Source organism: Acinetobacter sp. Leaf130, from assembly GCF_001423205.1.
Lineage (GTDB): Bacteria > Pseudomonadota > Gammaproteobacteria > Pseudomonadales > Moraxellaceae > Acinetobacter > Acinetobacter calcoaceticus.
Map to the genome: position 1 here is coordinate 634,385 of NZ_LMOE01000001.1, position 57,671 is coordinate 692,055.

Consider the following 57,671-nt stretch of genomic DNA (forward strand, 5'->3'; position numbering starts at 1 on the left):
AGTCGATTAATGCTTCCATAACTTCTCCTGAACAAGGAGCGCAACAAGAGTGAAGTAATAATTGATCGTGTCCAGAAGGGAGTTCTAATTTTAAACGTTGAGTTGACATAATAAAAAAATTAAATTGTAATGCTATTAATTATATATTTATTTTTTATATAATGTGAAATGAATTATTTTCAATTTTACTGTGAAATTAATTTAATATTTTAAAAAAATCTATTGTTATATTTTAGGTTGAGTTGAATTTTGATAGTTAAATAAATGTGGTTTTTATATTAAGGTAAGATTTGTGGTTATATTTAAAGCTATTGGTAAATATACTATATATTTAAATAAATTATGGATGAATTTTATATATTTAAAAATAATAAATATTAGGTTTCTGTTTGTAAGTATTTGATGTAATTAGATATAGTTTGAATTTTTTTACTGTGATGTAGGTCACAAATAAAACTTATTTTTTCAATTAAAATATTTCTTTACATTTATATCTCTAATAAATTTATACTATAAAATTCAGTGTGTTTTTTTAATTTAAGCGTGTGATAATTTTAGATATGGAAGATTGGCAATGTAAGTATTGTAATGGTTACATTATGGTTAATCATTCAAAGATCGGTGTAGGAGAAAAAGTTTACTTTTTGGTATATAAATTTGACGCAAAGAATGAAAGGAAAAAATTATATAAAAAGGGAGTTGTGGTTGCCCGTTACGATAATATATTGCACATTGAGTCACGTAAAAAAACTTATAAGATCGAGCAGATAAAAGTCTATCCATTAGGCGCCCCCATGCCTTTTGTTTACAACATGTTTTGGATTTGTGGATGTCCGTGTACTCTACAAAACTAATTTCTTACATTTAAATGACAGTAAGTTATTTTATAGATTGAATTTATAATCACATCCATTTTTGTCATCAACTTTTATAGATAAGACCTATACCTTGGGGAGAGTGGTTCATAGCGTATAAGAAAATCTCTGTTATTTATTTGACAAAATAAAAGCGCTCTCTTATAAACCTCAAGTAAAGTTAAGGTCAATTATGATGAGTGAAAATAAAAAAGCTGACTCTAGTCGAGTTTTGACTGTGGGTGAAGTTGCAAAAAGGAGTGGAGTTCCTGTTTCGACCCTACATTTTTATGAAGCGAAAGGGCTTATAAAAAGTATAAGAACAAATGGTAATCAACGTCGGTATCCCTTAATTATTTTAAGATATATTGCGATTATTAAAGTCGCTCAAAGGGTAGGTATTCCTTTAAATGAAATTAAAGAAGCTTTAAGTCAATATCCTGTGGGCAGTAAATTAACAGCTAAGCAATGGAAAGATCTCTCAAGTCATTGGCGAGAAAATCTGGATGATCGAATTCAAAAATTAACTCGCTTAAGAGATGAAATGGACTGGTGCATTGGCTGCGGCTGTTTATCATTAGAGCAATGCCCATTAAGAAACCCCGAAGATATTTTAGGGCTAGAAGGATCGGGGCCAAGAATTTTAGAAAGACCTGAATAGAATATTTCAAAAATAGCTTTTAATTGGGAATATCTTAATTTCCAATAAATTAAATTTATTTTTCTAGAACATTCAAGTGAGTTTTTTATTGTAAAGAAGTGACATGAAATATGAAATTTTTTGATATCTTTAGTTTTTTTAGTAAGAAGCAAAAAATTATGAAAAAAACTCTCTTTCTTGGCTTGGCACTTGTTTCATTAACGGCTTGCTCGTCTGTACAACATAAAGATTCGACTCCACCAAAAATTGGTTCACCAAATCCAGCTAGTCAATATTGTGTTGAACAAGGTGGAAAATTAGAAATTAGAAATGAAGCAACTGGTCAGGTGGGCTATTGTCATTTACCAAATAGCCAAGTCGTAGAAGAATGGAAATTATTCCGTGACAATCAAGCCAACTGTGTAGCAGAAGAAGCTCAAAAATTAGTGGGACAATCTGGCCTTACTGATGATCAAATTAAACAAAAGACTCAATCAGAAATTGTGCGTAAAGTTGCTCCAGGTCAACCAATGACCATGGATTATCGTACAAACCGAGTTACAGTCACCATTGACCCAGCTTCTAAAAAAATTACGAACGCAACTTGTGGCTAACTTTTAATTAAAAGCTAATAGACCGAATTTTGAAATAAAAAAGCCTGCTGAAATGCGGGCTTTTTTGCGACTTTAATTTTTAGAGGAATGAATTACGGGATATTCTTTTTGTTGAGGCAGTTGTTGTAAAGCCTTGTTAATATTGATTAGAAAAATATCAACTTTATCTTGGCTTGAATTGTTGGTGTTGTACGAAGCTCTTTCTTGATAGTTAATTCCGCATCCAATAATTTTCATATTTGCAGGATTAAAACTCCAGTCATTTTTATTTTTGATCGAGATATCTAAATCACTATCACACTCTTTCCAGAGTTTTAAAAATTGATTGGAATATACAGCAGGAACTTCTTGGGCTCGGTAGGCGGTAAACCCCTGCATTTCGGAATTAGCAAATTGAAGTAGATGATTGGTGGGCATTCCTCCCCAAAGAATAGCAGTATCTTTTGGTAGTTTTATCGAGGTTATATTTTCTTCTTTAAGTGGAGCAGTTTGTTCATTTTTCTGTTTTGACTTTTGAGATTTATAAACCAGTTTTGTTCCAACTGGAACAGTTACACCTTTGACCTGAGTTATTTGAGTTGTATAGAAATAAGGCGAATCATCACGGTTACAACCTGTTGGGTTATAACAGCCAATACATCCACTCAAGAGTAGAAATGGAAAACTTAAAATACTCAATTTTAATATGTGATTCATTTTTCTTCTCTTTCATTATTTCTATAAATTTAATATATCAGGCTTTATATCAATAATAAAAAAAGCCTCTAGCGGACTAGAGGCTGAAAAACATCAGATGCAAGAACAGGTGAATTATGCATCTGAGTTAAGTAGGTTGTATCAAACCATGTAAAACACTTTACCAGCAAAAATGAATAAAAATAGAGAGGTGCGACTAATGGCTAATATTTGTGGTTTTTTATTTATACAAATTGGCGTACTTATTTAAAGACTATTTCTAGAACCTCTATTAGAGGCGATAAAAGCTCCACAATTTATATTTTTGATTAAACCGATTGATGTTGATTGTTCAACCGTTGTCTTTTTGCGCTGCTAGCCAATAGTTATTCGTGATTTGTACTCGGCTTAATGATAATTTTAGAGTTATCCGAAAGGACACAATAACGACGAACAAACGAATAATAATGAATTGAAGGTAGGACCCCGTGTTTATAAGTGTATTTGATCTTTTTAAAATTGGTGTAGGCCCATCTAGCTCCCATACCGTTGGGCCAATGCGAGCAGCTTGTAGTTTTGTGGATGATTTAGTTAAGCAAAATGATCTCCAAACGACGTTTCGAGTTCAGATTAAGTTATATGGTTCGCTTGCAGCAACTGGTGTTGGTCATGCGACAGATAAAGCTATTCTTTTAGGATTAATGGGTTTTGATCCTGAACATATCGATACTCAAGTAAGTACAAGTTTGATTGAAGATGTTCTTGAAAATAAAGCCATCCAGCTCGATCAGCAAAAGAGTATTTCTTTTGACTATAAGCATGATTTGCTTTTTTTAGATGAATCTTTGCCTCATCACCCAAATGCAATGGAACTGATTGCTTATAACGAGGCGAAAGAAATTTTATATGCTGAAACGTATTACTCGATTGGTGGCGGTTTTATTGTTAGCCAAAGGCAATTAACACAAACCCAGTCTGAGACTGGTGAAATTAAGGTTCCATATCCATTTCATAGTGCGGCTGAACTTTTAAGCTTATGTAAAACTCATCATTTATCAATAAGTCAGTTAATGCTTGAAAATGAAAAAAGCTGGCGTAGTGAAAGTGAGATTCGCGCCAAGATTATGCAAATCTGGAAGGTGATGCAGCAGTGTATTCATAATGGATTAATTAACGAAGGAATATTACCAGGCGGATTAAACGTAAAACGTCGGGCTAAAAAAATTCACGATAAGTTATTAAATAAGAAAAACTCAAACCTGATTGTAACGACTTTTCATGCCATGGAATGGGTCAATTTATTTGCATTAGCAGTAAATGAAGAAAATGCTGCTGGTGGTCGAGTAGTGACAGCTCCCACAAATGGTGCGGCAGGAATTATTCCTGCAGTTTTATATTATTACGTGACTTTTTCTAAAGACTTTTCAGAAGACAAAGTTGTTCGCTTTTTTCTAAGTGCAGCAGCAGTCGGTATTTTATGTAAGCTCAATGCGTCTATTTCTGGTGCAGAAGTGGGATGTCAGGGCGAAGTTGGCTCGGCGTGTGCGATGGCTTCGGCTGGTTTAGCCGAGATTTTAGGTGCTTCACCTGAACAAGTGGAACATGCGGCTGAAATCGGGCTTGAACATAACTTGGGTTTAACGTGTGACCCGATTGGTGGCTTAGTTCAGGTTCCTTGCATTGAGCGAAATGCAATTGCTGCTGTAAAAGCAATTAATGCAGCACAAATGGCACTTCATGATGAAGGGGAGCATTTTGTGACGCTCGATAAAGTCATTCAGACCATGAAAGAAACAGGCAGAGATATGTCTGAGAAATATAAAGAAACTTCAAAAGGTGGCCTCGCTGTTAATGCAATTGAGTGCTAAAAAAATGAGATGGGGACGAGGTGACCCCATCCCACTTTAAGCATTAAGCCTCGCGAGCAACTAAAGTTAAAATGTCGTAGGTTGCGACAAGTTCACCACGTTGATTTTTGACTTTAATATCCCACACCACAACGCCATGGGCAGGCTGAGATGGGTCTTTTTGTGGCTTAGGCGTTTTTTGTTTGCAGGTCAATTCAACCTGAATAGAGTCACCAATTTTAACTGGTTCAACAAAGCGTAAGTTGTCCATACCGTAATTGGCAATAACTGGACCTTGCGCTGCATCTACAAACAAACCTGCTGCGGCAGAAATAATAAAGTAGCCGTGCGCAACGCGTTCACCAAAGAAAGACTCGGCAGCTGCAATTTTGTCGGTATGTGCATAGAAGTAATCACCACTTAAACCAGCAAAATTGACAATATCTGCTTCACTTACGGTGCGACGCGCCGTTAATAAACGTTCACCAATGACCAACTCATCAAAAGACTTTTTAAATGGATGTACACGGTCTTCGTTGACTTTCGAGCCAGCAGTCCATGAGTGAGTAATTTGTGTCAGGCTATTTGGAGAACCTTGAATTGCTGTGCGCTGCATATAGTGTTTAACGGCACGAATACCACCTAACTCTTCACCGCCACCTGCACGACCAGGGCCGCCGTGTACGAGATGAGGAAGTGGAGAACCATGTCCTGTACTTTCTTTAGCTGACTCTGCATCGAGTACATGCACACGACCATGCCAAGGCGCAATTTTTTGAATAATCTGTTCGATATTCTCATCGTTATTTTTAACGACTGAAGCCACTAAGCTACCTTCACCACGTGAAACGAGGTCGGCCAATTCTTCAATGTTTTGATATGGCATGAGTGTACATACGGGACCGAAAGCTTCTGTCGTATGAACACGTGTCGCTTGCAAAGGTTGTTCGCATAACAATAAAGTTGGAGCGAAAAAAGCACCTTTTTCAGGATGATCTGCATTAAATCTAAAGGAATCATTGTCACCAAAAACAATTTTTGCGTCTTTGCTGAGTTCAGCAACTTTTTCTGCAACGTCATGTTTTTGTTTAATGCTAGCTAAAGCGCCCATGGTGGTTTCTTCTTTTTGCGGGTCACCCACCACAACTTTAGCAAGTTTGGCAATTAGCTTTTCTTGCACAGTCGCTAACAAATTTTCAGGAACGAATGCACGACGAATCGCAGTACATTTTTGGCCTGCTTTTGTGGTCATTTCGCGGAAGACTTCACGCACAAATAAATCGACAGTTTCTTCATTTGCCTCAGGGCTTAAAATCGCACTGTTTACCGAGTCGGCTTCCATGCTAAATGGAATCGAATATTTATTGAGGTGAGGGTGGTTACGTAGTTTTTGGCCTGTGTATGCAGAACCTGTAAATGTGACACAGTCTTGTGGACCTAACTGTTCTAACAGGTCATAAGTCTGACCGCAAATGAGTTGTAGTGAGCCTTTTGGTAAGACATGTGCTTCTTCAATGGCTTTTACAACAGCTTGAGTTAATTGAGAGCCATCGGTTGCAGGTTTAACAATACATGGCACACCCGCAAGTAGAGTCGGTGCAATTTTTTCAAGCATTCCCCAAATTGGGAAGTTAAAAGCATTGATATGAACTGCAACACCCGCTTTAGGACTTAAAATGTGTTTAGCGCCGAAAGTGCCATTTTTAGATAATTGAATCCAGCTGTCTTCGGTAATAATTTTTTCATCATTGAGTTCACGGCGAACCAGACTTGAATAAGCAAATAAGGTCTGGATACCACCTTCAATATCAATCCATGCATCTTTACGAGTTGCACCTGTTGCATACGCAAGTTTGTAGAACTCTTCCTTGCGCTCAAGTAAATATTGAGCAATTTGTTTTAAAGCATTTGCACGTTGGTGAAACGTCCAGTTTGCCAGTTCTGAACCATTTTGTTTGGCATATTGAACAACACGTTTCATATCAATGCCATGACTACTTACGGCATAAATCGCTTCACCTGTAATGGCATGGAAAACAGGACGCAGTTCTTCACTCGTCGAATGCCATGTTCCATAGACATAAGAAGCAAGGTGAGGTAGTTGATGCTCAGACTGCTGAAAATCTGTGTCAGTTGTGGTTCCTTCTAGGTGTGCTTGTTCAAGCATGACCAAACTCCTTTTTATGTGATACATCAATTATAAAAATTGCAAAAATATGATTCATAATTTCAGATTAATTTGTCTAAAAGTCAACTTTATTTTGATTTTTAAAAGTAAAAAAGTTTTTTGCAATTTATTAATATTTATTAATTTCAATAACTTAATTTGTTTTTTCTTGGTGGATTTAATTTGATACTAAAAAATAGGTTGACTTTGTTTTTTGTGTATCGAAAAATAGATTTAAGGGTGATACCTACAGGGAATGAAAGAATGGAAAACAACTACCAGAAATTTGAACAAAATATTGCCAATGACATTACGATCGAAGCTAAGGATGAAATGCCCGATGCCTATCGCAAAACATTGATTCGTCAAATTGGGCAACATGGCCATTCTGAAATTGTAGGTATGTTGCCTGAAGGGAACTGGATTACTCGTGCGCCAACTTTAAAACGTAAAGCGGTTTTGTTAGCGAAAGTACAAGATGAAGCTGGGCATGGTTTATATCTGTACAGCGCGGCAGAAACTTTAGGTGCTGACCGTGATGACATGATGGAAAAGTTGATTGATGGGAAAATGAAGTACTCATCAATCTTTAACTATCCAACTTTGACTTGGGCAGATGTCGCTGCGATTGGCTGGCTTGTCGATGGGGCAGCGATTGTAAATCAGGTTGCACTTTGCCGTACTTCATATGGACCATATGCACGTGCAATGGTACGTATTTGTAAAGAAGAAAGTTTCCACCAACGTCAAGGTTTTGAAGCGATGATGGCTTTGGCAAACGGTACACCAGAACAAAAACAAATGGCACAAGATGCAGTAAATCGTTACTGGTGGCCTGCACTCATGATGTTTGGCCCAAGTGATGAGCATTCTCCAAATAGCGCACAAAGTCTGGCGTGGAAAGTCAAACGCTTTGGTAATGATGAATTACGTCAAAAGTTTGTCGATAACACCGTACCGCAAGTGTTGCAGCTTGGCTTGGAAGTACCAGATCCAGATTTAAAGTTTAATGAAGAAACAGGCCACTATGAGTTTGGAGAGATCGACTGGCACGAATTTAATGAAGTGATTGCTGGACGTGGACCATGTAATCACGAGCGTATCGAAGCGCGCCGTAAAGCATGGGAAAACGGCAAATGGGTTCGTGATGCAGCAGTGGTCTACGCTAAAAAACAGCAGCTAGAAGCGAACAAAGTGGCTTAACAAGATTTATGGAAAAATTTGAGGAAATCAAAATGGAAGATAAAAACAACTGGTCACTCTACGAAGTATTTGTCCGTAGCAAACAAGGCTTAAGCCACCGTCATGTAGGCAGCTTAAGAGCACCAGATGATGAAATCGCACTGCAACATGCACGCGATGTTTATACACGCCGTAATGAAGGAATTAGCATTTGGGTGGTTCGTTCTGAACTGATTAAGTCATCACAGCCAGATGAAAAAGCTGAATTTTTCGATCCTTCTCTAGATAAGGTTTATCGTCATCCGACTTTTTACCATATTCCAGATGGCATTGAGCATATGTAAGGGGTTGGAAAATGAATCATTCAGTTTTATCTAAATTCTTATTACATATTGGCGATAGTCAACTGGTTTTGTCTCAGCGTTTGGCTGAATGGTGCGGACATGCACCTGAGCTTGAAGTTGATATTGCTTTAGCAAATATCGGTTTGGACTTATTAGGTCAGGCAAGAAACTTTCTGACATTGGCCGGCCAATATGATGAAGCTAAACGTGATGAAGATCAGCTTGCGTATTTCCGTACAGAACGTGAATTTTTAAACCTACTGTTATGCGAACAACCGAACGGTGATTTTGCACAAACGATTGTACGCCAGTGGTTGATGGACCATTACCATCTTCATTTATTTACTGCTTTAACCCAAAGCTCACTTCCTGAATTAAGTGCGCTTGCCGTCAAATCTTTAAAAGAAGTGAAGTATCACATCCGTTTTTCAACAAGCTGGATGGAGCGTCTAAGTTTAAGCACAGATGAAGCGCATCAACGTGTGCAAGATGGATTAAATAATTTATGGCGCTTTACCGCTGAGTTATTTGAACTCAATGCGGACGAGCAAGCATTAGTTGCACAAGGTGTGATTCCAGATTTTTCAAATGAAAAAGAACAATGGGACAAAACCATTGCGGATGAGCTTAAGCGTTTTGAATTAAATGTTGCTGTTAATGGCTCTTATCGCCGTGGTGCAAAACAAGGATTGCATACCGAGCATCTAGGTTATTTGTTGGCTGAAATGCAAAGTATTCAAAGAACTTATCCAGGAATGACCTGGTAAGACAAGGAGGTGAGCCATGCACATGATTCGTCATTGCATCGACCAATGTTGGGATGTTCTACAAACGGTAAGTGATCCTGAAATTCCGGTTTTATCTGTTGTGGATTTAGGCATGATTCGTGGCGTAGACATTAACGATCAACAAGAAATTGTAGTTCGTCTAACGCCAACATATAGCGGTTGCCCAGCAACAGATATGTTGAAAGCACAAATTGTTGAGGCATTTACCGCAGAAGCTTTGACACCGGTCAAAGTGATGGTCGATTTGTCAGAAGCATGGACCACGGACTGGATGTCTGAGGCGGGTAAAAAGAAACTGCAAGTCTATGGCATTGCACCACCTGAAGGGTTAGCACATCAGTGCGGTACGCATGTTCATTTGATTGATGGCGTAGAGTGTCCACGTTGTAAAAGCCGACACACCCGACTGTTAACAGAGTTTAGTTCTACCGCCTGTAAAGCACTTTATAAATGTCAGGACTGTCTTGAGCCTTTTGATTACTTCAAATGTATTTAAGTCTTTAGATAAGGAAATCAGCCATGAGCCAATTTGTACCATTAAAAGTAAAAAGTATTACGCCTCAAACCGATCAGGCAATTTGTATTGCATTTGACGTTGTACCTGAACAACAAGAACAATTTCAATTTCAACCAGGGCAACACTTAACCATTCGCCATTTAACTGAAGCGGGTGAAATCCGCCGTTGTTATTCAATTTGTAGCTATGCAGCAAAAGAAGACATCAGTATTGCGGTTAAAAAAATTGATCAGGGTCAATTTTCACATTGGGCAAATGACCATTTAAAAGTAGGTGATGTGCTTGAAGTGATGCCACCACAAGGTGTGTTTTTTCAAAAAGCAGCAAAGGCAGGTGGTCAAAACTATTTAGGCGTTGCTGCGGGCAGTGGTATTACCCCAATTTTGTCGATTGTTAAGCAAGTTTTATTTGAACAACCTGAAGCTAAATTTACGTTGCTCTATGGCAATCGTTCGTGGAAACAAACCATGTTTGCCGAGCAAATTATGGATTTGAAAGATCAGTTCAAAGAGCGTTTTCAACTCATCAATATTTTTTCTCGTGAGTTCAACGACAGTGAACTAATGAATGGTCGTATTGATGCAGAAAAGCTAAAACAGCTTTTTGATTTTGATGTGCTTGAAACGAGTTTTGACCATGTTTTTGCCTGTGGTCCAGACGAAATGATGAATGCTGTAGAAAGCACTTTGCCAAATTATGGGATTGCAGCAGAGAAAATTCACACTGAACGTTTCCATACAGGGCAGGCTCGTAAACGTAGCGCTGAAGCTGATGCAAACCGTAAAGAAGAAAAAGTAAACATCATTTTAGATGGTCGTGAACTGATTGTTTCTGTGGCTCAAGATGATGAAAGTATTCTTGATGCGGCTTTACGTGCTGGTGCTGATTTACCGTATGCCTGTAAAGGTGGGGTGTGTGCGACCTGTCGTTGTAAAGTTGTTTCTGGTGAAGTCGATATGTTTCTTAACTACAGCCTTGAAAAAGATGAAGTCGAAAGGGGCTATGTGCTCAGTTGCCAGACCTTGCCAAAAGGCTCGAATGTTCGTTTGAGTTTTGATGAATAGAGGCCTTTCATGCAAGAGTTGATCAAAGCCAGCACAGTAGCTGACGGTGTTTTGTTATTAACACTAAACCGTCCAGAAAAAAGAAATGCTTTAAACAATGCGACATTGCAATGTTTATGCGAATTACTCGAAGAAGCTGAACATAATGCTCAAGTTAAAGCGGTAGTTTTAACGGGTAACGCTCAATGTTTTGCGGCTGGGGCAGATCTTACAGAGTTGGCTGCTATGGACTCTGTCGCTTTGCAACTCGATATTCGCCCAAAGCTTTGGCAAAAAATTGATGCGTTTAGTAAGCCGCTCATTACCGCAGTAAATGGTTATGCCTTAGGTGCTGGGTTTGAGTTGGTTTTGCATTCAGATATGGTGATTTGCGGTGAAAATGCCCGTTTTGCTTTACCTGAAATCGGCCTTGGTATGTTACCGGGTGCAGGTGGAACACAGCGTTTAGCGCGCTTGGTTGGGCAACAACTCACAATGCGCTGGGCAATGACAGGTGAGATGATTTCGGCAAAACAAGCAGAGCAACATGGTATTTGCAGCCAAGTGATACCGACTGAATTAACCGTTGAATATGCCATTCAACTTGCAACCAAGATTGCGAAACAAGCGCCTTTAGCGATTCGCGTGATTAAACAATCAATTAAAAATATTCATGAAACGACTTTAAGTCAGGGACTCAAGTTTGAACGACAAAACTTTGTCTGGCTGGCAGCTACAAAAGATCGAAACGAAGGGATTAATGCTTTCTTTGAGAAAAGAAAGCCAGTGTTTAGAGGTGAGTGATGGACTATCAAAATATTATTGCTGAAGAAAAAAATGGTGTTGGCTACCTGACATTTAACCGCCCAAAAGCACTGAATAGCTTTAACGTCGATATGCACCGTGAAGTGGCTGAGGTTTTAAACCAGTGGACTAAAAATCCAGATGTTCGTTGTGTTGTGATTAGTGGCGAAGGCCGTGGCTTTTGTGCAGGGCAAGACTTAGGCGATCGTGTAGTTGACCCAAATGCTGAAGCTCCAGATTTAGGATATTCCATTGAAACTTACTATAACCCGCTCATTAAAACGATTGTAAATATGCCAAAGCCTGTCATTTGCGCCGTAAATGGTGTGGCAGCAGGCGCAGGGGCAAATATTGCGCTGGCATGTGACTTGGTCATTGCAGCAAAATCGGCAAACTTTGTGCAAGCATTTTGCCGCTTAGGTTTGGTTCCCGACTCTGCGGGCACATGGTTTTTACCACGTGCTGTAGGCCATGCTCGCGCTATGGGTTTGACGTTGTTAGGTGACAAGCTCCCAGCAGAAACCGCAAAAGAATGGGGCATGATTTGGGATGTGGTTGAAGACGCCGAGCTTAAAACAAAAGTCACTGAACTCGCAGAGCGTTTAGCGAAACAGCCTACTTTTGGTCTATCTCTTATTAAAAAAGCCATTCATCAATCAAGCAACAACACCTTTGATGAGCAAGTGCTATTAGAGCGTGACTTACAACGCATTGCTGGTCGTTCAGAAGATTATCGTGAAGGTGTTCAAGCCTTTATGAATAAACGTGAACCAAATTTTAAAGGGCGCTAAGCATGACAGATTTAGACTTATCTCGTGCCCGAATTGCCGTCATTGGTTCTGGAACCATGGGCATCGGCATTGCCCAGTTAGCCATCGTCAATGGGCACTCGACCATTTTGTATGATCTAGATGCTCAAAAAGCGCAACAAGCCGTTCACGGCTTAGGGCAGACATTTAAAAAGCTGGTTGAAAAGAGCAAGCTCACACAACAGCAAGCTGATGAAGCCTTAGCGCGTTTAACTGTGGTCAATCAAGTTGAAGCACTGCGTGATGCTGACTTAGTTATTGAAGCTGTCGTTGAGAAAAAAGAAGTTAAACAGTCTTTATTTAAACAACTTGTTGAAATTTGTAGTGCGCAAACCATTTTTGCAAGCAATACATCTTCAATTTCAGTGACTGCAATTTCGGCGGGCATTGTTCACCCTGAGCGCGTAGTGGGTTTACACTTTTTTAACCCTGCGCCAGTCATGAAACTGGTTGAAATTGTACAAGGCTTAAAAACACCAAACAGCTTATGTTTGGCTTTAAAAAACTTGATGCTCGGCTGGAAAAAAATTCCAGTACTCACCAAGTCGACCCCCGGTTTTATTGTCAACCGAATTGCACGTCCGTTTTATGCTGAAGGCTTTAGAGCACTGCAAGAACAAGTCACCAGCTACGACCAGCTAGACTATGCCTTAAAGCAATGCGGCGGTTTTGCGATGGGGCCGTGTGAACTTACCGACCTCATTGGTCAAGACGTTAACTTTTCGGTGACGCAAAGCGTTTATCAGGAGTTTTTTTACGAGCCACGCTACCGTCCAAGCTTGATTCAAAAAGAATTGGTCGATGCGGGTGCTTGGGGCCGTAAGTCAAAACAGGGCTTTTATACTTATAACGAAAAAAATCAGTACGAGACATTTCAGCCTAAAGCTGTGGTTGCCAAACCAGTTGATGCACGTATTCAGCTAAAAGGTGTTTGGTCTCAGCTACCTGCTTTTTTAACGCGTTTAGGTTTAAAAAGCGGATCTGCAAGTGATGACAATATCCTTCAAATTGATGATATCGATTTACGCTTAAGCCAAGGTGAATCAGCCAATATTCATTACCTGAGCCATAAAGTAGTTTTGATGGATTGGCACCATGATTTTGAGCAGGCACAGGCTGTAGTACTCAGCCATAACGAGCTTTGTGACGCGAGTGATCTGGCAAAAGTTGAAGCTTACTTTGCACAGTTTGGCATGAGCGTTATGTGGATTAAAGACCATCCGGCGCTGTTAACCTTACGCACCATCGCTTTACTCATTAATGAAGCCTGCGAAGCAAGTTTACATGGTGTTGCGAGTCTGGAAGATATTGATAATGCCATGAAATATGGAGTGAATTATCCTAAGGGTCCTTACCAGTGGTTGACACAAATGGGCGGTGCTTATGTGCTCCAAACTTTAAATAATTTATATGCACTGTATGGAGAGGAAAAATATCGCGCGAGTATCTACCTCAAACAATATGTAGCAAAAACTCAAAACATTGCTACTCAATATTCACGCGATATGACCGAATTTGCATAATCAGGAGTCAACATGGAAGACGTTTTAATTTGCGATTTTATTCGTACCCCAATTGGACGATATGCAGGTGCCCTAAGTGCTGTACGTGCAGACGATTTAGCTGCATTGCCCATCAAATATTTAAAAGATAAACACCCGAACTTACCGTGGAATACTGTAGACGAAGTGTTTTTAGGATGTGCTAACCAAGCAGGTGAAGACAACCGTAACGTTGCACGTATGGCAACACTCTTGGCAGGACTCCCTGATACTGTACCAGCCATGACAGTCAATCGCTTGTGTGCATCGGGGTTAGATGCAGTAGGCCTTGCAGCACGTTCAATTAAAGCAGGTGAAGCACAGTTCGTGTTGGCAGGTGGTGTTGAGTCGATGAGCCGTGCGCCATTTGTACAAGCTAAACCAACCGAAGCGTTTAGCCGTACACCTGAAATTTACGACACCACCATTGGCTGGCGCTTTGTAAATAAGCAACTTAAAGCACAATACGGTACCGATAGCATGCCGGAAACAGCCGAAAATGTAGCTGAAAAATATCAGATTAGTCGTGAAGACCAAGATGCGTTTGCATTGCGTAGCCAACAAAAAACGGCCGCTGCACAACAAAACGGTTTTTTTAACGACGAGATTTTGCCTGTCGAGATTGTAGACCGTAAGAAAAACGTGAACGTTGTTAATCGAGACGAACATCCGCGTGAAACGACACTTGAAGCACTCGCAAAACTAAAAGCGCCTTTTAAGAAAGAAGGCGGTTCGGTGACTGCCGGAAATGCCTCTGGTGTAAATGACGGTGCAGCGTGTGTGTTAATTACCAATCGTGAATTTGCAGATACACATGGTTTAAAACCTTTAGCACGAGTAATTGGCATTGCAAGTGCAGGGGTTGAACCCAAATATATGGGTATAGGTCCTGTTCCGGCTGTGCAGAAAATTTTAAAGCAGACAGGTTTAACGCTAGATCAGATGGATGTGATTGAGCTGAATGAAGCATTCGCAGCCCAATCTTTGGCTTGTATGCGCGAACTCGGTCTAAAAGATGATGATGAGCGCGTTAATCCAAATGGTGGTGCGATTGCGTTAGGACATCCACTCGGTATGAGTGGTACACGTTTAGTCATTACTGCAACACGTGAGCTAAAAAAACGAGGTGGACGCTATGCACTTTGCACGATGTGTGTGGGTGTTGGACAAGGCGTCGCACTGATTTTGGAAAATTTAAATTAATTCAGACGGTTTTAAAAATTACATAATGAGGAGATAGGCGATGGACAGCCTTACAACGGATAATGTTGAACAATTAACACTTGCAGAGCTTAGAGAGCTGCAAACTAAACGGTTAAAACAAACCCTGACTTTTGTATATGAAAATAGTCCGGTCTATAAGAAAAAGTTCGATGAAGCGGGTGTACATCCTGATGACTTCGTAACTTTAGACGATCTGGCGAAGTTTCCATTTACAACCAAACAGGATTTAAGAGACAACTATCCGTTTGGAATGTTTGCCGTACCGCAAGAGCAAATTGTGCGTTTACATGCGTCATCGGGCACAACGGGTAAACCAACAGTCGTGGGTTATACCCAAAAAGATATTAATACTTGGTCGGATATTGTTGCGCGTTGCTTACGCATGGCTGGTTTAACTGCCAAAGACATGATTCAGGTTGCTTATGGTTATGGACTATTTACAGGTGGTCTAGGCGCACATTATGGCGCTGAGCGCTTAGGTGCAACGGTTATTCCAATGTCTGGCGGACAAACTGAAAAGCAAGTTCAGCTCATTCAAGACTTTAAACCTACTGCAATTATGGTTACGCCATCGTATTGCGTGAGTATTATTGAAAAGCTCGAACAACAATTTGGTACTGCCCGTAATACGTCTTTAAAAGTCGGTATTTTTGGTGCCGAGCCGTGGACCAATGAACTTCGCCGTGAAATTGAAGAACGCTTAAATATTAAAGCACTCGATATTTATGGTTTGTCTGAGGTGATGGGGCCGGGTGTTGCCATGCAATGTCTAGGCGAGGGCGAAGGGCTAACCATTTGGGAAGATCATTTCTACCCAGAAATTATTAACCCTGAAACGGGTGAAGTCTGTAAAGATGGCGAACTTGGTGAGTTAGTCTTTACGACCATTACCAAAGAAGGCTTACCGATTATTCGTTACCGTACCCGTGATTTGACCCGTTTACTGGCGGGAGAAAATCTGGCAATGCGTAAGATGGATAAAATTGTGGGCCGTAGTGACGACATGCTGATTATTCGCGGCGTGAACGTTTTCCCGACCCAGATTGAAGAGCAAATTTTGCAAGTTCCGCATTTAGTTCCAAATTATGAAATTTTGGTGACTAAAAAAGGACATATGGATACTTTGCATATTCGTACAGAGATGTGTCATAACTGTACTATACAGGCCAATCAACTTGCTCAGGAGTTGATGAAACGCATTAAAACCATGATTGGGATTAGCGTTACTGTAGAGGTTGTGACAGAAGCGACCTTACCTCGTTCGGAAGGTAAGGCAAAGCGGGTAATCGATATGCGTCAGATTGCTTAACATCAAGATCATTCAGGGTATAGAATCTATACCCTGAAACTAAACGCCAAGACATGAGTATGAGTGCAAAAATACAGCAAATAATTGATTCTGTTGTAAAGAATGAAATCTTAAGTGGAACTTCGCTTATTTCGACAATTTTTGGAGATTCAGTACTTCATCGGGGTGGAAACATTAGTCTTGCAAGCCTGATTCAGTTATTAGAGCTTTTTGGTTTTAATGACCGTGCTGTAAGAACCTCTGTTTTTCGTTTAGTTAAAAATGATTGGTTATGTTCAGACAAAATCGGCAGAACCAGTTTTTATCGAATTACCGATTCGAGTCGTTCGACCTATTTGCAAGCCGAGCAACGTATTTATAACGACCAGATGAAAGAGTGGGACCATTATTGGGATCTAATTCTGATGTCTAGCCTCGACACTGAAAATAAAGCGTTGTTAAAAAAAGAACTCGAATGGTTAGGATTTGCCAATATTTCGACAAACTTAATGGCTTATCCGGGGTGTAACCGTATTGAATTGCAACGGTTGTTGGTTGACTTAAATATGAGTGAGCAAGTGGTGGTGTTTAAAGCCGAAACATTGCAGCTCTTTAATAATTCGGTCGATACCATTGGTCGTATGCTCAGAACCAACTGGCCAATCGATGAATTACGCCAAAGATATTTACAGTTTCTCGATATTTTTAGAGAAATTGGCGTGTTGCTCATGCAGGAAAACGAACAATTAGAACCGGTTCAGGCCTTTCAAATTCGAACTTTGCTGATTCATTATTATCGACGGATTTTATTGAAAGACCCTGCATTGCCGCTTGAGTTGTTGCCAACTGACTGGCCGGCGATTAGTGCTCGAACTTTATCAATGAACATTTATAAAAAAGTATTTGAACCTGCCGATGAATACTTCTTGTCTGTTGCCGCAACAGCAGAAGGGCCAATGCCAAATGCTACAGCACACTATTGGCGCCGTTTCGGAGGTTTGGTTGCGACAAATGAGAGGGTAAATCATGCCTTGTTATAGTATTGACGGTGTTATTCCAGTCGTCAGCCCAGAGGCTTTTGTACACCCAACCGCTGTTTTAATTGGTGATGTGATTATTGAAGCGGGTGTATATGTGGGGCCATTTGCTTCATTGCGTGCCGATTTTGGACGTATTCATATTAAGCAAAATGCCAATGTTCAAGATAACTGCACCGTACATGGCTTTCCACAAAGTGTGACTTTAGTTGAGGAAATGGGGCACATTGGGCATGGCACAACTTTACATGGTTGCCGCATTGGTAAAAATGTTTTGGTCGGCATGAACAGCGTAATTTTGGACTATGCCGAAATTGGTGAAAACACCATTATTGGTGCAAATAGTCTGGTCAAAACCAAAGATATTATTCCGGCAAATGTATTGGCAATGGGCAGTCCTGCCAAGGTTGCACGTGATTTATCAGAACAAGAAAAAAAGTGGAAAACCAGAGGCACGCAAGAGTACATTGAGCTTGCACAGCGCTGCTTAAACTCCATGCAAGAAGTTCAGCCTTTAAGCTCAGAGTCAGGTGACCGCCTGACTTATAAGGACTTTAGTTCTTCAAACTATCAGATTAAACAAGATAGTGTTTAAGGGCTTTTAATCAGTCGATTTCAATACAGATAGATTCATAACATTTAAGGAATACTCGCACGAGTAGGGAGACGTTTGTGCAAAATATGGAAACTACAGCGGTTGATCAATTTGCAGAGTTATTAGGCGTACAAGTGCTGCATCGCAGTTTTGATGAAGCACGTTGTCAGCTTAATGTGAAAGACGAACACATGAATGCATTGGGTGGCGTGCATGGCGGTGTCATATTTTCTTTAGCCGATATTGCTTTTGCGATGGCTTGCAATGCAGGGGATGCGCCATATACTGGCCTACAGGCAGATATTCGCTATATGAGCGGTGCGAAAGATAGGGTGTTATTTGCAATGGCAACCAAGGTCGGCAGTAGTAAAAAATTTGCGCATTATGAAGTGTTGATAACAGATGGTTTGAATAATAGAGTCGCTTTGTTTACATCTACGTGTTACAGACTGGCGCCGTGATATATGGTTACTTTTGAACACAGAATGCTTGTGCGCATTTTCACTTAAAGCAATCGAAGCATGTGAAAGGGTTTTTCCATTAATATTGGCTTCACTTTCAGCATGTCGGATCAGAAAAATACTCATATTAATTCCGTTTCGATAAAACTAATTCCTGACTTTCATTGTAAAAAGTTAAGGTATAGCTTTTTAAAGTTTTCCCATTCGAACTGATACAAAATTTTCCTGAGACTGGAACTTTCCATTCTGATCCAACATTGCTTGCCAAGCCAATCCAAGCGTATCCATTAAAAGTAAATACTCGTTCCTTTTCTATATGGAAGTTTTCGAAATAAATGGCATCACACCAAAATTTGTCAGTGCTATTAAAGTCTTTTTTAGAAAATTTCCAACAACTTAAAATTGAAAAGTTACTTTCAAACCATTCATCTTTGTAGTTGAGGTAGACATAGTTATGAATGGCTTCGGCAGTAAGTTTTTCTAATTGAAGAACTCTTCGCTGAATGCGTCTTTTACTTGAATAAATGAATTTTCTATACTTATCTTCTTGGTATTCGTTTCTTTCCATAGTTGTAAATATTACTTAGTAGTTTGTCTAAAGTTAGTTAGCGTATTCATAAAATTTGAATAGAGGCCGGTTTAGGGGAGCGTTGCTACATATTTCATTAATTCACTTAGAGCCGATTCAACTGAATTAATCGGTACATGTTCAGCATATATAATTTCTTCACTTAAGTGGGGATATATAAAAAATGGATTTTTATGTAACTTAAATAAGAAAAAAATGGATTCTTGGTTCCGAACGCCAATTTTTGAAAAATCATCAAAAGTTTCTTCTAAGGTTAATCTGTAATGCTCAATCAACTCTTGGTTTATGCAGAGATTTTCTAAAAAGTTTTCAATAGTTAGATTATAGTTTTTATGGAAGGGCGCTTGCAGTAATGCTTTTAAATCTCCAATAAAGCTAGGCATGTATGTTGGTGAATCTAATGTTCCAAATGAAAGCCCATTAATATTGATTGTAAGAGGTAAAAAATTCTTTTGAGGGTTGATATTAAGAATAGTAAAAGAAAATTCTTTCGTACCAATTTCAATGTAATTTGGTTCTATCATTAACTTATAGCTCCTATTTTTTATAATATAAGCTTTATTTTTGAGATTCTTTCCAACTTTCTAAAATATATAGCCCTATTGTATGAGCAGCATGAATGGCAAGTCTGGCATGTCTTGGTTTTAAATTGTATTGCTTTACTCCAGCACCATGTGCTGAACTAGCATGAGTTCTTAAAGAAGCTATTCCATCTACTACAGAAATAATTCCTGAAATTATTCTCAATAGATCTTCATCTTCAACGGAATCTCTTTGAATATTTAAGGACTTCCTCACGACATCAAATAAATTCTTCAAATCTTTTTTATTAGGCATAGTCAGTTGATTTTCTGATATATAAATCTTACAAATTGACTCTAAAATATTACTTGCAGCTGATACTGCTTCTCTCGGACTATTGTCTACATGTGTTAAAGCTCTCATAAATTCTTGATCTAATGCAGGTATTTCTAATCTTCTTATAACATTCTCTAAACTTTTTGTAGGTGTTGTAAGTGAACCACTAATTACTCCACCTTTTATATAAAGTAGTGAGTTATCAGATAAAATTTTTCTAATACTTTCTAACTGATTATCAAAACGATCTTTATTTGGAGGATAAAGAATCCCTCCATCCAAATACTTCTCTAACACTTTTCCTAAAACTTTTAGGGGGTCTGGATTAGTCTTATTCACATTCATTAATACTTGCTGAACTTTTGCAGGCTTACTGACATCAGGGATTTCAGAATCGATTTCAGCATATAAAAATAAATTATCTAAAGTTGCATGAGTTTCATGCTCTGAAAGTACCTCTGAAAGAACAGCTATAAGGTTTAATGGAATTTTTGACATAAATATTTAATAAAATAATAATTATTTCTATCATATAAAATTAATATTTCATAGAAAATCTCTTATTGAGAATTAAGGTCTAATAAGTAGCTAAAACGAATAAGTAAATTTTGAATTCCGTTGTAACAAAGAAGGGTGCATAATTCATATGAATGAAAATTAATAATACACAGTTTCCCCTCTACAACCCCCACTTAACAATAACTCCCTCATTATTTAGCCTTACTTTTTTAATGATTTAATTTAAATCAAATGGCATTTTGTGTGCTTGACTGCAATAAATGTGAAGCTTATCCTTTGCCTGCTGGCCTACATTGCCAGTCGGTCGTCGCGGACCGTTGTAAGATCACATCAGATTTATTCCTTTCTGAGGGATAGTCTTATGTGTAAACTCCTCGTCTCCTCCCGTAGCGGTAGGACGGGAGAGGGACACCTTCGGGTGTGCTGGTTTATCTTACCCAGTCCGCGAACCCTTTCTCGTTCTGCCACCATAATTTTAATGTCTGGCAGAACTCCCAATAAAAAGGAGTTGGCTTTGCACATCCATTATTTCTTGGCTCTCAATGCCAAAAGCTATAACGACACAGCTTAAAAATTTAAAGCAGCTTGATCGCCCCAAGGTTTTCAGGCTTTAAGTCATTACGGCTCAAAAAAACTTAATCAACAATAAAACTTGAGATGTGCCAAGCACAGTCTTTACGGCTTTGCTGTGCCTTTTTTTCTCCTAAAAAAGTATCTCATTTAGAAACAACAAGAATTTTTATAACGGTAAAACGATGCCAAAGTTAGTTCTTCCAACACGTGCCATACAAGTCGTAAATAAGTCGATTGATTTATTTCACCATCGCGGATTTCATGTTGTTGGAATCGACCGAATCGTGAAAGAGTGTGAAATTCCAAAAGCGACTTTTTATAACTACTTTCACTCTAAAGAGCGGTTTATTGAAATCTGTTTGATTGTGCAAAAAGAACGTTTAAAAGAAAAAGTGGTTTCAATTGCTGAGTACGAGCAAGGCTCAAACGTGAAGGATAAACTCAAGGAACTTTATCTTTTACATACCGACTTAGAGGGGCTTTACTTTCTATTATTTAAAGCCATTTTTGAAACGAAACTGAGCTATCAAAAAGCCTATCAAGTCGCAATTAAATATCGAACGTGGCTAATCAATGAAATCTATAGCCAGCTTATAAAACTAAAAGCCGATGCGACTTTTCAAGACGCCAAACTATTTTTATATATGATTGAAGGCGCAATTATTCAGCTTTTAAGTTCAGATGGGGCAATTGAGCGGGAAAAGGTGATGGATTGTTTTTTGTGCAGTTTAGGTAGTTAATGTAATTTGAGGGCTCAGAATGCGCTAGACAGTCGATAAATTTAAAAGCCGTTTGTCACCATATCTACGGATGTTTTTTTTGTTTTTAACACATTTACTTTATTACTTAATCAGACAAATACTGAGCTGATAACAAAAAATATTAGACCGGTCGTCTATTGAGCTATATAGTTAGGCCTTACTTTGTTGACCTTCTAGTTTAAAAGAGAAAATTAATGTCTATTATTCTTCATCATTTAAATGCTTCACGCTCATTTCGCATTCTGTGGTTACTTGAAGAAATTAATCAACCATATGAATTAAATAGTTATTTTCGAGATAAAAATACAAATCTTGCACCTCAAGAATTAAAAAACATACATCCTTTAGGAAAATCACCTGTGATTGAGCTCGATGGAAAAGTAATTGCTGAATCAGGTGCTATTGTAGAAATTTTGATTGAAAAGTTTGCTCCTCAACTTATGCCCGCGAAAAATTCAGACAGTTATCTTGATTATTTACAATGGATTCATTTTTCAGAAAGTTCGGCTATGGTTCCATATTTATTAAATATTTTTAATTCGGTTGAGTTAAAAAATGGCACTCAATTAAAGTTCTTGGATCAATATGCGCATGCTGAGTTGGATAAAGTATTTTCATATTTAGATCAACAATTAGTAGGCAAAAAATTCTTAGTAGACAATTGCTTAACGGGTGCAGATTTTATGATTGGTTTCGTAGTCTATGGTCTAATTAATTCTTTAAATATTCGATCAAAATATCTCAATATTGAGCAATATGTAAAAAGTCTAGAAAACTTAGAAAGCTGGAAAAAAGCCATGTCTATTGAGCAAAATCTTCCTCACCAAATCAATGCCTAAAATTGCTGTAAGTAATTTTTTCAATATTGTTTAGCTGCTCAATTGGCTCGTATTCGTTCTTTCATTAGTTCTGGCAAACCAGCGAGTTAAAGGGTTCGCAATTTAAAATTATGAGTTGAAACTCTTGTACCTCTAATTGATGACAAGAGTTTCTATGTCTATTTAAATCACATTTCTGAGTTCATTTGCCGTGTTGCGCAGCAATGGCAAAATTTGCTGAACCAAATAATCTTCTTGTACACGGTTGGTTTGAGACATGCAGTTAAGTGCTGCCACGGCTTGACCTTGTGCATTAAAAACAGGCACGGCAATCGCAATCACGCCAAGTTCATGTTCTTCTTTAGAAAGACAATAATCTGATAGTGAAATGCCTTTAAGCACTTCAAAAAACTTTGACTCATCTACAACGGTAAATGGGGTTAAGCGTTTTAAACCGTAAGTTTTTACCCATGTGTGCTGAGTTTCTTCAGGCAGTGCCGCAAGTAATACTTTACCCGTAGAAGTTGCATGGGCAGGGAGCCGATTTCCTAAATGCATGCCGTAAGGGCTAACGCGTAAATTATCTTGCTGCGGTAAATAACTACGAGCAATCGGCACCACTTCATTATCGTCCAGAACTACAATCGAAAAAGTGAGAGACGTCTGCGCACACAAAAGATTTAAAAATGACTGAGCAACTTTAGGCAGATGTGCAGAGCTTAAATAAGAACTCGAAAAGCGCAGCACGCGATGGGTGAGCCAAAAGTAATGTTCATCTGTTTCTAAATAGCCTAAGTATTTTAAAGTTTTCAGATAACGTCTTGCCGCTGTACGACTAATACCCGTTCGTTCAGCCACTTGAGTTACATTGAGCCGTTGCCGATCTGTTCCAAAAGCTTCCAGTAACGCTAAGCCTTTTGCTAAGCCTGCAATGTAGTCTTCTTGACGAATTTTCTCATGCGAGTTCGGGTGCTCTAAAAAAGCATCGAGAGAAGGCATCCTTTCATTCCTGTTATTTTGGTTGTTTCTGTCCGCTATTCGGACAAACTAAATGATAAACGGTTATTTTCGTCTTGGATACATAGTGCACAAAACTTAAAGCCAGTAATTTAAAAGTCAGGATGAAACAAGGATGAAGTTATGGATATTTTAAAGACACAGGTTGCAATTATTGGTTCTGGACCAGCAGGATTATTGCTTGGGCAACTTCTATATAAAGCTGGGATCGACCATATTATTGTTGAGCAACGTAGTGCTGAATATGTGGCTTCACGGATTCGTGCAGGAATTTTAGAACAAGTTTCAGTCGACTTACTTAAACAAGCAGGGGTTGACCAAAATTTAAAAGACAAAGGATTACCGCATTCGGGCATTGAAATCTTAACCAATGGTGTAAAACATCGGGTTGATTTGGCCGCACTAACAGGTGGAAAACAAGTGACCGTATATGGTCAGACCGAAGTGACTAAAGACCTGATGACTGCGCGTGAAGCAGAGAAGCTGACTTCATTTTATGAAGCTCAAAATGTACAGGTGAAAGATTTCTACACTGCGCCCAAAGTTGAGTTTGAGTACCAAGGTAAAGCCTTTCAAATTGAATGTGACTTCATTGCAGGTTGTGATGGCTACCATGGTGTCTGTCGTGCCAGCGTGCCAGAAGATAAAATTAAAACCTTTGAAAAAGTTTATCCGTTTGGCTGGTTAGGTGTGTTGGCAGATGTTCCACCTGTAGCCGATGAATTGATTTATGTACAGTCAGAACGTGGATTTGCTTTATGCAGTATGCGTTCTGAAACGCGTAGCCGTTATTATTTACAAGTCCCTTTAACAGATCACGTAGAAGACTGGTCGGATGAAAAGTTCTGGGATGAGTTAAAAAACCGCCTAGACCCTGAAAGCCGTGAAAAGCTAGTGACTGGGACCTCTATTGAAAAGAGTATTGCACCGTTACGTAGCTTTGTGACTGAGCCAATGCGCTTTGGAAAACTATTTTTAGCAGGTGATGCTGCACATATTGTTCCACCAACAGGAGCAAAAGGCCTAAATCTCGCGGCTTCCGATATTGCTTATTTATCAAGTGCGCTTGTTGAATATTATGCCGAAGGTTCAGAACAGGGTATTGATGAATACTCAGAGAAATGCCTACAACGTGTATGGAAAGCTGAGCGTTTTTCTTGGTGGATGACTCATTTATTGCATCGCTTTGAAACTGAAAGTGAGTTTGATCATAAGATTAAACAAGCCGAACTAAGTTATGTGCTCGGGTCGATTGCAGGTAGAACAACATTGGCTGAAAATTATGTCGGTTTGCCTTATGAAATTAAGCAAATTGATAGTTTTAAGCACGCAAGTTGATTTTCTAAGTAATGAGGGAACCTGCTTTAACGCGGGTTCTTTTATAATAAAGCGATTAAAAATACCAAGTACATCTTCATCTTTTTAAGCTTAGCTCCCTTGGGAGCTAAGCTTACCTAAAAAATTAAAATGAAGAGTAATAGACTCTACATATGTGGAAATAAGGAATAACTTTGAGGAGTAAATTCCTTATTTCTGGCTAACGATTTAAAACACATGTTTCGATCGTTAGCACCATCAACCAGATAGGCACATGACCTATGTGATAGATCTCTTTACGACTTTTGTGGGTCGTATAATTTTTCTTTAATGAATAGAGCGGGGATCACGCCACAAATCAGGTAGGCAGCGCCCATTACGACAAAACCTAAACCAATAGAACCACCAGACGCTAAGAAGCCAATTGTGGCAGGGGCAAGTGCCGCTCCAAGACGACCAACATTATAAGCACCGCCAATGGCTGTACCGCGGATGGCTGTCGCAAAACTTTCAGTCATATAGGTTGCATTTACGCCGTAAGGAATACCGTATAAGAAACCGAAGGTAACGAGTAAATATAAAATATTGCTTGGAGAGTTATAAAAAACAATAAGTGGTAAGAAAATAGCAGTACCAATGGCACCAAAGGCATAGGTAAAACGACGACCTAGTTTGTCTGCCATCATGCCGGCAAGGACTTTACCTAAAATCATGGCGGTATAAGTACCGACCATATAGGCAGTCATTTCTTTAAACTTCATACCTAACTCACTTTCTAGGTAAGAAGGCATCCAGTTATTTACGCCATAATAGCCAAACTGTAAGAAACCTGCGGTTAGTGCCCAAAGGATAAACATATTACGGTTCTGTTTATCTTGGAAAATAAGTTTAAATGCCGAAGTTTTCTGAGAGTTTTGAGCCGCAACAGGTTGTTGTAGTCGGGATTGTTGCCATGCTTGTGGTTCTGGTACAAAAATATGCATTAAAACGGCAATAATGACGGGAATAATCGCAACGTAGAACAGCATGCGCCAGCCATGATCTGGAATAATCCAACCTGCAAGTAATGTTGCAACAATATATCCAACCGTCCAACCCGCTTGTAAAGTTCCAAGTACGGTTGTGCGGTAACGTGTCGGGACATATTCGGCCATCAATGTATTACACGCAATGTAGAGCGAGCCAAGTCCAAGTGAGGCAAAAAATCTTAAAATACCGAATTGAAGAAAGCTCTGAGTAAAACCTAAGCCACAGGTGAGGAGTGAGAAAATTAAAATAGAAATAACCACAATGCGGACGCGACCAAATTTATCGCATGCCCAACCGCCAAAAATTCCACCAACAGCCATACCTGCTAAAGTAAAACTACCGAGCATACCGGCTTGTACCGAACTTAATCCGAAATCTGCCTTAATACTATTTAAGCTATAAGACAGCAGCATCAAATCTGCACCATCAACCAATAGCGCTAGAAATGCAAAAATAAATGCAATTTTCCAAGTATGAGGCTGTATACGTGAAAGACTTTCTTTGTAATTTGTAGCCATAATCCATTACCTACATTTGATTGAAAGCACTTCAAGTCGTTTTAAAGTGCTTAAAATTTGATTAAGACGCAGCGCGAATCATGTTTCGGGCAATAATCACTTGTTGAATTTGAGTGGTCCCTTCATAGAGGCGGAACAGACGAACATCTCGATAAAAACGTTCAATCGCATATTCACTGATGTAACCTGCACCGCCATGGATCTGTACGCAGCGATCAGCGACTCGACCACACATTTCGGTCGCAAACATTTTTGCGCAGGAAGCTTCAGTGCTGACGTTTTGTCCTGCATCACGTAGACGTGCAGCGTCTAAGACCATGCATCTAGCTGCATAAATCTCGGCTTTGGAGTCGGCGAGCATGGCTTGAATAAGTTGGAATTCGGCAATGGGTTGCCCAAATTGCTTACGTTCGATGGCGTACTTTAAAGAGTCATCTAGCATTCTTGTCGCGGCCCCAACACTTAACGCCGCGATATGCAATCGACCCTTATCAAGCACTTTCATGGCGGTTTTAAAGCCAACGCCTTCAACTCCACCAATCAATGCAGAAGCAGGAATACGACAATTTTCAAAAATCACATCACAAGTGTGAGCGCCTTTTTGCCCCATTTTTTTATCACGTTTGCCCAGAGAAATACCTGGGGTTTGGCTGTCGACAATAAAAGCAGAAATACCACCAGCACCCTTAATATCAGAACTTGTGCGTGCCATTACTGTAAATACGCCAGCATGAGGAGCATTGGTAATAAAGCGTTTGGTGCCATTTAAAATATAAAAGTCTCCATCTTTTACGGCACTAGTCTTTAAAGATGCAGCATCAGAACCAGCATCGGGTTCAGTTAAGCAAAAAGAACTGATTACTTCACCGCGAGCTAAACGTGGCAAGAAAAATGATTTTTGAGTTTCAGTACCGTCAATAATCAGACCACTTGAACCAATGCCGTTATTGGTACCAATCAGAGAACGAAAAGCAGGAGAGGTCCGTCCTAATTCAAAAGCAACATAGACTTCTTCTTCCATCGTTAGGCCAAGGCCTTCGTACTCTTCAGGAATGGTTAAACCGAATAAGCCCAGCGCTTTCATTTGATCAATAATATCTTGAGGAATTTCATCCGTTGCAGCGACTTCATTCTCATTAGGAATTAATACACCTTCAACAAATTGTCGAATCATATCAACAAGTTGATTTAGTGTTTCCTGATCTCGAATCATAGTCTCATCCTTTTACTACATGCTAAGAACATCAATTCGATGTTCGTAAAATCATCAATATTTGAAGCGATAGTAATCAAAGGATGAACGCAAAACAATATATTTTGAAAATTAATTTCGCAATGCGATATATTGTTGTTGGTATTTGATTGGCTAATTTATTGATTTATTTAAGCTATATTTTCTTATAAAAATTCATCATTTTTAGTGGAAAATTAAAGTTTGATTTTTAAAATGAGGTGTGTATATTAAAAATATATATCGCTATGCGAAATTTTAAATGGATAAATTTCCCTATAGGAAATGAATCACCAGATAGAGTGGGATGAAGATGGGTGCTTTAAATGGAATTCGGGTGCTTGACTTAAGTCGGGTATTGGCTGGGCCTTGGTGTGGACAGACGCTGGCCGATTTAGGTGCAGAGGTCATCAAAATTGAAAGACCCAAAGTCGGTGACGATACTCGTTCGTGGGGACCACCTTGGATGAAGGATGACTCTGGGTTTGATACTCAAGAGGCTGCTTATTATCAGTCTACAAACCGCAATAAACTATCGGTTGCCATCGATATTGCCAGCCCTGATGGTCAAGAATTGATTAAAGCTTTAATTCAAGACACAGATGTGGTGATTGAGAACTATAAAGCAGGTTCTTTGAAAAAATACGGTTTGGATTACGAGTCTTTATCTGCAATTAACCCGAAATTGGTGTATTGCTCAATTACAGGTTTTGGTCAAAATGGCCCAAGAGCTGAAGAACCTGGTTACGACTTTATTATTCAGGGAATGGGCGGACTGATGTCAGTCACAGGTGAGCGTGATGATTTACCGGGCGGTGGCCCCCAAAAAGTAGGTGTGGCCTTTTCTGATTTAGCTACAGGACTTTATTCTACGATAGCCATTCAAGCTGCTTTACTTAATCGTCATGTGACGGGTTTAGGACAATACATTGACATGGCTTTGCTTGATGTCCAAATTGCGACTATGGCAAATCAGGGAATGAATTATCTTTCATCAGGTAACATCCCTAAGCGTTATGGCAATGCACACGCCAATATTGTGCCTTACCAAGTATTTAAAGCTTCTGATCGTGATTTTATTATCGCGTGTGGAAATGACACTCAGTTTATTCAGCTCTGTAGAAGTATTGGGTTACCCGATTTACCCAATGATGCGCGTTTTGCCCGAAATGCAGACCGAATTAAACACCGTGATGAAATTATCGAAATTTTATCAAACCATTTCTTAACTAAAACTGCAGATGAATGGGTAGATGCGATTTATGCTGCTAAAGTTCCCGTAGGTGTAATCAATAACTTGGAACAAGCTTTTCAAGAGCCACAAGTCATTGCCCGAGAAATGTTGGTCGAGATGAATCACCCGCAACGTGAAAAATTGAAGGTAATTGGTTCGCCAATCAAACTTTCAAGAACCCCTGTTGAGTACAAAACAGCTCCTCCTTTATTGGGCGAACATACACAAGTGGTTCTAGGTCGAATCGTTTCTGTGGAAAAATTAGATGAGCTTAAGCAAAAAGGCGTGATTGCGTAAGCTGGCTTAAAAGCGGAAGGTTAAAATTAGAAAATAAAATATTTAGCCTTTCGCTTGAAGGGTTTAAATCAAGTTATATTTTAGATGCAGACTCGGACGTTTGCTTTTTTGCTATTTATAGAAAAAATAGATTATAATTTTCGCAGTGCGAAACAAAATATGGATTGGTATAGATATGAATGATGCAGTAGATGCAGAGCAAACAGAAAAATTATTAGCGCCTTTAAGACATGAATTATTACATCCGATTCAAGACATGCAGGATGAAAATGATCGCCAATTTATTACTGCATTAGCCCGTGGTTTAGAGCTCTTACGTTGTTTTACCCCAAAACATCAGCATTTAGGAAACCAAGAGCTCGCACAAATGACGGGTTTACCTAAGCCAACCATTACTCGTCTAACGCACACTTTGTCTCGTTTGGGTTATATCAAACAAGTCCCAAATTCGAGCAAATTTCAACTTTCAGTTGGGGTTCTTGCTTTTGGTTACTCGATGCTTTCTAACGTGTCGATTCGTTCTATTGCTCATCCATATATGAAAAATCTGGCAGACTATGCTGGCGCTGCGGTCGCAATGGCAACACGTGATCGACTCAATATGATTTATCTTGACGTGGTACAAGGTAAAGGAAATATGACCATGCGCCGTCAGGTCGGAACTTATTTACCCATTCATTTAAGTTCGATGGGCCGTGCATGTTTAGCTGCAATGCCTGAAGATGAAAGAGAGTTTTTGCTTGATGCGATTCGTACCAAGCACAAAGAAGACTGGATCAAGATTAATCGTGATTTAGACAAAGCTTTTAAAGACTACCAAGATTTTGGATATTGTTTTTCAATTGGCGAATGGCATAAAGATGTGAACTCAGTTGCAGTTCCACTGATTCATGAACAACATGGTTTGCTGGTGTTCAACTGTGGTGGTCCAAGTTTTATTATGAACCGAGAAAAACTTGAAGAAGATATTGCACCACGTCTCTTACATATGGTGAATAACATTCGTACTGAGATTAGTTAATTGTACTGAATTAAAAAATCAAAAAGGCCAGCAAAGATATTGATTGCTGGCCTTTTTCATAAGTTATATTTCAAATGACGTGCTTATGAAAGTTCGGTTTTCTTTTTTCTTTGAAGGCGCTTAGAGCTTCTTTAAATTCTTCACCTTGCAAACAATGAGAAAAAATAGTCGACTCATGATCAATACGATTTAATAGATCATCAATAGGCATATCTCTTAATAATTTTTTGCTGAGCTGTAAAGCTTGAGTTGGTTTATTTGCGAGTTTGGTTGCCGTATCTTCAACAAATTGATCAAGCTCGTTTTCTTCGCATACGTTATTTACTAAACCATAATTTTTAGCTTGTTGCGCCGAAAATTTCTCGCCCAGTAAAATAATTTCAGAAGCTCGAGCGAACCCTAATAATCTCGGTAAGATGTAACTAGAACCTGCTTCAGGCACAAGTCCGAGATTCACAAAAGGAAACTGAAAAATAGAATTTTGACTTGCATATACGAGGTCACAATGTAAAAGCATGGTGCTGCCAATACCAATTGCCACACCATTTACTTTAGCAATAATCGGCTTTGGAAACGTTGCTAAGCTTTTTAGAAACACAATTGAAGAGGGTGGTTCGGTACTGGTTGTATTACGCGTTTCGAATGCATTTACGTCATTGCCGCTGGTAAATGCAGACCCTTCGCCTGTGAGTATAACAACATGAACTTCTTCATTGATTGCTGCCTCATCTAATGCCTGACTGAGTGCAGAATACATTTCATAATTAATCGCATTCTTTTTGGTGGGATTGCTCATCGTTAGTGTGAGTATATTTTTATCTAAATGTTGCTTAATCACACTTATTGTCAATTTATTTTGACTCATATCATCCTGCTGCATCATTCATTCCTTTTGTTTAACTATTTGAAAAATATTCGCTTTATTGTTGATTCAAACCAAATATTCTTAGACAGATTTGAAATTAAAACTTTAAATTAATAAGATGATCCTATCGAAAACAAATTCCATTATCAATTAATTTGTTTTATATTGTGGTATGGAGTTTTGTATTGTGAAATTTTAGGTTTTGTAAGTTTAGAAATGTTTACAGGATTTATTGGTAATAAAGTACCTAGACATGCTAAGGAAATCAGAAGCTAGGTATATAAAAAGTGAGTGGAAATAATATGAAGACGAAAATTACAGAATTATTTGAAATCGAGCACCCGATTATTCAAGGCGGTATGCATTATGTCGGTTTTGCGGAGCTTGCTGCTGCGGTTTCAAATGCAGGTGGATTAGGCATTATTACTGGCCTGACGCAAAGAACACCTGAAAATCTAGCAAAAGAAATTGCGCGCTGTCGAGAAATGACTGATAAACCTTTTGGCGTAAATTTAACTTTCTTGCCTACCGTAAATACACCAGATTATCCGGGTTTTGTAGAAGCAATTATTAAGGGCGGAGTAAAAGTTGTAGAAACAGCGGGTCGTAATCCTGAACAAGTCATGCCTTATTTAAAGGCTGCTGGAATTAAAGTTATTCATAAATGTACATCTGTTCGACATAGCCTAAAAGCTCAGCAAATTGGATGCGATGCAGTTTCTGTAGATGGTTTTGAGTGTGGTGGGCACCCTGGTGAAGATGATGTACCGAATATGATTCTATTGCCTTTAGCAGCCGATGCATTAGAAATTCCATTTGTTGCTTCAGGCGGGATGGTGGATGGACGCTCACTCGCGGCAGCTTTAGCCATGGGGGCAGATGGAATTAATATGGGAACGCGTTTTATTGCAACTCAAGAAGCCCCAGTACATGCAAATGTGAAACAGGCGATTCTGAATGCAACTGAAAGAGATACCCGTTTAATTATGCGAGCTTTACGCAATACCGAGCGCGTGCTGAATAATGTGGCCGTCGAAAAAATTGTAGCGAAAGAAAAAGCGCTTGGCGACAACATTAAATTTGAAGATATTATTGAAGAGGTTGCAGGGGTTTATCCTAAAGTCATGATAGATGGCGATGTAAATGCCGGAGCATGGTCATGTGGGTTAGTTGCAAGTTTAATTCATGATATTCCGACCTGTGATGAATTGGTCAGCCGAATTGTCAAAGACGCAGAAGATATTATTCGTGGACGTTTATTAGGGCTTTTATAGAATTTTATTTATTCCCACTTAAAATTAAAAATGCCCATCTAGAAAGCTAAATGGGCATTATTTTATAAATTTTATTAGAGAATTTTTTCATTCTGTGAAGTTTATTTCAACGTAACGGATAGATAGAACCTCCTTTTTTCTTTTTCTTCCGTTTAAATAAATTTAAAATATTTTTGATGATTCTCATTTGCTTCTCCTTTTAAAATAGTTTTATAGTTTTGCTGAAATAATTTGGGCCAATTGGTCATTGCCAAGGTCATTAAAGTGCACACGATCAACAAAAATCGTGTCATTAAATGCTGGAGAATCTCTTAACAATTCATTCATATCAAAACAGGGTATGCCATTAGCCCTATTCTGGATATGAGTAAAGAATGGGATATGAACCTCTTTTCCTAAAACTCCACTGAATAACCGATAGAAATTATTAGGGCAACTTTCTATAGCATGAAATACAGCATCCTCCTCAGGAGTAAGAAAATCTCGACACCAATGTGATAAAGGTTGGAGAATAAATGTTAGAGATGCTCCATGAGCTGCTAGTAACAGTTTCCATTGCTGTAAAGCAATCGTGATGGCATCCGCCGCACGAATTAATCGCTCATCTAATGAAACACCTGCATCTGTGATGATTTCATCTGCTGGATTACTTTTGGAAAATGCTTTTTTGCAACGTTGAAAAAATGAATCCCCATTTGCTGTATCAAAAGAATCTTTTTTGCGTTTCATATCCTCATTAAATTTATTCATGTAATGTTGGAATTCGAAAGAGTAATAATAACGTCCATATTCACTTGCAAACTCATCTGGGATACCTTCTAAAGCAAGAGTATTCATGCCACTAAAGACTACAACATGACCAATCTCTCCAACTTGTTGTTGATTCATTAAGTATAAGAGTAGTTCTTGAGTTGCATTATAGCCACGCCCTGCGAAAGTCAACCATCGTTCTCCAGTAATCTCACTCAAACGGGATGCAACTGTATTTTCATCACAAGTAGCTCCAACACCTAATGCAGTAGACCCACCGACTAATAAGTTTACGCGACCATTTGATGGACGCTCAGCAACAGAAAAACGTTTCCCATTTAAAAGGCTATAGCGAAACCCTAATGAATCAGTATTAATTGCTTCAGAACGAAAGTTCTTTTCATGGAAATACATTGTATAGGGCACCCATCGGGCTCCTATATGCATAAAACTGTCATAATCAATAATTTGAGGAGTCCATCGATAGACTTCTTGAACGGCTTGTTTATGGTTGAGTATAGGTTTATCAGTCAAGGGCATATTCTTTTCTCCAATCGGTTTTCTCTTGCCATTCAGGTTGTTCAGTTTTTATTAAAAGAAAGTCACCAATAACCAAGCCATCCATTTCTGTTCGCATAAAGCACCGATATGCATCAGTTGGGCTTTCAACAATAGGTTCTCCTCGGACATTAAACGAAGTATTTATTAATATCGGGCAACCTGTAATTGTGGAAAACTTACTTATTAATTGCCTGAAGCGTTTATTATGTTGTCCATCTACAGTTTGGATCCTAGCTGAAAAATCAACGTGAGTTACAGCTGGGATTTCAGAACGGCTAAGTTTTAATTTTTCTATACCAGAGTAATTTTTTTCATTTTTAACTGTTCTACGTTTATTAGGATGTATGGGAGCAACTATTAACATATAAGGTGAAGAACAATTGAGATCAAACCATTGCGCTGCAGCTTCAGCTAGTACAGCAGGTGCAAATGGACGAAATGATTCACGATTCTTAATCTTTAGATTCATAACACTTTGCATTGTCTCTGATTGAGGATTCCCCAATATAGAACGGCCTCCCAGCGCACGAGGGCCAAACTCCATCCGTCCTTGGAACCAACCAATTACTTTATCATTCGCTAATAGTTCTGCTGTTTTTTGTAATAATGTATTCTCATCAAGGTATTGGTAGTTAGCACCCCATTGATTTAAGGCTTCTTTAATTTCAGAGTTTTTATATGCATTACCAAGATAAGCACCTTGCATATGGTCACTGAACTCATTAACTTTTCTGGTTCCTTGTATTTGCTTGTAATAACATAGATATGCTGCCCCAAGTGATCCACCTGAGTCACCAGAGGCTGGCTGAACAAAAATATTCTTAAATAAATCGGAGCGTAACAATTTACCATTTGCTACACAGTTAAGGGCAACACCACCAGCCAGACAAAGATTCTCAGCCTGAGTAAGAGACTTAATTTTCTTTGCTAGCTTCAACATAACCTCTTCAGTAACAACTTGTATTGACGCAGCGAGATCCATCTCCTTCTCTGTAATAATACTTTCAGGCTCTCGAGCTGCTCCCCCAAACAATACTTCGAATTTATCGGTGATCATGCGATTCCCGACTTCATAATCAAAATATTCACGATTTAAGTAAAAGCTACCATCATCATTAATTGTAATTAGATTTTTTAAAATAATATCGACATAACGAGGTGTACCATAGGGGGCAAGTCCCATTAGTTTATATTCACCTGAATCCACCTTGAAGCCGCAGTAATAGGTAAAGGCAGAATATAGTAACCCTAGAGAATGGGGAAACCGAATATCAAATAAAGGGCGTAACTCTGTACCGTAACCATGCCAAGCTGTAGTGGTCGACCATTCCCCAACACCATCAACACAGAGTACAGCAGCATTGGTATATGGTGATGGATAGAAGGCTGATGCAGCATGACTTTGATGGTGTTGACAAATATAGAATGGGGGTAAAGTCTGCTCTTGAAAAATAGCTGTAAGCTCGCTTTTTATAAGGGAAATAATATTTTTTCTAGCAACAAATCGCTTATATTGTTTTGCAAAGCTTAAGGCACCTTTTGGAAAGTTGTTTTTATAAGTGGTATATATTCGTTCAAATTTAATTTCAGGATCTTCATAATAAGCAATATAAGATATATCTTTAAGAGTAATTCCTGCTTGCTTAAAACAAGCAAGCAATGCTTGGCGGGGAAAGCGATTATCTTGTTTAACGCGAGAAAAACGTTCTTCTTGTAATGCACATATGATCTCACCATTTTTAAGTAAGGTAATAGCACTATCATGATAAAAAGCAGAAATACCTAGAATGTAACTCATAATCCCTCCCGTGTAATAGTTAAAATAGCAATAGATAAGAATAGGAGTGGCGGAATATAATCAAACCATGATGCTCTTTTTATAATGGATTTTAATTTGCGAGCCATTACACCAACGGTCATATTCACACAGATACCGCCAAAATTGAAAATTAGCCCATATAAGAGGAAATACAGCCAAGCTGGATGAGAACTCGAAGGTACAAATTGCGGTAACAAGCTAACAAAGAAGAGCCCAATCTTGGGGTTAGACAAATTAATCAACATTCCTTTGCTAAATGAGTAGCGGGCTGATTCTGTAGAATCCTGTGAAAGAACATTAGGACTTTCTGTTGATTTACGTCTAGGCCAAGATAAATAAGCTAGATATAGTAGATATAATGCGCCAATGAATTGAATAGTTTTGTATAGCAGTGGAATTTGTTGAAAGATAAACATTAATCCAAATGCTGATAATAAAACATAGAAGAATACGCCAAATTCAACTCCTGCTGCTGCTTTTAACCCTGCTTTTACTCCATATTTTAATGATTGATTCATTACATAAAACATAGCAGGGCCGGGTGCTAAATTAATTACTAATGCTGTTAGAACAAAAGATAAAAAATTATAATTCATTACTTATCCTTTCTATTAAGTGCTTTTTTGAAAGTATGGTGTAGAAGATGGTTCATAGTGCTTCGGAACCAATTATCTTTCGGTGGATGGCTAAGTGAACGGTAACCTATCCATATACGTTCCCAATGTTGTTCTCTTGCTTGTTCGCCACCATGTTGAAGAATATTGTCGAGGTGGTGTTGGATCGCATCTATAGCCCAAGCTGAATGTCCTGTTACCACATTGTCGATAGTGTTATGAAGACTAGTGAACAGTGAGCTAAAACCGTAATAACGTAGAATATCGCCAGATCGACGATACTCCCCGCCAACACCAGAAAGCTCCATTGCCAAATTCAATCCAAGAGTCTCAGGCAAAAACGAATTGGGAAATAAAGATATAGCCAGCCAAAAAAGCGGTACTTTGAGGTCGTCTTCATCAAATAAGATAGAAGTGGCAAATTTTTTATCAGTAAATTTCCCAATATCTATTTCCATACTTTCTAATAATTGTTTATAGATATTCCCATGGTGAAAACTTATATCTCCACCTCCGAGTTCATCAAGCAGTGTTCGATATTGTAATCTTCCAATATATGTGCTGACCCGTGCAGGAATCGAGGTATTACGAAGCCATGCACCATCAATTAGGGTTAATGGAGCTAAGCTTATGGCATCATTAATAATATCTTCTCGGCTTTCTTTAGGTATTCCTTCTAAGGGAATATAACTATTTACTTGGTGGAGATGTTGAACATCTAGCCATTTATTTAGTTGTTCATGACTATATGGATAAAATGGTAGTCCCTCTTTTTTTAAAGCTTGTTCATGTGCTGTAAGCCAATTTTGAGCAAAATGTTTTGCTGTAGGTAATACATCTGGATAACATCCAGCATGTAAAAATAGTGGATACAGTTCTTGGAGGGTAAAATTGCTATATTTATTTAAAGCTTTAAGATTCGCTTGGACTATTATTTCTTCATCCAAATATTTAATAGGTATGGAATTACTTTTATTCTTGCAGTCGCTAATAAAAAAATTAGTTTGCGTAATATCATAATTATCTAAATCTTTAATCCATGTTTCCACTATCTTAATATCTTGTTCTGAAAATACACCAAACATTGCTCCTTTAGGATGTTTGATAAGTTTTACAAAAGTACTTTTATCAGGTTGACCAGGTGATATGTATTTGGAAGAAGCTAAAGCATTAAGGAGATGCTCTGGAGAAAAATTACCTGATACAAGCCAATCATCAATTGGTTTATCAGATAACTTGCCCCGTTTATGGTATCCATGACCATATTTTCCTAACTTCTGGATTAAAGAGAGCATAGCTGTATTATTACTAAATTTTTTATGATCGGCTAAGTCTGAAAATATATAGTCTTCAAATCTTCTAATAATATTTAATGTTGTGTTATAGCCATTATTTATTTTGTCTAATGCATCATTATTTTTAATATATTGATTAATTGCTAAAATAGAATTTTTAGTGAAATTTTGTTGTTTTAAATGGCCGAAAATATTTTTATCGTATTGGTTGATTAAACTTAAGTTATCTATATATTGGGCCATTGCCAAATTAACACCTAAAGACTCTGGATATAATTTTTCTGGAAATTGAGCAATGCTGAGTAAGAATACTGGAAGATTAAAGGCATACTCTTGAATATTAAGATTGTGTGTAAAGCTATTGTTAAATACATCAGGAAAACTTAAGCCTACTGTATTGGCTCCTAACTCAAATTGATGCGACAAACTATGAGAAACATTTCCATTCCCAACCATGTCTGCATGAATTTTAAGTAGTATTCCACCTTCTTCTTTCCATGCATAATTAATAGAGGATATACCTGTAAGCCAACTACCAATTGTCTTAAATAAAGGGCTAAATTGAGTATAAAAAAATTGATAATATGCTTTGTTTTTTAATATATTAATATATTCACTTGGATTTCTTAGTATATCTACATTACTACTAAACTGACTTTCAGTAAGAGCATATGATAGATTTTTAGGGTTACTTTCAACTTTTTTTGACAATAAAAAATCTAAATTTTTCCAAATAATTTCCAGATATGGATAAACTTCTTCAAGATGAACTAATTTAGTAAACCATTGGCGGTCCTCAAGATATATATCTTTTAATATAACATTAGGAATAGGAAGAAATGTAGGTTCTGAATTTTTAATTTTTTCCTGATTAGGTTTAACCATTATAGATACTCTATGTAGCAGCTTTATTTGTTAGAAATCTCCATATCTTGAAGTCAATATACGAAGAAATAATTATTTAAAGATTCTTTTGTAATTATAAGTATTTATATAATCTCCATGGAAAGTTAAATTATAGAATGGTAATAATTAATTTTTGGCTACTGAAAAATACTTTTATTTTTTTAATAATGCAAGTATTTTGTTTGAAAAATTTATATTTTAAATAAAGTTAATATATTGAGTCTTTTTTGAGTTTTATTAAATATTAAGTTAAATTTAAATGTATATTTAATTATATTGTTTGTTTTTATTATTGTAGTGAATTATTAACTTTTTCTTAAAATTATCTGTGGTTAAGTTTTTTTAAATAAAATTCGTAATTAAATATTATTTTTTAAATAAAATTAATAGCTTAATTGATTTTCTGTACTTATGAGTTTTGAGAAATCCTGTAGTTGGTGAATCTATTAAATAAGCTTTAATCAATTATAAAAATTCCTCAATCTCACTTGATTTGGAAAGATAGTGGCATATTACATCAAAAGGAAAATAGATCCGAAGTTAAATCAATTTTATCTAAATTTATAAATAATCATAGGCTTTATGCAAATCCCAATAAAATTAATAATTTGAATTGGGTTATACTTCATTATATAGCTATAATTTTATATAGCTTATGGAAAATGAACTGTAGATGGTTATACAATAAGCCTATCACTATTGTTTAGAATGAATTCATTCACTGTCAGTGCGTTTCATTCAAAGCATCTTGAATATTGTGCACCATATGGATTAAACGTGGTCCAATTTCACCTTCAAGTTTTTCCGGATTTAAATGGAAACTTGGCGCACCACAGTTAAATACATAAAGACCGTGTTTAGAGCTGACTAAAGGTACAGCGACCGAGTTCACTTCTTTATGCCATTCACCTAAAGACAAACAATATCCGTAATCTTGATAATCTCGGAAAGCTCGTTCTAAAGAGCGTTTGATGGCAGGCCAGTTTTCAGCGTTCTTTTGTTTAAGCGCATCAAGTAAAAAATTGCGTTCACGTTCAGGAGTCGCCGCTAAGCATGCTCTTCCCATTGAGCTACTATGAAGTGGCAAAGTTGAACCAATTGGACGGCGCATATTTAATGCAGTTTCAATTTGTACCACATCGATATACACCATATTTAATCTGTCACGTGTTGCCATTGCCACAGGGGCTTGCACATGTTGACTCATCTCTTCCATATATTGATGAGCAATAGTACGGATAGAAATATTCGACAATGCTGCATATCCTAAAGATAAAACACCAATGTCTAGGGTATATTTGGTCGAATTAGGCAATTGTTTTAAATAACCTAATGACACAAGGGTATTGGTAATACGTGCAATAGTCGGTTTAGGTAAACCTGTCATTTTTGCAAGTTCTTGATTTCCAAGTACCTGATTATTTGCAGAAAAGCAGCGTAAAAGTTCTAAACCACGCGCTAAGGAAGCGATAAATTGAGGGTTATTTTCCCGATGAATATGTGAAATAGGATCTAGGCGTATCTCATCAAAATTTATTGGTTGTTCAGTTTTTGAATTCTGAGACATTCGATCCTCAAATATAATAAAGCAAAGTTTTGCTATTATATTTCGCTCTGCAAAATAAATCCATTCATCACTGCGCTGTTGTGATGAATGGATATCTGGTTTGGTAATTATGAAACGTTTTCAATCACCATAGCGAGGCCTTGACCCACACCAATACATAGGCTTACGACAGCATATTTCTTTTTACGACGAATGAGTTCGCGTGCCACAGTTAAAGCAAGACGGGCACCAGAAGCACCAAGTGGATGACCAATAGCAATCGCACCGCCATTTGGATTTACGCGAGGATCATTAAAATCAACATTTAAGCCTTTTAAGCAAGATAACACTTGTGAGGCAAAAGCTTCATTAATTTCAATAATATCCATGTCATCTAAAGTCAGCCCTGCACGTGCAACTGCTTTTTTAATGGCTTCGATAGGGCCGGCCCCCATAATACGTGGTTCAATACCAGCTGCTGCTGCTGACAATATTTTTGCCATAGGCTTTAAGCCATATTTTTGACCGGCGGCTTCTGAACCAATCAGGAGTGCCGCAGCGCCGTCATTAATGCCTGAAGCATTCCCAGCAGTCACTACACCACCTTCAAACAATGGTTTTAATTTCGTAAGTGCTTCAACAGTCGAGCTTGGGCGAGGGTGTTCATCTTCAGAAACCAGTTTTGGTGGTAGCTTTTTGCCTTGGAAAACCTCAATTGGGGTGATTTCACCCGCAAAGAAACCTTCTTCTTTGGCTTTTTGATATTTGGCTTGTGACTGAGCTGCAAATAAATCGGCTTGCTCTCGTGTAATACCAAAGTCGGCAGCAACATTATCGCCCGTTTCAGGCATTGAGTGACCGCCGTACTGGGCAATAATTTTTTTATTCGGAAAACGAGAGCCAATCGTGGTGTCATAAATTTTAGCATCACGGCTATAAGCACTTTCGGCTTTACCCATCACAAAGGGTGCACGAGACATACTTTCTACGCCACCTGCAATATATAATTCACCTTCACCACAAGTAATAGCACGTGCGGAGTCAATTACCGCACCTAAACCACTAGCACATAAACGGTTTACAGTTTGACCGGGTACAGTGACAGGTAAATCTGCAAGTAAAAGCGCGTTTCTCGCAACATTACGGCTATCTTCACCTGCTTGGTTGGTATCACCCAAAATTACATCTTCAATATCAGCACCTGGAACACCAGTTTTTTCAAGTAACTTTTGAATGACTGTCGCTGCTAAATCATCTGGACGAATTGAGGCAAGTTCACCTGCATGGCGACCAATTGGGCTACGTAAACCATCATAGATATAAGCATTTAACATTGAGAAATTCCTTTTCAAGACTCGTGAGTAAAAGTGAGAGGTAAATTAAGCGCGACGCGACGTTGTAACCATGGGCTAGGGCGATAGCGCGGGTCATGGGTAAGTGCTGTTATACGGTTGAGAATGAGTAAGATTTTTTGACTACCTATTTGGTCGCCCCACTCAATTGGGCCAAATGGGTAGCCTAAACCAAGACGCACTGCCGCATTAATATCATCTACAGTTGCAATATTTTGCTGTGCAATATCGCAGCCTAAATTAATGACCATGGCTAAAACACGCTGAGCAACAAAGCCGATACTTTCAGCAATCATGCTGACCGTATTTCCATCTAAATTGAAAATAGAGTGAGCTGCCTGACGGTAGTCAGCTTTTGTGACAAGTGAAGGCATTAATGTGCGATGTTTTGCAATGCCATATAACATGTCTATAGCAACAGCTTGCTCAGGATTAACGCCTAGGCGTATAGCTGCTTGAGTTGTGTCTTCGCCGTAACAAGCGAGTAAACATAAACTGTCTGATTGCGGTGCAGAGCCAGTATCTAAGGCAATATTTTGCTGAGTTAAATAATCTTCAAGCTGTGTTTTATCTTCAGAGAAATCTGCTGCTACCCAAACTTTTGGATATTGCGCTAAACGGTCTACAAACTTGGCGGGTTGTTCACCTGTTTTTGAACCGGTTTCATAATTATAAAAACCTTGATTAACCTTGCGTCCGAGTTGTTTAGCCTCCAACATTTGTTTGGTTAACGGGTTAGGTTTGTAGCGTGCTTCTTCATAGTATTGATGGTAAATCGACTCCATAACAGGATGAGAAACGTCAAGCCCCGTTAAATCCATTAGCTCGAAAGGTCCCATTCTAAAACCAACACCGTCACGTAAAATTCGGTCAATTTCACTAATGTCGCAGACATTTTCATTTAGAATTTTTAAAGCTTCAGTTCCGTAAGCTCGTCCAGCATGATTAATAATAAATCCTGGTGTGTCCTTCGCAACTACAGGGCGGTGGCCGAATGCACGAGACAAGCTATTTAAAGCGTCGATAATAAGTGGATCGGTTTTTAAACCTCGAATGACCTCCACCACTTTCATGAGTGGAACAGGGTTAAAGAAATGGTAGCCCACCACACGTTCAGGTTTTTTACAGTTTGCAGCAATTGCTGTGATCGAAAGAGAAGATGTGTTGGAAGCTAGGATGGTATTTTCGGAAACAACCTCTTCAAGTTGTTGCATCAAACTTTGTTTGATATCTAGACGTTCAACAATAGCTTCAATAATCAAGTCGCAATCTTTTAAATCTTCAATTTGTTGCGCAACAATTAAATGACTATTTGCCGATGCTGCTTGTTCAGCCGTAATTTTATTTTTGTCGACTAACTTTTGAAATGTAGCAGCAAGTTGTTCTTTTGCTTGTTCTGCTGCACCTGCCTTAGCATCATATAAATAAGTGGTATGTCCTGATTGTGCAGCAATTTGAGCAATACCGCTGCCCATAATACCTACACCAATCACAGCCATGCTTTTAATATCATAAGTCATGTCGATCATCCTGATTATTGATCTGTATTTGAAATTAAGCGGATAAATAAGGGTGGGTGATTTAGCTTAAGCATTGTTTATCACCATCAATTGGTAAGATCTGGCCTGAAATAGAACGACCACTATCTGAGGCTAAAAATAAGCATAAATCTGCGATATGTTTCGGATTTACAAAATATTTGAGCGACTGATTTTTAAGTGCATTTTGTGTGACCTTCTCAAGAGAACTTTGGGCTACATCTGCGCGGGCCTGTAGAACGCGTTGGACACGGTCACCATCAACAGCACCCGGAAGAATCGCGTTAACTCGAATATTATCTGCACCGAGTTCCATAGAAAGCGTTTTGGTAAAACCAATCAGCCCCCATTTTGAAGTGGAATACGCCAAACGATATGGATAGCCTAAGCGGCCTGCAATTGATGACATATTAATAATGACACCGGCGCCTGATTGCTTTAACAAGGGAATCGCTAATTGAGTAATTAAAAAAGTACTATTCAGATTTAAATTAATCACCGTATTCCAGTCATCAAAACTCAGTTCATCTGCTGCAATGGTTGGGCCTGAAATACCTGTGTTGTTAACTAAAACATCAATATGGCCAAGTTTTTTGATCGCTTCGGCAAACATAAGCTTAATCTGCTCAGGCTCTGCTAAATCACATGCATATATGTGCAACTTTGGATAATCTTTTTGAAACTGTTCTAGACTTTGAGCATTAATATCACAAACGAAAACTTCATCATCGTTGTTTAAAAATGCTTCAGCAATGCAGCGTCCAATCCCTGAGCCACCTGTACTAATAAATACTTTTTTAGCCATTTTCATTCCTTTGGTGTTGTCTATTTAAATTATTTACCTTGATACGAGGGTTTGCGTTTTTCAATAAAAGCTTGAACACCTTCATTTTTATCTTCGGTAGAGAACAGTAGTTGGAATGCTTTACGCTCTAGGGTTAAGCCAGCATTTAATGGAACATCTTCACTCATAAGTGCAACTTCTTTAATTTGCTGCAAGGCTATAGGAGGCATTTTTGCTAGGCTTTGTGCCATTTGAATAGCGGTGGGAATAGTTTGGTCGTCTTCAGTCACTTGTGAAACAAGCCCAATGATATAAGCTTCTTCAGCCTTCACCATTGCACCAGTCATAATCATGCGCATAGCATGAAATTTACCGACTGCACGAAACAAACGCTGTGTGCCACCAGCACCTGGCATTAAACCAACTTTGATTTCTGGTTGTCCAAAAACGGCACTTTTACCGGCAATAATAATGTCGGCATGCATTGCCAATTCACAGCCACCACCCAACGCATAGCCATTTACAGCCGCAATCACTGGTTTAGGGCACTGGGAAATTGCGTTCCAATAACGTTCAGTGTGACGTAATAGCATTTCCGTTGAAGTTGCTGTTGCCATTTCTTTTAAATCTGCACCCGCGGCAAAGACTTCATCACCGCCAGTGAGTACAACCGCATTGATTTCATCGTTAAAACTTAATTCGGAAAAAATTTGTGCTAATTGCTTACGAACTTCACCGTTTAAGGCATTTTTAGCTTCTGGGCGGTTAATTTTTACAATCGCTATTTTTTGAATGGTGTAATCAACATCTACGAAATTATTCCCTATTTCTTTGCTCATTTTTGCATTCCTTGTTTCGCATATCAAAACTATATTCCTTTTATGATGCTTATTTTGGAATTTATTTCAAGTCTTATTTATTTAAATAGAGCGATTGTGGTCTATTAAAGAGTGTAAGTGCTTGATATTGTGTATTGGTCTGTTTTTAAATTTCGTTAAACGAAATTAATTTTCAAAAAAGCTTGAAATTTGTGTTTTCGTTCTCGTACTATGAAACAAATCCGCAGTAAACAAGATTTAAAACATGGTATCCAGACAAGCTGGAATTGGCTGATGGGTACGATGGAAATACATAAGAAGGGAGATCACAGATGATCCGTGATGAAGGGATGTTGGAACAATTACTTTCAACAATTCGAGATTTTGTAAAAAATGAATTGATCCCTCGTGAAAACGAAGTGGTAGAGAAAGATAAAATTCCGGATGACATTGTGCAGCAAATGCGTGAGCTTGGTTTGTTCGGACTCACAATTCCAGAAGAATATGGTGGCTTAGGCATCACCATGGAAGAAGAAGTAAGAGTCGCATTTGAACTTGGGCAAACCTCACCAGCTTTCCGTTCTTTAATTGGTACCAATAACGGAATTGGCTCAAGTGCAATTTTGATTGATGGCACAGAAGAGCAAAAGCAAAAATATTTACCACGTTATGCAAGTGGCGAAATTATAGGTTCATTTTGTTTAACTGAACCTGAGTCAGGGTCGGATGCAGCCTCTTTAAAAACCAGTGCAGTAAAAGATGGTGATTTTTATGTTCTAAATGGTACTAAGCGATTTATTACCAATGCGCCTCATGCGGCAACTTTTACGGTAATGGCACGAACCAATCCGGAAATTAAAGGATCGGGTGGTATTTCAGCCTTTTTAGTAGAAGCCAACACACCTGGTATTACCTTGGGCAAAATTGATCAAAAAATGGGACAAAAGGGTTCTCATACCTGTGATGTCATTTTTGAAAATTGCCGAGTACCTGCATCTGCACTTATTGGTGGCATTGAAGGTATTGGTTTTAAAACTGCAATGAAAGTTTTAGACAAAGGGCGTTTGCACATTGGGGCATATAGCGTCGGTGTTGCTGAGCGTATGTTAAATGATGCTCTTCACTATGCCATTGAACGCAAACAATTTGGTCAGCCGATTGCTAACTTTCAGCTTATTCAAGCCATGCTCGCTGACTCAAAAGCCGAGATTTATGCAGCTAAATGTATGGTTTTAGATGCAGCTCGCCGTCGTGACAATGGTGAAAACATTAGTACTGAAGCATCTTGCGCAAAAATGTTTGCGACCGAAATGTGTGGTCGAGTGGCAGATCGCTGCGTACAAATTCACGGTGGGGCAGGTTATATCAGCGAATATGCCATTGAACGTTTTTATCGTGATGTGCGTTTGTTCCGTTTATATGAAGGAACCACGCAAGTTCAACAAATTATTATTGCCAAAAACATGATTAGGGAAGCTACAGCCTAATAAAAAATTAAATGCCATGAGGCATCGGATGCCTCATGTTCCTCTAAGGATATGGATATGACCACAGAAACACTGAAGCAGGAAGCAAGTCCTGAAGGGATTCAAACCCCCAAAAAGATTTGGATTACTGCATTTATCTTTGCCTTTCTTACCTTGTTATGTGATGGCGCAGATTTGGGTTTTCTTGCGCTCAGCTTAACCAGTTTAAAAACGGAGTTTCATTTAACGGGTGTACAGGCAGGTACTTTAGGAAGTTTAACACTTTTAGGTTCAGCAATTGGCGGTCTGATTGGTGGTTGGGCATGTGACCGTTTTGGACGCGTTCGTATTATTGTGTTTTTTATTGCTTATTCTTCAGTTTTAACCTGTGCGCTTGGTTTTACTGATTCTTATATGCAGTTTGCCATTGTACGAGTCTTTGGCTCGATGGGGCTGGGTGCATTATATATTGCCTGTAATATTTTAATGTCAGAAATGGTGCCGACTAAACATCGTACCACCGTATTGGCAACCTTGATGACGGGTTATACCTTGGGTTCATTACTTGCAACCTTGTTAGCAGGTCATATTATTCCTGAGCATGGTTGGCGTTTTCTGTACTGGATTGCAATTACCCCTGTGGTGCTGTCGATTTTGATGCACTTCTGTGTGCCTGAACCTGCATCGTGGAAAAAATCACGTGAATTGAAAGCATTGGCTGCAACGACAGTCGATCCAACCCAAAAAGTGAAACGTCAGAATCCTTATCTTGAAATTTTAAAAGATAAAAAACACGGCACTATGTTTGTGTTGTGGATTATCAGTACAGGTGCATTACAGTTCGGTTATTACGGGGTAAGTAACTGGTTACCTGCTTATTTAGAGTCTGATCTAGGCATCAAGTTTAAAGAAATGGCGATGTATATGGTCGGTACCTTCCTGATTATGATGTTTGCCAAAGTAATTGCCGGCATTGTTGCGGATAAATTGGGTCGCCGTGCTGTGTTTGCTTTTGGAACCATTGGTACAGCACTGTTTATTCCTGTCATTGTTTATCTAAATACACCAACCAATATTTTATGGATGATGCTGTTCTTCGGTTTCTTGTATGGCATTCCATACGCCATTAATGCCACCTATATGACTGAAAGCTTCCCGACTTCGATTCGTGGTTCTGCGGTTGGTGGTGCCTATAATATTGGCAAGGTTCTGTCGATTTTCTCTCCACTTACAATTGGTTATTTATCGCAAAGTGGTTCTATTGGTTTAGGGCTATTGGTGATGGCAGCTGCTTATTTTATCTGCGGTGTGATTCCACTGTTATTTATTAAAGACCGATTATTTAATCCACAAAAAGCTGATTAATTCAGTAGCGTTTCAGACTTGATCATGATCAGGTCTGAACCTAAATCATGCGCGGTTACCAGTTAATTTATTGCATGAAAAAAATGATAAATAGAAAGATGGATGATTTTTATAAAAATATTCTCTTTCAAATAAATGAGCTTAGGAATACTCACTTTTATGTAATGGATAGGTAAAAATATGAAAATGGAAGCTCTAAGTACATTCCAAGACAATGAGGTCACTCAGACACCTAAAAAAGTCTGGGTTCTAGCCTTTATATTTTCATTTCTCACTTTACTTTGTGATGGTGCTGATGTTGGCATTCTAGCTTTTACTCTGACCAGTATTAAGACTGAATTTGGTTTAACCACGATTCAGGCAGGTGCATTAGGCAGTTGGTCAATTTTTGGTATGGCGATTGGCGGACTGATTGGTGGCTGGGCAAGTGACCGTTTTGGACGAGTCCGTATTATTGTCATTTCAACAGCAGCATTTGCCATACTTTCTTGTATGACGGGGTTTGCACAATCCTATGGGCAACTCGCGATCTTAAGAATTATTACCTGTATGGGATTGGGTTGTCTCTACATCGGCTGTAATACTTTAATGTCTGAGATGGTACCGACCAAATATCGTACAACGGTGTTAGCAACACTGATGACTGGTTATACCCTCGGTTCTTTAACCATTACAGGTCTATCAGGTTGGATTATTCCTGAATTTGGCTGGCGGATGCTGTATTTCATTACGATTATCCCGATTGTTTTGGCTGTTCTCATGTTCTTCTTTGTGCCTGAGCCTGAGTCATGGAGAAAAGCCCGTGCTTTAAAACTTGCTAACCCTGCTGTTGGCACTGTCAAAAAAGCTGAGAATCCTTATATCGCCCTATTTAAAGATAAAAAACACGGCAAGATGCTCATGCTTTGGTCATTTAGTTCTGGGTTCCTGATGTTTGGTTATTTGGGGGTGAGTAACTGGTTGCCTGCTTATCTAGAGTCCGAGTTAGGGATTAAATTTAAAGAAATGGCAATCTATATGATTGGAACATTTTTGACCATGATGTTTGCCAAAGTGCTTGCTGGTTTTGTAGCAGATCGTATTGGACGCCGAGTTGTTTTCGCCTTCGGTACGATTGGAACCGCATTATTTATTCCAGTGGTGGTGTATATGCATACGCCTGAAAACATTGGTTGGCTGATGCTGGTTTTTGGTTTCCTTTATGGTATTCCGTACGCTATTAACGCAACTTATTTAACCGAAAGCTTCCCAACCTCCATTCGAGGTACAGCAGTGGGTGGTGCATTTAATATTGGACGTATCGGAGCGATCTTTGCACCACTGACCATTGGTTATTTGGCAATGCATGGTTCCATTGGTGCAGGTTTATTATTGATGGGTATTGCATATTTTGTCTGTGGTCTTATCCCAACCTTATTTATTAAAGATCGTTTATATGATCCTCAAAAAGCTGAATAACTAAGGAGAGTGAAGAAATGATTAATAAAGTGACCAGTGATATTGAACCGATTTTAAAAGCTATTCCTGATGGGGCAACCATCATGACAGGTGGGTTCGGTGTTACTGGACAACCAGCTGAATTAATTGAGGCCTTAATTGATTTAGGCAAGAAAGAACTTACCATTATTAATAACAATGCAGCATCTGGTGATCGGGGTTTAACGAATCTGATTATTGCCGGTTGTGTTAAGAAAATGATTTGTTCATTCCCTAAATCTGCTGGGTCAACAGTTTTTCAAGATTTATATCGAGCTGGAAAGATCGAGCTAGAGCTGGTTCCACAAGGGAATTTGGCATGCCGTATTCAAGCAGCAGGTGCAGGATTAGGAGCTGTTTTTACTCCAACTGGCTATGGCACCAAAGTTGCCGAGGGTAAAGAAACGCGAACTATTAATGGCAAAAATTATGTACTTGAATATCCACTTGAAGCTGATTTTGCATTGATTTATGCAGATAAGGCGGATCGTTGGGGTAATTTAACTTATCGCAAAGCGGCCCGTAATTTTGGCCCGATTATGGCAAAAGCCGCAAAAAATACCATTGTTCAAGTCAATGACACGGTAGACCTAGGAACGCTTGACCCAGAGTGCATTATCACACCGGGAATTTTTGTTCAGCACGTTGTAAAAGTAGGAGATATCTAATGTCAATTCAAAAACGTTCTCGTGAAGATATTGCCAGACTGATTGCCAATGACATTCCTGAAGGTTCCTATGTCAATTTGGGAATTGGACTTCCTACTAACGTTGCCAAATTTTTGCCAAAAGACAAAGAAATCTTTTTACATTCGGAAAATGGTGTTTTGGCTTTTGGCCCGCCACCACAACCAGGTGAAGAAGATGAAGACTTAGTCAATGCCGGAAAAGAACTTGTCACTTTATTAGAAGGTGGATGCTTTATGCATCATGGTGACTCGTTTGACATTATGCGTGGAGGCCATTTAGACATTTGCGTTATTGGTGCATTCCAAGTTGCGTTAAATGGTGATTTGGCAAACTGGCACACAGGCAAACCAGATGATGTACCTGCTGTAGGCGGTGCTATGGATTTGGCTGTGGGAGCAAAGACCATTTATGTCTATATGGAACATGTCACTAAAAAGGGTGAGTCCAAAATTGTAAAAGAGCTCACATATCCACTCACAGGTGAGCAATGTGTAAATCGTATTTATACCGATTTATGCATTATTGAACTGAAAGATCAGAAAGCCTATGTCAAGGAAATGGTGGATGGTCTAAGTTTTGATGAATTACAGGCAGTGACCGACTGTCCGCTCATAGATGCACGTGTAGCCTAATTTATACACATGGAAAAAAAGCTTCTTTAAGGATTAAAAGATGAAAAAATTAATTTTAGCTGCAGCTTGTGCTGCGGCTTCAGGGACTGTTTTTGCAAATTCTTCAGATACAACAGAACAGCGAATTAATTTGCTAGAAAGTGAGCTACAAAAGTTAAAAGCAGAACTTGTAGCTCAAAAACAAAATCAAAGTAATTTACAGGTCAAACAGGCCCAAATTGAAGAAAATGTCGAAAAGAATAAGAGCATTGAAACAGCTAAGCCGATTGCTCCGTCTTGGGTGACTTGGACCGACAATGTTAAGGTTTATGGTATTGCCCGTATAGATGCGGCGGTCGATTTTAAGTCTTCACCTGATTCGGGAGGCAGAACGACAAGTAGCTTAAACCGCACACCTTTTGAGAGTGATAAACGTTCTAATCATGCGCGTTCAGATGTAAGTGTAAATGCAAGCCGCTTAGGGGTCTATTTTAATAGCCCGAATAAAGCGGTTACGGGAAATATTGAAGCCGATTTCTTTGATAGCTCTAACATGGGAACGGGTGATGGTAAATTCCGTATTCGCCATGCATTTTTCACTTATAAGGATTGGACATTCGGTCAAACATGGTCACTCATGTCCAACATGGAAACACGTACAGAATCGGTGGATTACACGCAATTTGTGGGAACTTCCTATACGCGTACTCCTCAAATTCGCTATGACTGGAAAATTGATGCCAATAATGATTTAAAAGTAGCTCTAGAATATACAGGTTCCAGAGTCTCGGCTTTTCCATCATTAACGGGACGCTACACCTTTAAACAAGGTCCTTTAACTGCACTTGCTCAAGGTTTTATTAACGAGAAGTCAGCAGATGTAGCCACCTCAACAGTTAAGAAAGTAAGTTGGGGTGCAGGGGGCGGGTTAAAATACCAATTAACGCCACAGCAATCGGTGCAAGCAAATTATCAATATATTGTTGGTGATCAAAAATTTATGCCGTACACCACGCAAAGCGGCTTGGCAAATTCAACAAGTTTAAATGCAGCGGGTGATTTTTCTTTAAATGAAGAAAAAACAGATTTAGTTATGAATAAACTCAATAGCGTAAATATTGGTTATACATATAAATTCAATGAGCAATGGCGTGCAAACTTATCAGCTTCAGTGTTTGATTATGATGACGATACGGCTTATGCAAAACTCAATCCCGATGCCAATAAGCGTTTAACTGACTATGCGGCTAACGTTTTTTATTCACCTATTGAACAAATGGATATCGGCATGGAATACCATCAAGGTAAACGAGAAGTCTTTGATGGCAGAACAGCTGATGTATCACGTGTAAACTTTGTGTCGATGTATAAATTTTAAAATAGGGCGTAATTAAAAATGGAAAAAATAGTTCGACCCGATGCAGACAATATTTTGTCAAAAAGCTTTATTTTTATCATGGCGATGACATGCGGGATTTGTGCGGGCTCGAACTATTATAACCAGCCTTTAATTTATTCAATTGCCAAAGCTTTGCAGGCTAATGCCGAACAAGTGGCTTTAACCATTGTGATTGGACAACTGTCTTATGCAGTAGGTCTGTTTCTATTGGTTCCACTCGGTGATTTCTTTGAAAAGCGTAGTTATATTTGTTTGCTCATGTGTTGTACGGGGCTTGCACAAGTGGGGCTTTCTTTTAGCCAAACCTTGCCAGTCTTATATGGCTTTACCTTTTTAGCGACATTCTTTTCTATTGCAACTCAAGTTTTGGTTCCTTTCGCCGCAGGTTTGGCAGGTCCGAAAAAAAGCCCGCAAGTTGTTGGGACTCTCATGAGTGGTTTGTTCTTGGGAATTTTATTGGCGCGCTCTATTGCGGGTTTACTTTCTACGGTTTGGTCTTGGCATGCCGTTTATTTAATTAGTGGCATCGTCATTTTGGTTTTTGCTTGGATCATGTGGTTAAAATTACCAGTTGCGCGTAAATCTCATCAACTCAATATTCTACAAATTTACAGTTCATTATTTTCATTAGCGGCGCATCAACCTCATCTGCTTCGCCGTGGTTTTGCTGGTGGAATTGGTTTTGGTATTTTGGCACTTATTTTTACAACCATGACATTTCTTTTAGCCAATGCTCCTTATCATTTTAATGATTTCCAAATTGGTCTATTTGGAATTGTCGGGTTAGCTGGTGTGTTTGCCACACCGTGGGCGGGTAAGAAAATTGCAGCGGGACTTGAGAATAAAGTTGCACTGGTTAGCATGGTTTTATTAATTACTGCATGGATACCACTATTTTTTGCACAGCAATCTTTAGTGGCCTATGCGGTTGGCGTAATTATGGCTTACTTTGGGCTGTCTGCATTTCATGTACTCAACCAAAATCTGGTTTATCGAATTTCCGCGCAGGCACGTTCCCGCATTAACTCAATTTATATGACGCTCTATTTTGGTGGGGCGGCCTTAGGTTCTTTTATTGCAGTTTATGCATGGAAACACTGGGGATGGGAAGCCTGTGTAGCCTTAGGTATAAGTCTAGCCATTGTGAGTTTTATGATTGATCGCTTAGATTTCTATGAAATGGACAAAATTGCCAAGCAAGAAAAAGCTCCATAAGGAGGAGCTTAACAGGGCTTTTATTTTCGAATAATCATTAATGTGGCTGTGGCAAAAGCATATACTTTTCCATTTTCATCCACGATTTTACCTTCGGTGCTAATAATATTGCGCCCCGCATTAATCAACTCAGCCTTTGCGTAGTAAGACGTATCAACTTGCATGGGACGAATCATTTTTACATTCAAATCAATAGTCCCATAACCAACTCCATGTTCGAGTAAGGTATGCGCAGCACTTCCAGTAGCTGTATCTAAAGCTGTAGCACAAAAGCCGCCGTGTACACCGCCTTGTATATTTCGATGTTCTTGTCTAGGAGTAACTTTATAAGTAGCTTTACCTTCGGAAACTTCTACTAATTGCATGGGTATGGTGTGAGCCATAGGTGATGGAGAAACTTCACCATTTTTTAAAGCTGTTAAAAATTCAAGACCTGTGTATTTCGGGCTATCCATAAATCGTCCTTGGATGATTAAGCAATGTAATCACAATACTATAAATTGATTTTTTACGGAATAATATTTTGCAATACAAAATTAAAATAGTAATCAAATTTTTATTTCTCTACCTTTGTATTTAATAATATTATTTAAATACAGCATATTAAATATTTAATGGATATTTTTACTGGTTAAATTTTATGAAAATAGTGAAAATTAGTTTTGCTATAAGAAATTTTTTGATATTTTGGTTGAGTTGAAAAAATAAAAGTCTATTCAAGGAAAAACATATCTGCCTGCATGAAACAGACAGTGAAGTGAAAGGGAAAAAATTATGCCTTTATACAAAGCTCCATTACGTGATATGCAATTTGTTCTGCATGAAATGCTTCAAACAGAAGAGAACTACCAACGTTTAAGCAAATATCAGGAAAGCGTAAATCGAGAATTAATTGATCAATATTTAGAGGCAGCAGCAGATTTCTGTGAAAATGAATTGGCACCTATTAATCAAAATGGTGATCAAGAAGGGTGTCATTTAAATCAAGGCGTAGTGACTACACCGAAAGGTTTTAAAGAAGCCTACCAAAAATATGCCGAACTTGGGTTTACCTCTCTAACCGCCGACCCTGAATATGGTGGGCAGGGCTTACCAACTCTATTACGCATTGCGATTTCTGAAATGTTGTGTGGTTCTAACTGGGCTTGGGCAATGTATCAAGGGTTATCTCATGGTGCGATGAGAACAATTGAACACCACGGAACAGAACAGCAAAAGCAGCAGTTTTTAACCAAGTTAATTAGTGGAATCTGGACTGGAACCATGTGTTTAACCGAATCACATGCGGGCTCAGACCTCGGTTTAATTAGAACTAAGGCTGAACCAAATCCGGATGGTAGTTACTCTATTACTGGGGAAAAGATTTTTATATCGGCAGGTGAACACGATCTTTCTGAAAATATTATTCACATTGTTTTAGCTCGATTACCTCAGGCGCCCGCAGGTACAAAAGGTATTTCTTTGTTTATCGTGCCTAAATTTAATGTAGATGATGAAGGTAATTTGCAAGATCGCAATCAGGTTGTCTGTAGTGCGATTGAACATAAAATGGGTATTCACGGAAATGCCACCTGTGTTCTTAACTTTGATGGTGCTCAAGGTTATTTGATTGGTCCGGAAAATCGCGGGCTTAATTGTATGTTTACCTTTATGAATACGGCACGTATTGGCACGGCAGTACAAGGGCTTGCTGCCTCTGAAATTTCATTTCAGGGCGCGTTAAGTTATGCAAAAGAGCGGCTCGCAATGCGTTCATTATCTGGTCCAAAATATCCAGAAAAGAATGCTGATCCGATTATTGTGCATCCTGCCGTACGTTCAATGTTAATGACACAAAAAGCATTTGCTGAAGGTGGACGTGCGCTGGCTTATTTTCTAGCTCAACATGTAGACATTGTTGAAAGTTCAGCCGATCAAGAGCAGCAAAAACAGTCCGATAATCTACTGGCTTTTTTAACACCTATTGCTAAAGCCTTTTTAACTGAGTCTGGTAATGAGTCTGCAAAACATGGTGTTCAAGTGTTTGGCGGGCATGGGTTTATTGTTGAGCATGGAATGGAGCAAATTGTACGCGATGCACGCATTTCAACATTGTATGAAGGAACAACCGAAATCCAGTCTTTAGATTTGCTTGCACGTAAAGTCTTAAATTCAGAAGGCAAGCTTTTAAAGAATATGACGGATTTAATTGATCAATTCATTCTTCAACATCAAGCAAATGTTGCACTGAAACCTTATTCAGAAAAATTAGATGAACTCAAGCAACAATGGTTATCGCTCACTACAACAATTGCCGAAAAAGCGAAGCACAATCCAGAAGAAATTGGCGCGGCCTCTGTAGATTATCTTTATTTTTCCAGTTACGTCGTGTTTGCCTATCTTTGGGCTCGAATGGCACAAGTTGCCCATGAAAAATTGGCATTAGGTACACAAGAGGAAGCTTTTTATAAAGCGAAGCTAAGCACAGCTAAGTTTTTCTATCAAAAACTTTTGCATCGTACACAAAGCCATGCTGCCGCAATTGAGTCAGGAGCTGAATCTGTCATGGAGCTTGATCAAGAGGCTTTTGCATTCTAGTTAATCTTAGTTTTTGAGAATCAATGGGTGAGATTTTCATGTGGAATTTTACCCATTGATTAAATTTGTAACTTTAGACTCATGAGTTTTTGGTAGGAAAAACCAATTTAGCCAAAGGAGTAGACTATTAATATAAGCATTAAAACGTGAACTTTCATTAAATATTGATGTTCAATAAGGACTAAGGAAAGAAAATCATGAATGCTTATTATCAATTACTGAATAGATCAATTGGTCCTGAAGGTGAGGTCATTGCTCATTATTGCTCAACTGTTCATGCACAAGGCACTTGGAACCCTCATGAACAGCATATGGCACCAGCAAGTGGCTTAATAGCAGCGGAGTTAGAGCAGTTTTCACCACGACAAGGCATGCGAATTGGTCGAATTAGTTTTGATATTTTCGGTCTTATTGCATTTGGTGAGTTTACAATTAAGACCCAAGTGATTCGTGCCGGAAAAACAATTGAGCTAATAGAAGCTGAAATGCAAGCACAAGGTAAAACTTGTATTGTTGCCAGAGCATGGCGAATGTGTACTCAAGACAGTTCTGATATTGCTGGGCTTGAAGATCAGCCAGTTCATCATCCAGACTCTTTTACAGAGTGGAAGGGTATGAAAAGATGGCCGGGTGGTTTTATTCAAACACTAGTGACAAAAATTGATGATCAGCATCGCGCAGGCAAAGGCATTGTTTGGCTAAATAATGATAAAGAAATGGTTGAAGGGCAGCCGACCACAGATTTTGCACATTTGATTGGCATGGTGGATACCGCAAACGGAATTGTACCAAGACAAGAAGGTGAGTTTACGTGGGGTTTTCCAAATCTTGATTTGCAAATTCACATGCATCGTTATCCGCAAGGTAAATGGTTAGGTTTGGAAACTGTTCAACAATATGGATCGGATGGTATTGGCTTAACAAGTGCAGTTTTACATGACCTCTATGGCCCATTTGGAAGAAGCGAGCAGATTTTAACTTTACGTAAGATGGCCAAATAAATATTTGAACCCATAAAAAAGTCATCCCTCAGGATGACTTTTTTATTTCAAGATTTAATTTTTAAGCAATTTCTTAGCTACGAACTTTAATCAGTGTTGGTGTAAGTTCATCCCAACGCTGTTTTGCAGCATCCATTGCTTTCATTTTGATATGTCCATAACCACGAACTTCTGCTGGTAATTTTGCAATTTGTTCAGCAACAGCCAAGTTATGATTTTCTGGAGCTTCAACAAGTGCTTCAACAAATGCGATGTAACGGTCACGCCATGCTTGTTCGTGTTGACGTTCTTCTTGGCGAGCAAATGGGTCGAGGAAAGTCTCACGTAGCCATTGTAGGCGAGCAAGCATCATCATTGGGAAGCGCATCCAGTAACCAAATGCACGTTTACGAACATTTTGAAGACCACCAAGTAACGCTGGCGGAGCAAGATGGTAAGTTAAACGTAAGCCTTGACCGAACTGTGTTTCAATCGATTCTTTGAAGCTTTTGCCTGTTAACAGACGTGCAACTTCATATTCATCTTTGTACGCCATGACTCTATAAAGCTGGGTTGCAATCGTACCAGTTAATTCTTCTGGTAACTTTTTAGCAGCCAGTTCTACCAGTGTACGGTATTTAGTTGCATAAGCGTCATTCCAATAGTCTGTAAGACGAGCAGAGCGGTCTTCAATAAGTTCAGCCAACGTTTGAGGCGTTTTTGTTTTTGGCATTGCCGCAAGTAAACGTGCAGCTAAAGTTGGGTCACTTGCAAGATGACAACCCACACGGAAAGCTTCGATGTTCTTTTCAACAGCAGTACCATTTAACTTAATTGCTTTTTCAATGCTTTCACGTAAGAGCGGAATACGACCAGATTGCCATGCCATACCGAGTAATAACTGGTTGGTATAGATTGCATCGCCTAATAGTTGTGTTGCAATGCGAGCTGCTGGTAATGAAACCAATTGACCTTGACGAACACGACCACGAAGACGATCAATTAAATCGGTAATAGGCGCATACCAGTCACGAGATTTAATAAATTCAGAAGTCGGCGTGCTGTCTTCATTCACAATAACTAAAGCATCATCTCTTAAACGAGAAAGTGCGGCACTACCGCCAGCAACTACGGCATCTGCACCAATCAGTAATTCACATTGTCCTGCTGGAATTTTGGTGGAAGAAATTTGCTCATCACTTGCTGCAAGTTGTACGTATGAATAAACCGTACCGCCTTTTTGGGCAAGTCCAGCCATGTCCATAACACGTGTCGCTTTGCCTTCTAGGTGAGCCGCCATACCAAGGAGTGCACCAATAGTCACAACACCTGTACCGCCAATACCACCGACCATAATACGACTTGGAACATCATATAACTGAGGAATGATTGGTGATGTCGGCCAGCCTGCACCAATACCTTCAAATTTAGCTGGACGTTTCATATCACGTGTATGAACAGTCACAAAACTTGGGCAGAACCCTTCAGCACAAGTGAAGTCTTTATTACAGCTACTTTGGTTAATTTGACGCTTAGTACCTAAAGCTGTCTCTACTGGC

53 protein-coding genes and 1 pseudogene (2 of these 54 running past the window's edge) are annotated in these 57,671 nt (G+C 38.7%); 32 read left to right on the forward strand and 22 right to left on the reverse strand.

What is annotated here, in order from left to right; genetic code table 11:
* Positions 1-109, reverse strand: partial view of an epoxyqueuosine reductase QueH gene (locus ASF86_RS02605; protein WP_003651086.1) — the beginning only. It extends 551 nt beyond the left edge of the window; the window shows 109 of its 660 coding nt (coding positions 1-109); the start codon lies at positions 107-109; its stop codon lies beyond the left edge, outside the window.
* Between the two features lie 451 nt (positions 110-560).
* Between ASF86_RS02605 and ASF86_RS02610 the strand changes: the two genes are divergently transcribed.
* From ASF86_RS02610 to ASF86_RS02620, 3 genes are all read left to right on the forward strand, one after another.
* The gene (locus ASF86_RS02610; RefSeq protein WP_005041621.1) at positions 561-854 is read left to right on the forward strand and encodes a hypothetical protein; all 294 of its coding nucleotides are present in this window, start codon (positions 561-563) and stop codon (positions 852-854) included.
* A gap of 193 nt (positions 855-1,047) precedes the next feature.
* Positions 1,048-1,515 carry a redox-sensitive transcriptional activator SoxR gene (gene soxR / locus ASF86_RS02615; protein ID WP_080592416.1) on the forward strand — a complete coding sequence of 156 codons (468 nt, stop codon included), beginning with the start codon at positions 1,048-1,050 and terminating at the stop codon, positions 1,513-1,515.
* 158 nt (positions 1,516-1,673) lie between these two features.
* On the forward strand, positions 1,674-2,108 hold the full coding sequence (locus ASF86_RS02620) for an I78 family peptidase inhibitor (protein ID WP_056481710.1): 435 nt from the start codon (positions 1,674-1,676) through the stop codon (positions 2,106-2,108).
* A gap of 72 nt (positions 2,109-2,180) precedes the next feature.
* On the opposite strand, the gene ASF86_RS02625 is transcribed toward ASF86_RS02620, so the two are convergent.
* Positions 2,181-2,804, reverse strand: coding sequence for a hypothetical protein (locus ASF86_RS02625; RefSeq protein WP_056479170.1), 624 nt, complete (start codon positions 2,802-2,804; stop codon positions 2,181-2,183).
* A gap of 467 nt (positions 2,805-3,271) precedes the next feature.
* On the opposite strand from ASF86_RS02625, the gene ASF86_RS02630 reads away from it, so the two are divergent.
* Positions 3,272-4,651 carry an L-serine ammonia-lyase gene (locus tag ASF86_RS02630; RefSeq protein WP_056479173.1) on the forward strand — a complete coding sequence of 460 codons (1,380 nt, stop codon included), beginning with the start codon at positions 3,272-3,274 and terminating at the stop codon, positions 4,649-4,651.
* 43 nt (positions 4,652-4,694) lie between these two features.
* Here the strand turns inward: ASF86_RS02630 and paaZ are convergent, their stop codons facing one another.
* A complete protein-coding gene (paaZ, locus tag ASF86_RS02635; RefSeq protein WP_056479176.1) occupies positions 4,695-6,797 on the reverse strand; it encodes a phenylacetic acid degradation bifunctional protein PaaZ in 2,103 nt (700 codons plus the stop codon).
* A 264-nt stretch (positions 6,798-7,061) separates the two neighbouring features.
* Between paaZ and paaA the strand changes: the two genes are divergently transcribed.
* The 13 genes from paaA (at position 7,062) to ASF86_RS02700 (ending at position 18,430) form a co-directional block, all read left to right on the forward strand.
* A complete protein-coding gene (gene paaA, locus ASF86_RS02640) occupies positions 7,062-8,000 on the forward strand; it encodes a 1,2-phenylacetyl-CoA epoxidase subunit PaaA (protein ID WP_005041608.1) in 939 nt (312 codons plus the stop codon).
* A gap of 32 nt (positions 8,001-8,032) precedes the next feature.
* Complete coding sequence (paaB, locus tag ASF86_RS02645) at positions 8,033-8,323, forward strand: 1,2-phenylacetyl-CoA epoxidase subunit PaaB (protein WP_000389648.1); 291 nt, start codon at positions 8,033-8,035, stop codon at positions 8,321-8,323.
* 11 nt (positions 8,324-8,334) lie between these two features.
* Positions 8,335-9,090 carry a 1,2-phenylacetyl-CoA epoxidase subunit PaaC gene (gene paaC / locus ASF86_RS02650; protein ID WP_056479179.1) on the forward strand — a complete coding sequence of 252 codons (756 nt, stop codon included), beginning with the start codon at positions 8,335-8,337 and terminating at the stop codon, positions 9,088-9,090.
* Positions 9,091-9,106: 16 nt separating this feature from the next.
* A complete protein-coding gene (gene paaD, locus ASF86_RS02655) occupies positions 9,107-9,607 on the forward strand; it encodes a 1,2-phenylacetyl-CoA epoxidase subunit PaaD (protein WP_005041603.1) in 501 nt (166 codons plus the stop codon).
* A gap of 23 nt (positions 9,608-9,630) precedes the next feature.
* The gene (gene paaE / locus ASF86_RS02660) at positions 9,631-10,692 is read left to right on the forward strand and encodes a 1,2-phenylacetyl-CoA epoxidase subunit PaaE (RefSeq protein WP_045125219.1); all 1,062 of its coding nucleotides are present in this window, start codon (positions 9,631-9,633) and stop codon (positions 10,690-10,692) included.
* Positions 10,693-10,701: 9 nt separating this feature from the next.
* On the forward strand, positions 10,702-11,475 hold the full coding sequence (locus ASF86_RS02665) for an enoyl-CoA hydratase-related protein (protein ID WP_056479182.1): 774 nt from the start codon (positions 10,702-10,704) through the stop codon (positions 11,473-11,475).
* Positions 11,475-12,266, forward strand: coding sequence for a 2-(1,2-epoxy-1,2-dihydrophenyl)acetyl-CoA isomerase PaaG (gene paaG, locus ASF86_RS02670; protein WP_000386298.1), 792 nt, complete (start codon positions 11,475-11,477; stop codon positions 12,264-12,266). The genes ASF86_RS02665 and paaG overlap by 1 nt, the downstream gene beginning before the upstream one ends.
* A 2-nt stretch (positions 12,267-12,268) precedes the next feature.
* Positions 12,269-13,807, forward strand: coding sequence for a 3-hydroxyacyl-CoA dehydrogenase (locus tag ASF86_RS02675; protein ID WP_056479185.1), 1,539 nt, complete (start codon positions 12,269-12,271; stop codon positions 13,805-13,807).
* A 12-nt stretch (positions 13,808-13,819) separates the two neighbouring features.
* The gene (pcaF, locus tag ASF86_RS02680) at positions 13,820-15,028 is read left to right on the forward strand and encodes a 3-oxoadipyl-CoA thiolase (protein ID WP_005303787.1); all 1,209 of its coding nucleotides are present in this window, start codon (positions 13,820-13,822) and stop codon (positions 15,026-15,028) included.
* A 40-nt stretch (positions 15,029-15,068) separates the two neighbouring features.
* Positions 15,069-16,358: a phenylacetate--CoA ligase PaaK gene (paaK, locus tag ASF86_RS02685; protein WP_005041588.1), complete on the forward strand. Its 1,290-nt coding sequence runs from the start codon at positions 15,069-15,071 to the stop codon at positions 16,356-16,358.
* A 53-nt stretch (positions 16,359-16,411) separates the two neighbouring features.
* The gene (gene paaX / locus ASF86_RS02690; RefSeq protein WP_081407525.1) at positions 16,412-17,377 is read left to right on the forward strand and encodes a phenylacetic acid degradation operon negative regulatory protein PaaX; all 966 of its coding nucleotides are present in this window, start codon (positions 16,412-16,414) and stop codon (positions 17,375-17,377) included.
* On the forward strand, positions 17,364-17,969 hold the full coding sequence (locus ASF86_RS02695) for a DapH/DapD/GlmU-related protein (RefSeq protein ID WP_056479191.1): 606 nt from the start codon (positions 17,364-17,366) through the stop codon (positions 17,967-17,969). The genes paaX and ASF86_RS02695 overlap by 14 nt, the downstream gene beginning before the upstream one ends.
* A 77-nt stretch (positions 17,970-18,046) precedes the next feature.
* Positions 18,047-18,430, forward strand: coding sequence for a PaaI family thioesterase (locus tag ASF86_RS02700; RefSeq protein WP_056479194.1), 384 nt, complete (start codon positions 18,047-18,049; stop codon positions 18,428-18,430).
* Positions 18,431-18,451: 21 nt separating this feature from the next.
* Here the strand turns inward: ASF86_RS02700 and ASF86_RS18960 are convergent.
* From ASF86_RS18960 to ASF86_RS02715, 4 genes and pseudogenes are all read right to left on the reverse strand, one after another.
* A pseudogene (locus ASF86_RS18960) lies at positions 18,452-18,556 on the reverse strand (histidine phosphatase family protein); the annotation flags it as partial.
* Position 18,557: 1 nt separating this feature from the next.
* Positions 18,558-18,998 carry a hypothetical protein gene (locus ASF86_RS02705; protein ID WP_056479197.1) on the reverse strand — a complete coding sequence of 147 codons (441 nt, stop codon included), beginning with the start codon at positions 18,996-18,998 and terminating at the stop codon, positions 18,558-18,560.
* A gap of 71 nt (positions 18,999-19,069) precedes the next feature.
* Complete coding sequence (locus tag ASF86_RS02710) at positions 19,070-19,543, reverse strand: hypothetical protein (RefSeq protein WP_081407526.1); 474 nt, start codon at positions 19,541-19,543, stop codon at positions 19,070-19,072.
* Positions 19,544-19,577: 34 nt separating this feature from the next.
* Complete coding sequence (locus ASF86_RS02715; RefSeq protein ID WP_017390403.1) at positions 19,578-20,375, reverse strand: abortive infection family protein; 798 nt, start codon at positions 20,373-20,375, stop codon at positions 19,578-19,580.
* 776 nt (positions 20,376-21,151) lie between these two features.
* On the opposite strand from ASF86_RS02715, the gene ASF86_RS02720 reads away from it, so the two are divergent.
* Together ASF86_RS02720 and ASF86_RS02725 are read left to right on the forward strand one after the other, a co-directional pair.
* Positions 21,152-21,709 (forward strand): TetR/AcrR family transcriptional regulator, encoded by a 558-nt coding sequence (locus tag ASF86_RS02720; RefSeq protein WP_056479200.1) that lies wholly within the window; start codon positions 21,152-21,154, stop codon positions 21,707-21,709.
* Between the two features lie 215 nt (positions 21,710-21,924).
* Positions 21,925-22,569 (forward strand): glutathione S-transferase family protein, encoded by a 645-nt coding sequence (locus ASF86_RS02725; protein ID WP_056479203.1) that lies wholly within the window; start codon positions 21,925-21,927, stop codon positions 22,567-22,569.
* A gap of 162 nt (positions 22,570-22,731) precedes the next feature.
* Here ASF86_RS02725 and pobR read toward each other — a convergent pair whose 3' ends face one another.
* Positions 22,732-23,547 (reverse strand): IclR family transcriptional regulator PobR, encoded by an 816-nt coding sequence (pobR, locus tag ASF86_RS02730; protein ID WP_056479206.1) that lies wholly within the window; start codon positions 23,545-23,547, stop codon positions 22,732-22,734.
* A 141-nt stretch (positions 23,548-23,688) separates the two neighbouring features.
* Here pobR and pobA point away from each other — a divergent pair, with 141 nt between their 5' ends.
* A complete protein-coding gene (gene pobA, locus ASF86_RS02735; RefSeq protein ID WP_056479209.1) occupies positions 23,689-24,903 on the forward strand; it encodes a 4-hydroxybenzoate 3-monooxygenase in 1,215 nt (404 codons plus the stop codon).
* A gap of 275 nt (positions 24,904-25,178) precedes the next feature.
* Here the strand turns inward: pobA and ASF86_RS02740 are convergent, their stop codons facing one another.
* Complete coding sequence (locus ASF86_RS02740; protein WP_056479212.1) at positions 25,179-26,429, reverse strand: MFS transporter; 1,251 nt, start codon at positions 26,427-26,429, stop codon at positions 25,179-25,181.
* Positions 26,430-26,490: 61 nt separating this feature from the next.
* Positions 26,491-27,642, reverse strand: coding sequence for an acyl-CoA dehydrogenase family protein (locus ASF86_RS02745; protein WP_056479215.1), 1,152 nt, complete (start codon positions 27,640-27,642; stop codon positions 26,491-26,493).
* A gap of 331 nt (positions 27,643-27,973) precedes the next feature.
* Here ASF86_RS02745 and ASF86_RS02750 point away from each other — a divergent pair, with 331 nt between their 5' ends.
* Positions 27,974-29,191: a CaiB/BaiF CoA transferase family protein gene (locus ASF86_RS02750; RefSeq protein ID WP_056479218.1), complete on the forward strand. Its 1,218-nt coding sequence runs from the start codon at positions 27,974-27,976 to the stop codon at positions 29,189-29,191.
* Between the two features lie 175 nt (positions 29,192-29,366).
* Positions 29,367-30,212, forward strand: a complete 846-nt coding sequence (locus ASF86_RS02755; RefSeq protein ID WP_017389939.1) for an IclR family transcriptional regulator — start codon at positions 29,367-29,369, stop codon at positions 30,210-30,212.
* 70 nt (positions 30,213-30,282) lie between these two features.
* Here the strand turns inward: ASF86_RS02755 and ASF86_RS02760 are convergent, their stop codons facing one another.
* A complete protein-coding gene (locus tag ASF86_RS02760; RefSeq protein ID WP_056479221.1) occupies positions 30,283-31,092 on the reverse strand; it encodes an enoyl-CoA hydratase in 810 nt (269 codons plus the stop codon).
* A 287-nt stretch (positions 31,093-31,379) separates the two neighbouring features.
* On the opposite strand from ASF86_RS02760, the gene ASF86_RS02765 reads away from it, so the two are divergent.
* Positions 31,380-32,351 (forward strand): NAD(P)H-dependent flavin oxidoreductase, encoded by a 972-nt coding sequence (locus ASF86_RS02765; protein ID WP_056479224.1) that lies wholly within the window; start codon positions 31,380-31,382, stop codon positions 32,349-32,351.
* A gap of 210 nt (positions 32,352-32,561) precedes the next feature.
* On the opposite strand, the gene ASF86_RS02770 is transcribed toward ASF86_RS02765, so the two are convergent.
* The 9 genes from ASF86_RS02770 to ASF86_RS02810 form a co-directional block, all read right to left on the reverse strand.
* Positions 32,562-33,641: a hypothetical protein gene (locus tag ASF86_RS02770; RefSeq protein WP_056479227.1), complete on the reverse strand. Its 1,080-nt coding sequence runs from the start codon at positions 33,639-33,641 to the stop codon at positions 32,562-32,564.
* A complete protein-coding gene (locus tag ASF86_RS02775; RefSeq protein WP_056479231.1) occupies positions 33,628-35,460 on the reverse strand; it encodes a carbamoyltransferase in 1,833 nt (610 codons plus the stop codon). The genes ASF86_RS02770 and ASF86_RS02775 overlap by 14 nt, the downstream gene beginning before the upstream one ends.
* On the reverse strand, positions 35,457-36,077 hold the full coding sequence (locus ASF86_RS02780; protein ID WP_056479234.1) for a LysE family translocator: 621 nt from the start codon (positions 36,075-36,077) through the stop codon (positions 35,457-35,459). The genes ASF86_RS02775 and ASF86_RS02780 overlap by 4 nt, the downstream gene beginning before the upstream one ends.
* Positions 36,077-38,275 (reverse strand): iron-containing redox enzyme family protein, encoded by a 2,199-nt coding sequence (locus ASF86_RS02785; RefSeq protein ID WP_056479237.1) that lies wholly within the window; start codon positions 38,273-38,275, stop codon positions 36,077-36,079. The genes ASF86_RS02780 and ASF86_RS02785 overlap by 1 nt, the downstream gene beginning before the upstream one ends.
* 745 nt (positions 38,276-39,020) lie before the next feature.
* Entirely contained in the window at positions 39,021-39,863 is an 843-nt protein-coding gene (locus ASF86_RS02790; RefSeq protein WP_004642385.1) for an IclR family transcriptional regulator, read from the reverse strand.
* 107 nt (positions 39,864-39,970) lie between these two features.
* Positions 39,971-41,176 (reverse strand): 3-oxoadipyl-CoA thiolase, encoded by a 1,206-nt coding sequence (locus ASF86_RS02795; protein WP_056479240.1) that lies wholly within the window; start codon positions 41,174-41,176, stop codon positions 39,971-39,973.
* Between the two features lie 14 nt (positions 41,177-41,190).
* On the reverse strand, positions 41,191-42,714 hold the full coding sequence (locus ASF86_RS02800; protein ID WP_056479243.1) for a 3-hydroxyacyl-CoA dehydrogenase: 1,524 nt from the start codon (positions 42,712-42,714) through the stop codon (positions 41,191-41,193).
* Between the two features lie 61 nt (positions 42,715-42,775).
* Entirely contained in the window at positions 42,776-43,537 is a 762-nt protein-coding gene (locus ASF86_RS02805) for an SDR family oxidoreductase (protein WP_056479246.1), read from the reverse strand.
* Between the two features lie 29 nt (positions 43,538-43,566).
* A complete protein-coding gene (locus ASF86_RS02810) occupies positions 43,567-44,355 on the reverse strand; it encodes an enoyl-CoA hydratase (protein ID WP_005041507.1) in 789 nt (262 codons plus the stop codon).
* Positions 44,356-44,666: 311 nt separating this feature from the next.
* On the opposite strand from ASF86_RS02810, the gene ASF86_RS02815 reads away from it, so the two are divergent.
* From ASF86_RS02815 to ASF86_RS02845, 7 genes are all read left to right on the forward strand, one after another.
* Positions 44,667-45,821, forward strand: a complete 1,155-nt coding sequence (locus ASF86_RS02815) for an acyl-CoA dehydrogenase family protein (RefSeq protein ID WP_003651134.1) — start codon at positions 44,667-44,669, stop codon at positions 45,819-45,821.
* A gap of 57 nt (positions 45,822-45,878) precedes the next feature.
* Positions 45,879-47,165 (forward strand): MFS transporter, encoded by a 1,287-nt coding sequence (locus tag ASF86_RS02820; RefSeq protein ID WP_004642397.1) that lies wholly within the window; start codon positions 45,879-45,881, stop codon positions 47,163-47,165.
* A 180-nt stretch (positions 47,166-47,345) separates the two neighbouring features.
* Positions 47,346-48,623: an MFS transporter gene (locus ASF86_RS02825; RefSeq protein ID WP_081407527.1), complete on the forward strand. Its 1,278-nt coding sequence runs from the start codon at positions 47,346-47,348 to the stop codon at positions 48,621-48,623.
* A 17-nt stretch (positions 48,624-48,640) separates the two neighbouring features.
* Positions 48,641-49,309, forward strand: a complete 669-nt coding sequence (locus tag ASF86_RS02830) for a 3-oxoacid CoA-transferase subunit A (RefSeq protein WP_056479248.1) — start codon at positions 48,641-48,643, stop codon at positions 49,307-49,309.
* Positions 49,309-49,962, forward strand: a complete 654-nt coding sequence (locus ASF86_RS02835; RefSeq protein ID WP_056479251.1) for a 3-oxoacid CoA-transferase subunit B — start codon at positions 49,309-49,311, stop codon at positions 49,960-49,962. Before ASF86_RS02830 ends, ASF86_RS02835 begins: the two co-directional genes overlap by 1 nt.
* A gap of 40 nt (positions 49,963-50,002) precedes the next feature.
* On the forward strand, positions 50,003-51,319 hold the full coding sequence (gene dcaP, locus ASF86_RS02840; protein ID WP_056479254.1) for an outer membrane trimeric porin-like protein DcaP: 1,317 nt from the start codon (positions 50,003-50,005) through the stop codon (positions 51,317-51,319).
* A gap of 18 nt (positions 51,320-51,337) precedes the next feature.
* Positions 51,338-52,555 carry an MFS transporter gene (locus ASF86_RS02845; protein ID WP_056479257.1) on the forward strand — a complete coding sequence of 406 codons (1,218 nt, stop codon included), beginning with the start codon at positions 51,338-51,340 and terminating at the stop codon, positions 52,553-52,555.
* 20 nt (positions 52,556-52,575) lie between these two features.
* Here ASF86_RS02845 and ASF86_RS02850 read toward each other — a convergent pair whose 3' ends face one another.
* Positions 52,576-53,025, reverse strand: a complete 450-nt coding sequence (locus ASF86_RS02850) for a PaaI family thioesterase (RefSeq protein WP_080026763.1) — start codon at positions 53,023-53,025, stop codon at positions 52,576-52,578.
* Between the two features lie 304 nt (positions 53,026-53,329).
* Between ASF86_RS02850 and ASF86_RS02855 the strand changes: the two genes are divergently transcribed.
* Together ASF86_RS02855 and ASF86_RS02860 are read left to right on the forward strand one after the other, a co-directional pair.
* Entirely contained in the window at positions 53,330-55,132 is a 1,803-nt protein-coding gene (locus ASF86_RS02855) for an acyl-CoA dehydrogenase C-terminal domain-containing protein (RefSeq protein WP_056479260.1), read from the forward strand.
* 197 nt (positions 55,133-55,329) lie between these two features.
* On the forward strand, positions 55,330-56,133 hold the full coding sequence (locus ASF86_RS02860; RefSeq protein ID WP_056479263.1) for a thioesterase family protein: 804 nt from the start codon (positions 55,330-55,332) through the stop codon (positions 56,131-56,133).
* A gap of 73 nt (positions 56,134-56,206) precedes the next feature.
* On the opposite strand, the gene ASF86_RS02865 is transcribed toward ASF86_RS02860, so the two are convergent.
* Positions 56,207-57,671, reverse strand: the 3' portion of a protein-coding gene (locus ASF86_RS02865; protein ID WP_056479266.1) for an indolepyruvate ferredoxin oxidoreductase family protein. Its footprint extends 2,018 nt past the window's final position; only the last 1,465 of its 3,483 coding nucleotides appear in the window; the start codon falls outside the window, past its right edge; its stop codon occupies positions 56,207-56,209.

Bases quoted from the DNA above. Each gene is read 5' to 3' on its own strand.
- paaA (WP_005041608.1), top strand. From the start codon at position 7,062: ATGGAAAACAACTACCAGAAATTTGAACAAAATATTGCCAATGACATT.
- ASF86_RS02845 (WP_056479257.1), top strand. From the start codon at position 51,338: ATGGAAAAAATAGTTCGACCCGATGCAGACAATATTTTGTCAAAAAGC.
- pobA (WP_056479209.1), top strand. From the start codon at position 23,689: ATGGATATTTTAAAGACACAGGTTGCAATTATTGGTTCTGGACCAGCA.
- paaX (WP_081407525.1), top strand. From the start codon at position 16,412: ATGAGTATGAGTGCAAAAATACAGCAAATAATTGATTCTGTTGTAAAG.
- ASF86_RS02785 (WP_056479237.1), bottom strand. From the start codon at position 38,275: ATGGTTAAACCTAATCAGGAAAAAATTAAAAATTCAGAACCTACATTT.
- soxR (WP_080592416.1), top strand. From the start codon at position 1,048: ATGATGAGTGAAAATAAAAAAGCTGACTCTAGTCGAGTTTTGACTGTG.
- ASF86_RS02770 (WP_056479227.1), bottom strand. From the start codon at position 33,641: ATGCCCTTGACTGATAAACCTATACTCAACCATAAACAAGCCGTTCAA.
- ASF86_RS02795 (WP_056479240.1), bottom strand. From the start codon at position 41,176: ATGTTAAATGCTTATATCTATGATGGTTTACGTAGCCCAATTGGTCGC.
- ASF86_RS02625 (WP_056479170.1), bottom strand. From the start codon at position 2,804: ATGAATCACATATTAAAATTGAGTATTTTAAGTTTTCCATTTCTACTC.
- dcaP (WP_056479254.1), top strand. From the start codon at position 50,003: ATGAAAAAATTAATTTTAGCTGCAGCTTGTGCTGCGGCTTCAGGGACT.
- paaG (WP_000386298.1), top strand. From the start codon at position 11,475: ATGGACTATCAAAATATTATTGCTGAAGAAAAAAATGGTGTTGGCTAC.
- ASF86_RS02745 (WP_056479215.1), bottom strand. From the start codon at position 27,642: ATGATTCGAGATCAGGAAACACTAAATCAACTTGTTGATATGATTCGA.
- paaC (WP_056479179.1), top strand. From the start codon at position 8,335: ATGAATCATTCAGTTTTATCTAAATTCTTATTACATATTGGCGATAGT.
- ASF86_RS02695 (WP_056479191.1), top strand. From the start codon at position 17,364: ATGCCTTGTTATAGTATTGACGGTGTTATTCCAGTCGTCAGCCCAGAG.
- paaB (WP_000389648.1), top strand. From the start codon at position 8,033: ATGGAAGATAAAAACAACTGGTCACTCTACGAAGTATTTGTCCGTAGC.
- ASF86_RS02815 (WP_003651134.1), top strand. From the start codon at position 44,667: ATGATCCGTGATGAAGGGATGTTGGAACAATTACTTTCAACAATTCGA.
- ASF86_RS02855 (WP_056479260.1), top strand. From the start codon at position 53,330: ATGCCTTTATACAAAGCTCCATTACGTGATATGCAATTTGTTCTGCAT.
- ASF86_RS02780 (WP_056479234.1), bottom strand. From the start codon at position 36,077: ATGAATTATAATTTTTTATCTTTTGTTCTAACAGCATTAGTAATTAAT.
- ASF86_RS02750 (WP_056479218.1), top strand. From the start codon at position 27,974: ATGGGTGCTTTAAATGGAATTCGGGTGCTTGACTTAAGTCGGGTATTG.
- paaK (WP_005041588.1), top strand. From the start codon at position 15,069: ATGGACAGCCTTACAACGGATAATGTTGAACAATTAACACTTGCAGAG.
- ASF86_RS02800 (WP_056479243.1), bottom strand. From the start codon at position 42,714: ATGACTTATGATATTAAAAGCATGGCTGTGATTGGTGTAGGTATTATG.
- ASF86_RS02830 (WP_056479248.1), top strand. From the start codon at position 48,641: ATGATTAATAAAGTGACCAGTGATATTGAACCGATTTTAAAAGCTATT.
- ASF86_RS02825 (WP_081407527.1), top strand. From the start codon at position 47,346: ATGAAAATGGAAGCTCTAAGTACATTCCAAGACAATGAGGTCACTCAG.
- ASF86_RS02740 (WP_056479212.1), bottom strand. From the start codon at position 26,429: ATGGCTACAAATTACAAAGAAAGTCTTTCACGTATACAGCCTCATACT.
- ASF86_RS02790 (WP_004642385.1), bottom strand. From the start codon at position 39,863: ATGTCTCAGAATTCAAAAACTGAACAACCAATAAATTTTGATGAGATA.
- ASF86_RS02715 (WP_017390403.1), bottom strand. From the start codon at position 20,375: ATGTCAAAAATTCCATTAAACCTTATAGCTGTTCTTTCAGAGGTACTT.
- ASF86_RS02705 (WP_056479197.1), bottom strand. From the start codon at position 18,998: ATGGAAAGAAACGAATACCAAGAAGATAAGTATAGAAAATTCATTTAT.
- ASF86_RS02810 (WP_005041507.1), bottom strand. From the start codon at position 44,355: ATGAGCAAAGAAATAGGGAATAATTTCGTAGATGTTGATTACACCATT.
- paaE (WP_045125219.1), top strand. From the start codon at position 9,631: ATGAGCCAATTTGTACCATTAAAAGTAAAAAGTATTACGCCTCAAACC.
- ASF86_RS02775 (WP_056479231.1), bottom strand. From the start codon at position 35,460: ATGAGTTACATTCTAGGTATTTCTGCTTTTTATCATGATAGTGCTATT.
- paaD (WP_005041603.1), top strand. From the start codon at position 9,107: ATGCACATGATTCGTCATTGCATCGACCAATGTTGGGATGTTCTACAA.
- ASF86_RS02610 (WP_005041621.1), top strand. From the start codon at position 561: ATGGAAGATTGGCAATGTAAGTATTGTAATGGTTACATTATGGTTAAT.
- ASF86_RS02835 (WP_056479251.1), top strand. From the start codon at position 49,309: ATGTCAATTCAAAAACGTTCTCGTGAAGATATTGCCAGACTGATTGCC.
- ASF86_RS02760 (WP_056479221.1), bottom strand. From the start codon at position 31,092: ATGCAGCAGGATGATATGAGTCAAAATAAATTGACAATAAGTGTGATT.
- ASF86_RS02805 (WP_056479246.1), bottom strand. From the start codon at position 43,537: ATGGCTAAAAAAGTATTTATTAGTACAGGTGGCTCAGGGATTGGACGC.
- paaZ (WP_056479176.1), bottom strand. From the start codon at position 6,797: ATGCTTGAACAAGCACACCTAGAAGGAACCACAACTGACACAGATTTT.
- ASF86_RS02665 (WP_056479182.1), top strand. From the start codon at position 10,702: ATGCAAGAGTTGATCAAAGCCAGCACAGTAGCTGACGGTGTTTTGTTA.
- ASF86_RS02675 (WP_056479185.1), top strand. From the start codon at position 12,269: ATGACAGATTTAGACTTATCTCGTGCCCGAATTGCCGTCATTGGTTCT.
- pcaF (WP_005303787.1), top strand. From the start codon at position 13,820: ATGGAAGACGTTTTAATTTGCGATTTTATTCGTACCCCAATTGGACGA.
- ASF86_RS02860 (WP_056479263.1), top strand. From the start codon at position 55,330: ATGAATGCTTATTATCAATTACTGAATAGATCAATTGGTCCTGAAGGT.
- ASF86_RS02710 (WP_081407526.1), bottom strand. From the start codon at position 19,543: ATGATAGAACCAAATTACATTGAAATTGGTACGAAAGAATTTTCTTTT.
- ASF86_RS02765 (WP_056479224.1), top strand. From the start codon at position 31,380: ATGAAGACGAAAATTACAGAATTATTTGAAATCGAGCACCCGATTATT.
- pobR (WP_056479206.1), bottom strand. From the start codon at position 23,547: ATGCCTTCTCTCGATGCTTTTTTAGAGCACCCGAACTCGCATGAGAAA.
- ASF86_RS02755 (WP_017389939.1), top strand. From the start codon at position 29,367: ATGAATGATGCAGTAGATGCAGAGCAAACAGAAAAATTATTAGCGCCT.
- ASF86_RS02720 (WP_056479200.1), top strand. From the start codon at position 21,152: ATGCCAAAGTTAGTTCTTCCAACACGTGCCATACAAGTCGTAAATAAG.
- ASF86_RS02820 (WP_004642397.1), top strand. From the start codon at position 45,879: ATGACCACAGAAACACTGAAGCAGGAAGCAAGTCCTGAAGGGATTCAA.
- ASF86_RS02620 (WP_056481710.1), top strand. From the start codon at position 1,674: ATGAAAAAAACTCTCTTTCTTGGCTTGGCACTTGTTTCATTAACGGCT.
- ASF86_RS02725 (WP_056479203.1), top strand. From the start codon at position 21,925: ATGTCTATTATTCTTCATCATTTAAATGCTTCACGCTCATTTCGCATT.